Source organism: Sutcliffiella cohnii, assembly GCF_002250055.1.
In the GTDB taxonomy this organism is placed as follows: Bacteria; Bacillota; Bacilli; order Bacillales; family Bacillaceae_I; genus Sutcliffiella; species Sutcliffiella cohnii.
The window spans coordinates 4,010,466-4,068,136 of the sequence record NZ_CP018866.1; the positions used below are offsets into that span (position 1 = coordinate 4,010,466).

Genomic DNA, 57,671 nt, shown 5'->3' on the forward strand with positions numbered 1-57,671 from the left:
ATACTTCGAACTCTTCCCCTGATTGGTATTCACCAAGATCGCCAAATTCTACTTCCGCATTAGACGTTTTAATGATTAACGGAGCCCAATCAAATGTGACACCAGCTACTGGGTTTGCACCAGTAAAATCAACAGTGTACACTCCATCTTCCGCCATTTTTTGTGCTCCATCAGCCCAATCTCTATACACACCATTAATAGTAAGTGTATAAGATCCTGCTCCTAAGCTTTCACCAGCATGGAAATATCCAACATATCCATCTCCATAGTATCCACCTTCAGGATTTTGTGCATCCCATAGTTCAATATAGTTCGTACCATGGTTATTTAATAATTGGAATGCTAATCTAGTAGTATCTAACACACCATCTCCATTTGGTGAAATAACATCACTTTCTAGGAAGTAATAACCTAATCCGTTCGGAACCTCTCCAGAAAACTCTACAGCAAATGGTAATAGTAGTTTAGAAGTAGCGCTTTGGATATGAATGTAACCTAGTAATTCGTTTCCTAAAGCACCTGCTCCAGCTGGAACATTTAATGTAACGTTTAACACTTGCTCATCAGAAAGTGTAAATGATGTTACATCTACCTCAACATTAGCAGCACTCATGTCACCTGTCCCACTTTTCGTTGTTTGAACAGTAACATTAAAGTCACTTGTTGATTCACCCATGTTTTTCACTACAACTTGCTTCGTAACAGTTTGAGCACTTTGAGCATTCGGCTCTACTTTACCGAACGTAACAGTACCCTTAACGTTTTCATGAACTTCACCTTCAAATTCCGTTTCATCATAAGCATACGCTAACGCTTCTGGGAAAGCAGCCGCTACAGGTTGGATACGTCCAGGTCCTTGAGCAAATACATCGTACTGGCTAACATTTAATTGTTTAGCAGTATTAGATATTGCTACTTTCATATCAAATGGAGTCCACTCCGGATTTACTTGTTTCAATAGCGCAGCAACACCGGCAACATGAGGTGTAGCCATACTTGTACCAGTTTTACGCCCATATGCATACTCATAATCTGCACCAGGGTAATCTTTTTCATAAGCAGGAATAGCTGCCATAATATTAGTTCCAGGTGCTACAACATCTGGTTTAATATCAAAATTTGGGTTCGTTGGACCACGAGAACTTGAACTATTGACATCGTCACCTTCTGTCATTGTCTCAGCATAATCACCGAAAGTTACTTGGCCTAACTCTGAACCAAGAGCTTCTCTTAACGCTTGTCCATCCGCAGTCGCCATATCAAATGTTGGGATGAATCCATAATCAGTGCTTAAATAAATATTGGCAGGACCAGCTCCTGCTACGTTATTGTGGATAATTGTTGCAACTGCTCCAGCATCTTTTGCTGCTGCAATTTTATCAACAAATGCAATTTCACCACGGGAAATTAGTGCTACTTTTCCTTCTACATCAATGCCTTCAAAGTCAGACGGGTTACCAACCCCAGGAATAGCTACTAAGTCATAAGTACCTGTTAACGTATCTCTCGGATCCTCTTGATACGTCCAACCGAACATTGGTAATGTATCTGTTTTACTGTATTCACCAGCTTCTACAGTTACGGAGCTACTTAAATGCATTTCAGGAACAGTAGAGTTACCTACAGAAATAGCAAACGCAGAGGAAGCCGGATTTCCAATTGTTCCACGGCCAGGTCCACTATTACCTGTTGCGATAACGGCAGTAACACCAGCTAACGTCGCATTGTTAATCGCAATTGCATCAGGTGCCGTTTCACTGTTACTGCTACCACCTAAAGAAAGGTTAATGATATCCATATCTTCTTCAACTGACTTTTCAATTGCTGCAATGATTCCAGCAGTTGCACCACTACCATATGCTCCTAATACACGGTAAGAGTATAAATCAATCTTCGGAGCTAAATGTACAATTGTACCTGCTACGTGTGTACCATGAGAAGTATAGAATGAACTACCATTTGCATTAAATTCCGGTCTATGATCTGGACGATCTAATGGAGACGTCTCATATCCATCATCGTCAGCCCGGTCACGAGCATAATCATTACCAGAATGGGGTATGAAGTTATATCCACCTCTGTATACATCAGCAAAATCAGGGTGGTAATAATCGATACCAGTATCGAGTACTGCAACCTTTACCCCTTCACCTTCATAGCCTAAATCCCAAAGCTCAGGAACTCCAAGATGTGGAGTACTATCAGTCATAAGTGCGTCTACTTTACCGTCTTTGCTTGGTGTTTCAAGTGCATATCTTTCTTCATCAAGCTCAACACTTACAACACCTTCAACACTTAAAAGTGCTTCTAATTCACTGGCTTTAACTGTCAAAGACATACCATTGAATACTTTGTTGTATGTAAAGCCTTTAGAATATTTAACTTTCTTCGTGCTTAAAGACTTTTCAAAAGCTACTTGCTGAGAAACTACTTTTTTCTCAACCGCTTTTGCTTGGGAAGCAGAAAAACTTTTCCCTTCTACTTCACTTTTTCCTTTTACTAATGCTACTGGTGGTTCAGATAGTTGCACAATTACTGAAACTTCCTCATCACCTTTTAAATTTTGTAGAGATTGATCTAAAGTTGGAGTCTGTTCTAGAAGTGATTCTTGTTGAGCAATAATTTTTTTCATTTGTAATGTTTGCTCATCAACAGTTGTTTTCTTTGTAGGAGAGTCTGTAGCAAATGCTGCTGCTGGGCTTAAAAACGTTGATAAGATTACTGTGATGATTAGTAAACTACTAAAAAACTTCTTAAAACTTCCTTTTTTCAACACGTTTCCCCCTTTTCCTATTTTACTATGCGAATATTTACCGTTTTTCCCTATTTAACCACCCCTTCCCTCAAATTTTTACATTTCGGTGGAAATGTAATGTATAAATAGTAACATATGCCTATCGTTTTAGTAAATATAATATTCTCAAAACTTAAAAGATTCAGTATACTACTCGTATACTAATATAACTTTCCGCAATAACGCTAGACAACTCTTTGTTCCAAATCGTTATACAATAATAATTTAATCTTCACATTTAGCTGTTTTCTTTAATTTTATTCTCTTACAATATTTGGAGATTAATAGGTATTAATTAACCGAAATATTGTTCGTAGTGAATGACTTTAGCTTTATGAATCCATTCTGCTTCTGGAGCTAATTTGTCGAAACTACTAAAGGTTGTCCTTTTTTTATAGTAAAGTATTCAAGAATTGCGTCTACTATACGTTCTGAAGCAAATCCATCTCCATAAGGGTTGGATGACCATGCCATTTTATTATATTCATGTGGGTCCGTTAATAGTTGTTTCGTAAGTTGATAGATATTTTCCTCCTCTACACCAGCAAGCTTTAACGTTCCTGCTTCTATTCCCTCAGGACGCTCTGTTGTGTCACGTAAAACTAAAACCGGCACTCCGAGTGAAGGAGCCTCTTCTTGTACACCACCTGAATCAGTTAAAATTAGTGTTGTTTTTGCTGCAATGTTATGAAAATCTAGGACGTCAAGCGGCTCAATTAGATGTATTCGATCATCTCCTTTTAAAAGATCATTAGCGATTTCTCTAACTACCGGATTTAAATGAACTGGGTATACAACTTGCACATCCTTATGCTCATTAACAATTCTCTTTATTGCTCTAAACATATTACGCATAGGCTCTCCTATATTTTCTCTGCGATGTGCTGTTAAAAGAATTAAACGATCGTTTCCTACTTTCTCCAATACTTCGTGTGTATACGCTTCATTCACAGTTGTTTTTAACGCATCAATCGCCGTATTACCGGTTATAAAGATATTCTTCTCATTTTTATTTTCATAAATTAAATTTAAAGCTGCTTGCTCAGTAGGTGCAAAGTGAAGATCAGCAATCACACCTGTTAATTGCCTGTTCATCTCTTCAGGAAAGGGGGACATTTTGTTCCAAGTACGAAGCCCCGCTTCAACATGACCAACGGCTACTTGATTATAAAATGCTGCAATACTTGCAACAAATGTTGTTGTCGTATCCCCATGTACTAATATTAAATTAGGCTTCACCTGCTTAATTATTTTATCTAGCCCGTGTAAAGCACTCGTAGTAACATCTACTAGCGTTTGTCTACTTTTCATAATGTTAAGATCATAATCTGGTGTAATGTTAAAAATTTGTAGTACTTGATCGAGCATATGACGATGTTGGCCTGTGACAGCAACAATTGATTGAATGTGTTGTTCGTTTTTATTTAATTCTTTAATTAGTGGTGCCATTTTTATCGCTTCCGGCCTTGTCCCAAAAACTGTCATTACTTTTATTTTTTTGTTTGTCATCTCTACCATCACCCAATCCTTTAAGTATACGATTCATCAGTTATTGTCTAAACTTTCTAAAAAATCTTAAAGTTGGGACTATTATACCATAAGCAATTGTTAACTGGTAGGGAATGTATAATAGAAATTTGTTTTCATTTATATCTTTTCTTGTTATTTTGTATCGCCCCTCTCCCACACCTATTAAAAGCAATATACCCTTTGAAACTATAGAAAAAAGAGGATCGGAGCTTATTATTCCGTCCTCTACTTCATTTATTTTATGAGATTTTCCTTCTAAAGTTCGAATCATTACTTATTCATTAATCTTTTTTTCAGCTGAAACTATTACCTCATCAATCACACGCTGTACACTTAAACCACTAGTGAAAGTTGCAAGCTCTCTATCTTTTCTACCTAATATATGGTCTACCCATTTCCACACTTCGTTACGGTTAGTAATTCGCCAAGGACGGAATTTTTCCTCACTCGGCTTTTCGTCCCATTTAAGTGGCGTCGCTCCTTCTAGACTAATCTCTCTCCACTCTTCACCCTTCATAGCGTACCGTAATGATGTACCGAGCTCACACGTTAATAAGTGGATACTTCCTTTACTTCCATATAACTTAATGTCAATAGTCTGATGCTTATTTCCTTGTGGTGCTACCCAACTTGTATAAAAGGATGCTCTTACAAGATTGGAAAAGTGAGCCGTAAAAGATACAGAGTCTGCCGCTTGGTCCTTTGATTGCTTTTTACTTACATTTACTAACCTATCATCTTCCATAAATGATAACGATCCGTGTACAGTTATAATTTCATCCTGCAGTATATATTGAGCCACATCAATTAAATGAGAACCTAAATCTTGCAGGACACCTCCTATGCCACCTGTCGAGATAGTACCACGCCATCCAGGAGGGCCATTTAATCCATAATCACCTGTATATTCAAAAAAAGCTTCGTGAATATTGCCTATTAAACCGTCCTTTATAAGCTCCAACAATTTTTGAATACCTGGATGCTCTCGATATGTGAAATTAATCGCATGGACAACCGAGCTAGCACGAGCCGCTTTCTCCATCTCTTCCGCTTCTACAGCATTAAGTGCCAACGGCTTTTCACAAATGACATGAAGTCCCTTTTCTATAGCGGCCAATGTAATATCTTTATGAGAATCGTTAGGAGTGACAATACACACACCATCTAAGTTCTCCTTTTCAAACATCTCCTTATAATCGATATACACATTTTCTATATTGTATTTCTCTGCCAACCGTTTGGCACTTTCTCCGGTTCTACTACAAATCGCTGATAACGTAACGTCAGGATGCATTTGAAGTACTGGCAAATACCATAAATCAGCAAACCAGCTTGCACCTACAACACCAATTTTTAGTTTACTCAAACTTTTACACCTCCTCGATTACAACTAATTTACCTGTCTTCGCGGATTGAATAACACCTTCCATCACCTTTTGGTTCTCATACCCATCTTCAAAGTTAGGTATATATTTCAACGATTTCCCTTCAACATATTCGATAAAATCTTGTAATTGATTTAAATAAAATGCTTCAGGAACTTTCACCGTTTCAAACGGTGCATCTAAATTACCCTCCGATTTAATACACACTTGCACATCATCGGGTTGTTCACAACAAACTTTCACCGTTCCTTTATCCCCATAAATAGCCACTTCCAATTGGTTACCAGCTCCTATCGCATTTCTTGACGTGACAAACGTCCCCATCACACCGTTAGGGAAAGTTGCTTGAAAACTAGTAAAATCATCAACATCCACTTGTTGCATTCCGCCTTCTGTTTTTCGTTCCTCTACAAATGTCGTCATCATCCCAGCAACTGCCTTAAATTCACCAACAAAGTATCTTGCACTATCAATCATATGAGAACCTAAATCACCTAAAGCACCTGTCCCTGACATTTCTTTACTAAAGCGCCAATTAAACGGTACATTAAATAGCGGTGACCCCCATTGTTGTAAATAGTTCACAGAAATGTGTCGTAGTTTTCCTAACTTCTCCTCTTCTAATAGTTGCTTCACATAACGGAATGACGGAATATAGCGATACGAAAATCCAACCATACAAGGAATAGGGTTCTTTTCAAACAATTTTTTTAATTCAGCTGCTTCTTCAAACGTTACTGTAAAAGGCTTTTCCGTCATTATTGGCTTTCCGTATTGAATACAAAGTTTAATAATCCCAGCATGATATTTATTTGGAACAATCGATATGACAGCATCAACTTCTCCATTCCCAATAAGAGATTCATAGTCTGTAAATCTATTTTCCACCTTCACGTCGTACTTGTCCCCAATTGTATGTAGTGCTTCCTCATTAACATCACAAAGTGCAGAAATAACAACTCCTTGTAGCTCTGAAAGTAAACGAAGATGATGATTCGCCATTCCACCTAAACCGATTAACCCTATTTTCGTTTCACTCATAATAAAATTCCCCTTTCAATCTGTTATGATAACGTTTACAAAAATTGTTGATTATTTTTATAAAAATGTGGGCCGAGGTGCATGTCCCCGTCCCACAATATTCATTATTTCAGTAAATATACTCTCGTTTCGTAAGCTCTTAACGTCATATTATTTATATTTTCATTTCCATTTTCTTCATAATTACTAATTAACAACTCTGCATTATCAAAAGAGTAATTACCATTAAATACAGCCTCATCCCCATAGAAATTACATACAACTAATAGCTTTTCATCACCTAACGTACGAGTGTACGCGTATATCGCTTCATGCTCTTCCGCCACAAGGTCGTAAGTACCATAAACAATAATGTCATGCTCTTTACGAAGTTTAATTAGTTTTTGGTAATAATAGAAGATAGAATTTGAATCCGCTAACGCTTGTTTTGCATTAATTTGTTCGAAATTCGGGTTTACTTTTATCCACGGAGTACCAGTTGTGAATCCTCCATTCGGGCTTTCATCCCACTGCATCGGTGTTCTCGCATTATCTCGACCTTTCACATAAATGGACTCCATCACCTTTTGATGGTCCTCGCCACCTTCTGTAACCTTTTCACGATACATGTTATGAATTTCAAGGTCGTTGTACTCTTCAATTGCCTCGAAGCGTACGTTCGTCATCCCGATTTCTTCCCCTTGGTAAATGTAAGGAGTACCTTGCATCATATGAAGGAAAGTTCCTAACATTTTTGCAGACTCGACACGGTATTCTTTATCATTTCCAAAGCGAGATACCATTCTTGGCTGGTCATGATTGTTTAAGTAAAGACTGTTCCAGCCTTTTCCTTCTAACCCTTTTTGCCACTTCGTCATAACATCCTTTAAGTCCTTTAACTCCCATGGCTTTACATCCCATTTTCCACCAGGTCCAGAATCGATATCCATATGCTCAAACGTAAATATCATATTTAATTCCGTTTGTTCCTTATTCGCATACTGTGCTGCATCCTCTGTAGAAGCTCCTGGACACTCACCAACTGTAATAATGTCATATTTAGAAAGAACTTCTCTGTTCATTTCTTGTAAATATTCATGAACGCGAGGACCATTCATGAAATAATCTCCTCCCCAGTCATAGCGTTTACCTGATGGTGTGCTAGGTAAGCCATCTACTTTCGAAATAAGATTAATAACATCCATCCGGAAGCCGTCGATTCCTTTATCTAACCACCAAGTCATCATGTCATAAATCTCTTGTCTTACTTTTCGATTTTCCCAGTTTAAATCAGGCTGTTTTTTACTGAATAAATGTAAGAAATACTCGTCTGTCTCTTCATCTTTTTGCCATGCTGAGCCACTAAAGAATGATGTCCAGTTATTCGGCTCTAAACCATCTTCTTTACCAGGACGCCATACATAATAATCACGGTATGGATTATCTTTTGACTTACGCGATTCTACAAACCATTTATGTTCATCGGAAGTATGGTTTACTACTAAGTCCATCATTAGCTTCATTCCACGACTATGCAACCCAGCAAGTAGGTCTTCCCAATCTTTCATTGTTCCGAACTCATCCATTATCGCTTGATAGTCACTAATATCGTAACCGTTATCATCATTAGGAGATTCATATACAGGTGATAACCAAATAACGTCTACTCCTAACTCATGTAAATAATCAAGCTTAGACGTCATTCCTTTTAAATCACCTATTCCGTCACCGTTACTATCCATAAAGCTACGAGGATAAATTTGATAAACGACACTTTCTTTCCACCATTTCTTTTCCATATCTGTCACGCTTCCTCTCCCGTTAGTATTTGATCTATCTTTTCCGCTGCTTCACGCAGTCCTTCTTCGACTGTCATACTTCTTGATAATATTAATCTCATATATTGGGTATACATTTCGTCTACTTTACTCCATTGTGCTAATGGAGGTCGTAAAAATGCGTACTCTAAACTTTCCACATATGTCTGTAAATATGGGTATTCTTCATAATAGGCGGTAACTTCCACATTTTTATTTGTTGGAATTAATCCTTTTTCTAACAGTAATCGTTGCGGTGTTTCAGTTGTCATCCACTTTACAAACGACCAAGAGGCTTCCAAATGGTTTGTTGCTTTTGAAATAACTAAGTTTTCTCCTCCAAGCACAGATCCTCTTCCTTCCGTCACTGGAAAAGGTGCAAAAACTGTCTGCTTATACAACTGTTCCACTACTTCTGTTGGACGTATACTATAGAACCAATGTCCTTCATCAATAAGCGCATAACTACCATCAACCACACCTTCCCACGTCGACGGATTACCTGTTAACAATCCTCGAGGAAGTTGACCATTCTCATACATATTTAATAATTTCTGAACCGCTTCGATACTTTGTTCGCTATCTAAAAAACCTGTTGCTTTTTCATTTTTTCCATCCAACAATTCGCCACCTAAAGCGTAAAAATAGGCTAGACTTTCCCAGCCAGTAATACCATTCATACCAATGGTATAGTCGTGTTCCTCCACCATTTGAATTAAATCATCCATCTTTTTTGGTGGAGTATCATAGCCAGCACGCTTTAGTAGTTCTTGATTATATATAGCTATTTTTGTATTTGTATTTAATGGGACACCATAATACTCTCCTTTGTAAAAATTGGACTGTAATGGCACATCAAAAAATAACTGTCGAATCTTGGTAAAGTCATCAAATCTACTTACTGGATATATTAAGTTAAGTTCTGCAAATGTTGGTATCCACGCGATGTCCATTCGAATAACATCTGGTGGTTTATTCGCCGATGCTCTAGAAATAAGCGCAGACTTTAACTGATCATTATGTGATTGCCGAACTGGTTTCACAGAAATAGTAGGGTGTTCTTCTTCAAAAAGTGGAATAAGGACGTTTTCAAACACTTGCGTTTCTTCTTCGTTGTACGTATGCCAAATAACCAACTCGATATTTTCCTCTGGGGTTTCAATAGGTGTACTGCCATTATTAATGATGTTTAAGTTTCGACAACTTCCTAACAATAATAAGCTAACGAAGAGAAAACTGAAGATTATACTTTTACGAACCATATTCACTCACCTCCACTATTTTTGTTGTTCTGTTCGGTAATCACCTGGAGAAAGACCAGTTGTTTTTTTAAACAGCTTGCTAAAGTACTTAACATCTCCAAATCCAGATTGCTCTGCTACTTCATATACTTTCAAGGAGGAATGCTCTAGCAACTCCTTTGCCTTTTTTATTCGTAAGTCAATCACATAATCAATAAAATTTTGATTTAAAAAACGTTTAAATAAAATACTAAAGTAATTACGACTAATATGAATATGGTCTGCTATCTTTTGCAAGGTTAACTCGTCCGTATAGTTACGGTGAATATATTCAAGCGCACTGTCAATTAGCTCATTATCTCCATACAACTTATCACCTTTATTAGCAACGATTGTTTCACATTCTTCCAACTGTTGTAAAAGTGCGTTATGAAGCTCTTGCATCGTTTCTGTTTTCTTTAAGATTGAGCATTTTTCTAGCAATAAGGTTACATCTATTTTATCTACAAATAAATGAGTGATGATGTCACAAGCCTCATCCTTCATCTCAGTAGGATCTACCTCTTCTAACGCTCGCTTTTGAAAATGTTCTGTTAAAAACTCCGTTACCTTTTGTTTGTCATACGGTAAAAGAAACTGCTTTAATTGCTCTCCTTTTAATCTTTTTACTTGTCCATATTCAAGAGGCAAGTATGGAAACACATCTTCTTCAGCATGAAAAAACCTTCTACTACACGCTTCTTCACTTCGATGAAAACTTTCTGGTAATTCCTTGAAATTAGAAGCGATATCATAACCGATAGTAAAAGGAATATCAGTTTGAGCTTGAAGCCAACCTTTCAGCTTTTGTGGCTCATCCTTATCATTACGAATAACGACAACTAAGTCTGTCTCATTTATATGGATACAAATACATTCCTCGTACTGTAAATAAAACTGTTCTTGAAGCTCATCTAACATAAATGATATATATAATTTTCCCTTTTGATCCATCACTCTATTAAGATTAAACATTTTCAAATATATAACCATTATCGGTGATTGTAAGCTGTTAAAGCCTTCATACGAAAATTCCAACTTATTATGCTTTATCAAAATACGCTTTAGTTGCTGTTCTAATTTGTAGCGGTTTTTTATTGCTACTGTTTCATCTACTAAATGTAACTTTTCTTCAATTACTTGCTCTTTCTTCATTAATTCCACGCATTTTTGAATGAGTTGTAAAAATTCCTCTGGCTCCAAAGTTGGCTTTAATACATAGTCTACAGCGCCGTGTTTTAACCCTTCCCGAACGTACTCAAAGTCATTATAACTACTAACTAACACGACTTTTACATTCGGATTTCGCTTTAACGCTTCTCGCATTAATGTTAAACCGTCCATAATAGGCATTTTTATATCCGTAATTAAAAGGTCTACTTGCTGATTTTCCATCGCTTCAAGTGCTTTTTCTCCATTCGGAAAATCACCTATTAATTTTAGACCCTCTTCTTCCCAATTTATTGACGCCTTTAAACCGAAGCGAATAACTGGTTCATCATCCACGATCATTGCGTTAAACATATGTTCCACCTCTACCTTTTTGTTTAAGGATAAGCTTTACAACTGTTCCGTTTTCGTTACTATCAATTTCTACTTTTGAGCCAGGTCCGTAATATAAGTTTACTGAATCGTACACGTGCGTAAGTCCAATTCCAAGAAACGAATTCGGTGATTGATCCTTAATTTTTTCTAATGCTTCTTTCTTAACTCCAATACCGTTATCACAGATATCTAATACAATTCCACCATCTAGTTTCTTTCCTGTAATTCGAATTGTACCGTCTTTTCCTGTTGGGACAAAGCCGTGGAAAATAGCATTTTCTACTATGGGCTGAATAAGCATTTGTGGAATTAGGAAATCCTCCACTTCATCTGCAATGTTTAGCTCTAAATAAAATTTCTGTTCATAACGTATTTGCATGATTGCCATAAACTTCTCTACTATATTTAATTCTTCATTTACCGTGACGAAGGTTCCCTTTTTCCCCATATTTGCTTCTAAAAGTCTTATTAAGGCAGACATTGCTGTGTTTGCTTTTTCCTTTTGATTAAGTTGAATTAACCAACGGATTGTACTAAGAGTATTAAATAAGAAATGTGGGTTAATTCGATGCTTAATTGCACGCAGCTCCGCTTTTTGTTTTTGACTTTCCACTTCTTTTACTTGCTCTAACAGTTTTTCGACTTGATTAATCATTCGATTAAATTGCAGGCTCATGAGACCTATTTCGTCAGTTGAAGCAACTTTCGTTCGTACGTTAAAGTTCCCTTCTCCTACTCGCTTCATTTGCTGTGTTAACAGTCTAATTGGCTCTGTTACTCGATGGGCTGCAACTAAACCAATTATAATCGCGACAATCGTAAAGATCGTTGTCGAAAAGAGCGTTATCATTTGAACATTACTTAGTTCGCCTGTAATTTCTTTAATAGGAACAATACCAATGACTGTCCATCCGTTACTCATTGGTTGTTTTACACCATAATAAGGAGTTCCTTCATGTGTAAATTCAAATTCAATCAAACGTTTGTTTTGTATATATTGAAAGAGCTCATCATTTTTGACTGGGCGGTTGATGTTTTCTAAAACCGAATCCACCATAACCTCTCCTTTTTCATCCACCACAAAAAAACGTCCAGTCTTACCCAGTTTTATTTGATCAATTTTCTCTAATATTACTCTGCCGTCTAAACCGACTTGTATATATCCGATATTTTGTAAGTTATTAAAGTTCTTCAACACTCTACTAAGAGTGACAACTAGTTCTGTATTTTGACCAGCACCACTCAATTGATCATATTGAAGCCCTTCCCAAACTAATTGACCGTCTTTCACAACTGACTCTCTTACCCAATCTTGTTGAGCTAAATTATATTGTGTAAGCTTATAAGCGGAAAATGTACCACTTCCCCAGCTAGTTCCATCTTCCTTCAATACATAAATCGTTCGAACAAATGAACTTGAATATACATGTGAATTTAATAGCGTATTCATATATTCATTATTGCTTCCTCTTTCGGAGAACGATAACTTTTCAGCCGTATCTTCGACGACTATTTCCTGTAGTCGTTCATTACTATAGAGTAAATCTGAAGTATCGCTACCTAAGGAGAAAATAAACGAAAGAGAATCAGCTGCTTGTCTTGCAATTTGCAGTGATGATTCTCTAACATTATTCTTTACAACGTTCGAAGCAGATTGATAGTAAAAGTAGCTATTAAAAATAGTTGAGATGAAGATAACGAGTAAAAGGGCAAAAACTACTTTTGTTGCAAATCGGTTTTTTATCATTCTTCGTAACATCATCTCAACCCTCTTTTACAAAACACTTATTTTCCTACTATAATATCTATCCTACTCCTCGTTCGCAAATATCGGTTTTATTTATATTCGATAACAACCATATCCCAATATTTTAAATGTGGAATTGTAAACTGTATTTCGTCACCTTTTTGCTTAAACTCTAGTTCAACCGCGGATCCTGCAAAGAAATCAGGAGAAGCGATCCAGACTTTTTCCACTTTTCCGTTTGTCTCGGCCGTAACGTTAAGATTCTCTTTGACAGCAGGCTCAACCTGCGAACCATCATTATCTCTCCAGTCAAGAGATGTAGCATCTGTCATATTAATGAACTGAATAATTTCTTTGTTGTCTTTTTCTTTGGCATAACTCCAAACTTTTCCGCGTTCAGCACGTTCTGACGCATCAATATCTTCATTACTAATAGTAATTTCTTTTGAGAGTTCAATTGCTCCGTCGCGAAGTAGATTTTGGTAAGCTACTGAGAAATCATAATAATGAATTAACTGATTGTTTAACTCATCCGATATGGAAAGCTTTTTATGAGGGAAATATTCTTTCGATAACATATTTTCCCCAAGCTCTAAATGGGCACCACCCGCGGCGAAAATAACTGCATTTGTTAGTAGCACACCTGGTGTATTAAATTCGCCCATCGAGTCAGATAGGTCATAGTTCATATACGCCGCTAACACGGTATTTAACTCATTGTTGCTATAGCGATAGTTTTGATCGATTACATCTTTTAAACTACTGAACGTTTGGTGTGAGTCCCATAACTCCGAATATAAGAAGCTTACAGGAGCTTGTGACGCGATGTAACCTACCGCATATTGTGATACAGCGTTCATGACTAAATCTACTTGTAGTTCTTCCTTCGCTTTTTGCAAGAAAGGAACATATGTCGTAGATAAGTCTAACCGATTCCCTTCTCCGTCCCATAATGCACCTCGATCTCCTAATTGATCGACATGCCAACCGTCAAACGCTAAATGTTGGAACACTTCTTTTTCAGCATTAATAATAAAATCTTGCCACTCTTCGTTGGCTGGGTTCATTAAGAAAATATCGCTCGCCCAGCTTTCAGGCAATGGGTGCTTATCTTGGTTTTCAAGGAGAGGATCTCGATAAATTCCCCACTCTTTTTTCACACCTTCTTCTTCATAATTTTCGTAAGCTCCGAAAAGAAGGTTATAGTTCATTGCTTTCATATTTTTTTCAAGTGCCATCGCAATATAATTTTCTACCGTTTCTCTAGAAACTTCTCGATTGGCAATATCTAACCACGTATCCGCTACTTTACCGTTTTCTAATTTTAACGGTCGTTCATGCTTATACTGCCAATCGTAAAATTGTAATCCGTTTATATGGAATCGATTTAATTTATCGATAACCCCTTGTTGTTCTTCCTTTGCTAATTCATAAAAATCCGCTAAATAGCCATAGCGAGGGAATTTTGTCCAATCAGAGGAAACATCAACAGCAATGTTGTAATGATCGACAATTGTTTTCTTATCTTTCATATACACTTCTACCATATAACCTTTAAAGTCATCCTCTTTCGCTATCCAGTCCCACGTAACAGCGTCTTCACCAGTTAGTGTGATTTCTTCCTCTTCTACTACTTCATTTAAATGGACGTATCGAACAAGTAACGTCCCTTCTTCTATCTGTTCATTTAATGTTAACGTAAAGGTAACTTTATCCCCAGGCTCATAAGCAGCTTTATCAGTTGTTACATAGATTAAATAGTCCCCTTTTTTGACACTATCTGATTGAAAAGGGGCGGAAGTAGTTTTCGTACAACCCGTCATCACGGATATAATAAGTAAAGTAGCAATAAAAAGGCTAGCGAATTTCTTCCTCATCCTTTTACGCCTCCTTCTGTATCCCCACTTTGTACAAAGCGTTTTTGGAATACGATATAAATAATAATTACAGGTAAGATTGCGATAATCGAAGCCGCAAAGATCCACGCCCAGTTACTTGCGTATTTTCCTTGGAACATCATTAACGCGATTGGCAATGTTCTCATCGCCTCATCTTTAATAATTGTTAATGCTACGAAATACTCGTCCCACGTTCCAGAGAAAGCAAAAATCGCCATTGTACCTAGTGCAGGCTTCGATAAAGGTAAATAAATTCTTCTAAAGATAGTCCAGTTTCCTCCACCATCCATAACAATCGATTCTTCCAATTCTTTCGGTACTGTTTCAAAGAATCCACGTAAGAAGAATGTAGACCCAACTACTCCTCCACCGATGTAAATTAACCATAATCCCCAATACGTGTTTACTAGACCAAGTGATTGAATAACAGTAAACTGAGGTACGATTGCTAATACTAGCGGAATCATCATCGTAAATAGAAACACTCGGAATACGAATTCTTTTCCAGGGAATGTGAATCGAACGAATGAATAAGCGGTTAACGCTCCTAGAAACACACTACCAACTGTTGCTACCGTTGCTACTAATAAACTGTTTAAAAAATAACGGAAGAAACTATTTTTCGTCCAAACAATTTCATAGTTTTCTAGACTAGGTATCGCTGTAAATACCTCATGTGGTCTAGGGAGAGAATATGCGTTTTTCACGAATGTTGTCATTAACATATATACAAACGGAGTAACAAACACTAAAACTCCGATGATTAAAATGGTGTATACAAAAAGCTTTGGCAAAAAGTTTGTTTTCATCGAATTTCCCTCCTTTTCCTACATGAATTTTTGTCTACCTAGTTTTTTCTGCTGTGTATACGTAATGAGGAAGATCGTCAGACCCATCATTACCCCTAAAGCAGATGAATAACCGAAGTTAAAGTTGTTAAACGCCTGTTTGTAAATCATACTTTGCAAAACTTCCGTTTGGCCCATTGGACCACCATTTGTAATGAAATACACTTGTGGGAAAATGTTAAATGCACCCATAATTAAGTTAATGATGACAAATGCGGTAATCGGCCCTAGCATTGGAATCGTTACATACATAAATGATTTAACCCCATTCGCTCCGTCAATTGCTGCCGCTTCATATAAACTTTTCGGGATACCTTGAAGTGCCGCTAAATATATAACAACGGTCCAACCAACTGTTTTCCAAATGTGGAATAACCAAATTACTACCATTGCTGTCCACTGATTTTGTAACCAACCAATCGGAGAATCAATAAAGCCCAAATTTAATAGAACAAAGTTCACTAAACCGTTTTCTCCGTCAGCAAATAAATAGCGGAAAAGGAATGCTACAACAATCCAAGAAGTGATAATTGGTAAGTAGTACAATGTACGGAACGTAATTTTGTACTTAATAAACTGAAGATTTATTAATACAGCAAAGAAAAGCCCTAAAAACCAGTTAATTGGAACTGTTACAACTGTGTTCAAAAATGTATTACGTACTGCATAGCGAAATGCAGGATCGGAAAATGCTTTTTTATAGTTTTCTAACCCAACAAAAGGACTTTCTGCTCCAGGCATAATATTGTAATCTTGGAAACTCATGATGATACCTTTCATCAATGGGTAGATTACGAATACACCCGCACCAACAAGCCCTAAAAAGATAAATGGAAAGACTTCGATCCACTGTTTAACGCCAATTTTAAAGCGTTCGGCAAAGCTTTTTTTCGGAATAACGACGGCATCATTTTTATTCGTATTTACTCCACTTTCCATTGGGCTCCCCTCCTAACAAATTAAGAATAAAGATACTTCACTGGAAATTTTCCAGTGAAGTACTCTCGTTTTTTATTTAAGTAAAGCTTCTGCTTGTCTTGCTGCATCATCCATTGCAGCTTTAGCGTCCATTTCACCACGAATTACTTTTTCAAAGTTTAAGTTAATAACTGCTTCAATCTCTGACCATTGTGGGATAGGCGTACGAGGTAAGGCAGTTTCAAGCTGTGTTACGTACTCTTGAATGAATGGGTTTTCTAAGAACGCCGGGTCATTCGCCGCATCGATATTTGTAGGAATTAATCCTGTTTCAGCCATTAATTTTTGTGGTTCTTCTGTTAACATCCATTTTGCAAACGTCCAAGCTTCTTCTGGATGTTTAGAGTTTGCGAAAATAACTAAGTTTTCTCCACCGATTACAGAACGGCTTCCACCATCACCAGCTGGAATTAATCCACGAACTGTATCATTTAATGCATCAAATTTATTTCCTTCTTCGTTCATTAAAATACTAAAGAACCAAGGACCATCGTCAATCATTAAATATTCGTGATTTTGCATTCCATCCCACGTCCCTGGCTCTCCACCAAGGATGGAAGGAGCTGTTAATCCATCATTATGCCAGCCTGCCATTGTTTCAACTGCTGCAATACTTTCAGGGCTGTTAATGTATCCATCAAATTGTGTGAAATCGTCGTTTGTTAATGTTCCGCCTAAGCTCCAGAAGTAAGGAAGGAAGCCCCATGCGAATGATCCACCTACACCAATTCCACCTTTAGAACCTACAGTTTTTGCTGCTTCAGCTGCTTTTACAAGCTCATCCATTGTTTCTGGAGCTTCTGATAAACCAGCTTTTTCTAATAATTGTTTGTTATAGATTGCAATTTTTGTGTTTGTATTTACTGGTAAACCGTAATATTTTCCATCATAGAAGTTTGTTGCCATCGGTGCTTCAAACACACTATTTTTTACATTCTCAAATCCTTCATAACCACTTAAATCTTGAAGTGCACCAATTTGAGCAAACTCAGAAGTCCAAACAATATCCATACGCATTAAATCAGGTGCAGCATTACCAGATACACCAGCAATAACTTGTTGCTTTAATCCTTCGTATGGCATACGAGTTAATTTAAGTTCGATGTCAGGATGTGCTTCTTCAAACATCGGCTTTATTTTATCTGTTAATACTACTTCTTCTTGGTCACTATAAGTGTGCCAATACTCGATTACTGTTTTCTTTCCAGAACTTTTATCAGTAGAACTAGAGTCACTAGAACCACTGCACGCACTTACGAAAAGAAGTGCAGAAACAGATAATATAGCTATTAATGATTTAAATAATTTCATCTTTTCAAACCTCCTATTGTTTCTTACACATTTATTATCTAAAATGAAGCGCTTTATTGAAATCGCTTACATTAAGGGAATGGTGTCTTATATTTGATAAAACGAAGGCGAACTATAATAAAAAGGAAAATGGTGTTCTATATTCTCGTTTTCGATAGAGAAATAAAACACCATTTTGTTAGGATGCTATAAATTGAAACATTGATTAATAGAGGGATTATTTATCACTTAATAAATTTATTCGTTCATTTTTTTGTATTTCAGAATCTCCTCCCTTATTTTTTTAATCGCCCCCCTCCGCCACGACTTTACCGCTGCTTCGGTTGTTCTATGTTCTCTAGCAATTTCTTTTATTCCTTTTCCGTAAAATATATGTTCTACTACCCATATTTTTTGATTATTTGTTAGACATACCACGTAAGGCTCTAAATGATTAATCTGTTCGTCAAGTGAGACGGAATTATCAGGAATGAACTCCTCATATTCTTTATCCCAAGGTGCATGATGATCATCAAAATGCCGTTCGGCCTTTAATACGTTCAACAATGAACCTCGAATTGTTGTATAAGCGTAAGCTGGAAAAGAACCTTTCTCTTCATTAAATTGTTTATATGCCGTCCAGAGAGCAACAACTCCTTCGTGAAAATAGTAGCTGTGATCCCGATAAATATGGAGTGTATTAATAATTTTATAAATCATTGGTCTGTATCGCTCTAGCACATCAGTAAAATTTGCATGACGAATATCCACTTTGACTTTCCTTTTAGAAAGTGCACCTTCTCGGTATTCCGCGGTAAGTCAAAGATAGTACGAATTTGCGTATTTGTCTTTCTAGTAAACTAGCAGTTTGCTGTGCGAAAAGGTGTCAAAAATGACGTTTTGTCCAAAGAAAATGTCATTTTTGTAAGGGGAAACTGGGGAGAACTTGAAGAATAGGGAAAAGTATAAATGATCAAAAAAAGGAGGTCAGTTTTGGCGCTGACCCCCGGTTTTAAACTATTTTACAGTAACTGAAGTTGCCTTACTTTTGTTGCCGGCGTTATCTTCTGCTGTTACAGACAACACTACTTTTTTCGACTGTTTTTTTATTTTTACTGAAAAATCTCCAGTCTTTGATGCTTTCGCTGTCCCTAACGTTGTGCTGCCTCGTTTCACTACTACCGTAGCATTGGCTTCCGTTTTCCCAGTAACAGCTGTAGAGCTGGAATATACGGCATTTACTTTTGGCGCGGGTGGTGCAGTTTTATCCACTACCGTTTTATTCGTAGCACTGCTCACATTTCCGGCCGCATCTTTTGCTGTTACACTCAACGATGTTCCGGCATTTTGCTTTTGGATCGTTACACTGTACGTACCATCCGTGTTGACTTTACTTGAGCCGAGCGTTGTTGTTCCTCTTTTTACCGTTACCGTTGCTCCTTTTTCTGCGGTCCCTTTTACGGTTGTTGCATTATCTCCAACTGTATTAACCTTTGGTGCAGGTGGTGGAGTTTTATCAACTACTGTTTTATTCGTTACACTACTCACATTTCCGGCTGCATCTTTTGCTGTCACACTCAACGTTGTTCCGGCATTTTGCTTTTGGATTGTTACACTGTACGTACCATCCGTGTTGACTTTACTTGAACCAAGCGTTGTCGTTCCTTTTTTAACCGTTACCGTTGCCCCTCTTTCTGCGGTCCCTGTTACGGACGTTGCATTATCTCCAACTGTATTGACCTTCGGAGCTGGCGGAGGGGTTTTATCAATTACCGTAACAGTTGTTGCCGCACTTACATTTCCGGCTGCATCCTTAGCTGTCACTTGTAATGTAGTCCCGGCCGATTGTTTAGCTATAGCGACTGAAAATACTCCGTTAGAATTCGTTATCCCTGTTCCGAGCGTCGATGTTCCCTTTTTTACAATAACAGTTGATCCCTTTTCTGCCCTCCCAACAACTTGAACAGAATTGTCTGCGACAGGATCAACAGTTGGCGCTGAAGGAGGTGTTCCATCAACCACCATTACAGATGCTACGTCACTTGAAACATCGTGTATATTTTTTGCATAGACCTCTAACACTGTCCCTTCTACTTGCTTCGGGATAGTGATAGAGAAAGTTCCAGCACTCGTTACTGTAGAAGAACCAATAACTTGAATACCGTTTTGGACAAACACCGTTAAACCAGCATCAGCTGTCCCTTTTACAGATGTTGATTGGTCAGTAACTTTATTTACTTTTGGTATATTAACTGGAAGATTAACGTAAACTTCTCGAACAACTGTATCGATATTTCCAGCTTCATCTACCGCTTCTAGTTTTAACGTGTATATTCCAGCATCGAGGTTACTCGTATTCCAAGTTCCTAAAGAATCGTTTTCTACTTTAGAACTACTACTGAAAATCAGATTCCATGAAGAAGGGCTGCTACCAATACCATAATATAAACGATAATTTTGTAGTGTTTCGTCCGTTGCGGTCCCCATTATATTTACTGTTTTATAAAGTGAAGCTAATGGTTCAGGCGAAGCAATAATGACAACTGGCTTCATATCGTCATAAAACGTAATCGTTCTAGTTAATTTATTTCCAAAATAGCCACTTTCATGGTGAAACATTTGCCATTCTAGGGTAATAGTCCCTAAAGGCTTTTGTCCTTTTACTCTAACTTGGAACGTTTTCGATTCACCTGGTGCTATTTGCTCTCCAGGAGAAAGTGCTTCTACCTCTAAAAATTCCTGTTCATTTACTAGTTTAAGTTCAAAACCTTCCTCAGCTGACCAAGCCTCTGTACCGATATTTTTCATCGTAATGGACATATGCGGGTCAACATGAACCGCGTTTTGTAAAGGAATGGAACTTGCTGTTACTAATGCATCTTTGCTTTTTCTTAACTCTATTGGAACTGGTGTTGTATAACCAGAAAAGTTACCATCCATATCTACCGCATTCACAGAAACATATACCGTACTGTGTGGGAGTAGCATATTGGAAGTTACTAATATTTCATTATTAGTAGTTTTTAAGCCCGTCGAAATATCTGATTTCTCAGGAGCTGAGCCTATTTTCACCTGATACTCTTTTATGTTCTCATTTGATGTATCCCATTTGAGATGCACTTTTCCAAAATCATATTCCGTCATATGAATGTTGGAAACGAAAGGTGGTGCTGTTCTATTTGGGATGGCAACACTCACTTCTTCAGATGCTCCTGATTCACCAAACTCGTTATACGCAGTAATTTTAAAATAATATCGATTCGGGTCTTTCTCTGTACCACCTGCATTTTCATATAGCGCACTTGGATGATCTGGCAAATTAGTGCCAGACTGGTCTAGTTTTAATCGATATTCGCCATTACTCACTTCATCCTTACTAGGCCACAAGTTTTTATTCAAAGAACTCCACTCATTCGTTAAACCTACATCAATCGTTTCATATTCTTCGCCGTTAAAAATGGAAAGTTTGTATCCCTTCACCCCTGGAGAACTATGCCAAGACAGGCGGACGTAACCTTCACTCGAATTTGCGCCTAGTCCATACCCTATTGCATTCGTAATCGCTGGTCGAGGGGCATAGTTAATGATTAGACGTGGAGCCTTATCTAGTTGTTCATAGCTTTTATTAGCATAGCCTTTACTCGTATAAAAGTTTCGATAGCTATCCTCCTCTTTTCCAACAATAGCTAAGCCGTAATCAGTAGTTGGGTCTTCATACCATTCCGCAACTATTTGGCTAACATCCCATTGAAAATGACCACCATCCACTCCAATCCTCATCGTTCTGTCGATATAAGGACTACTGAGGTCTGGGCGATTCGACCACGTTACCGTCTCACCGTCCCAAGCAGACAACACTTTAAGAACTTGATAGTCTTCATTAATATATGTAGGGTCCCAATATCCCCATTTAACAGGCTTATCTATCTCGAACATATTTAAATTCGCACTATAAATCAATCCTCCATTTATATCCGGAAGAGAGTTACCGAACTTAAGTAACGTTATGTTTTGCTTTTCGTTTTGGATTCCTGCGACTAACTGTTGTTCACTAGATAGGTTACTTGAAGGTAACTCTTCTGAAATAAAAGTTTGATAGAGTGGAAACCCACTTCTATTTCCAGTCGTATTCGGAACCCATTCATTCGTAATTGGATCCTTTAAATAGATTGGCAGCGGGAATACCTCTATTTTGTTCGTTAAATTGAAATTACGAGTTGTTTCTGAAAACTCGGTTTGACTAATAAGCGTATTAGCATGAGCTAATGGAATAGAAAATAATGGGTTGAATACTAACAATGTTATGACAAAAATAACGATCCATTTTTTACAAAAGTCTTTCAAACTATATTTCCCCTTTATCGTCATATAAAAGCAAAAAAGCTGTACTTCAGAACCTTTTATTTCTGTAATCTATATTTTATTTATAGCTTGATTTTTAAAAATAAGCTATAACTTTTTTTGTAATTATATATAAATTTTTTCAAGAAAATTACAACGTGAAATTTTGCACTAAAAAAGGTCAGAGCAAGCTCTGACCCCCATTAACTATTTACGACCTAGACTCCTTACAATCCGGACAGATGGTAAGAGTTGAGTCATAAGGTTTATTGCAACTTCGGCAAAACACTACTCCAATTTCATTAGACGTTGTAGATGGAGTAAGAGGTGGAACAACCGTTTCGATAACACTTTCTTTCTTTTCCTCACTATTTTTAATATGCATCACCACTACAATCAACGTAATAACATTCACAATTAGCGTCATGATAATAAGTATATTCGTGATGGTTAATAATTCACCCATTAGTACATGTCCTCCTAACTAACGATATCTTCTTTCTCTTCGTCAAACCTTGCCGTATCGTCGTCATCTTTTCTTTTTCTAAATACGAAGTAACCTGCGATGGATGTACTAATAGCACCTATACCAATTAATGATCCATAGAACAGTGACGTGTTATTATACCAACGTACAAATAAATTAGTCGATACTAATAGATCCGTAATATCAACGTTTAATTCATTTCCAGCTGCATCTACTGCTACAATTGTGACACTTTGCTTCGCATTGGAACTCGGAATATCAAATGTATAGTCTTCTCCACTTACTTTATAATCTACCTCTTCATTATTTAGAAAAATCGTTGCGTGATCTAATACTAGATTATCCTTTATTGAAACTGTAACAGCTTTCGTTTCTACCGGATATTGCGCGCCACTTTCTAAATCGATAGGTACGATAACTGGAGCTGTTTTATCAATACCGAACGAAATCTCCGCTTTTTTCGTTTCATCGATGTTTTCATTAATGTTCCCTGCTGCATCCTCAGAATAAAGTGTCACTGTATAGCGACCATCGCCAGCAAAAAGTTCTTTCTTAACGGTATACGTATACTGACTCCATGAACCTTCTCCACCAGCTTTCTCAACCGTGTAATCTGTTCCGTTCATTAAGTCTGTTGGCGTACCGTTTTTCGTCATGACGATTGTTACAGACTCTTCATCAATGCTATCGACGTTTGTTTCCGTTAAAATAATGTCCACTTCGTCTTGAACATATTTTCCGTTAATTCCTACGATAGACTCATCTAACGTATAAACTGAACCGAAACGGTTAACCGAGAATCGTATTTCTTCGGTTGATTCATTTCCTGCATAGTCGACTACTGTTGCCGTGAGCGTATATAAATCATCTACTTCTTGCATTTCTTCAAAGTTTTCAAAAGTAAATACTTGCCCGTTTCCTTCGTCGGAATAGCTACCTACTAGTTTGACCGGACCTCTATTAGCACCAGTTAAGCTAATCGTTACATTATTAGGATTGAAGTTCGTGTCGCGATAAGAAATAACTGGCATTACCTCACCGTTATTCGCCGACATATGTTCTACACCTGAAATTGTCAGCTCTGGTGCTGTTTGGTCTACGTAAAATTCATCAACTGTATATTCAGCTGCAACGTTACCAGCCATATCGGTATATGCAATATCAAATGTGTACAATCCGTCTGTTCCATAGTGAATCGTTGCAGTATGCACATCTCCAACTGAATTCCAACGACTAACCTCTGGGAACGCTATCGTACTTCCATCATCTGTCGCAGTACCAGTAATTTGAATACGACTAGTTTCAAAGTTTCGCTCTGTGATTGAAATAGTTGCCGTTCTTGCCGTATTATAATAGTTTCCGTTTTGTGCACTACTAGAACTGTAAGCTACGTTAATTACTGGTTCCGTTTTATCAATCGTAAACTTTTGCTGCGGAACTGGTGCCGCTGCGTTTCTAGCATTATCTTGATACTTCATATCAAACGTATAATCTCCATCCGCTGTAAAGCTTATCGTTGCGGTATGTGTTGATAAATCTGGATTAGCTCGATTAACTCTACTAGTCCAGCCAGCAAAGGAAGGACGCTCACCAAGTGTATTTGTAATAACATACTCCACATCTTCTGGTCTAAAGTTGCGCTCCGTAACGACAATCGTTGCGGTACGGTTTGCTTTATAATAATCAGTAAAGTCTCCATCTGGTGTGTTATTGTCATATGTTATTTCAATCGTTGGTGTCGTTTTATCAATACTGAACGTAATTTCGTCTTCTGAAGTATGTCCGGATCGATCGGTCATTTTCACTTTGACGACAATATCATTACTATTATTTCGAACAGTTAGTGTTTTCTTCATTTCAGTCACTAAGTTCTTCTCTTGCTTCGTTTGTCTCCAGCCGTCTGAATTACTACCTGGACTATACGTTTTATCGTTATGAATCGTTAAGCTACCACTTTCGTTATTATCTCTATCGTACGGTGCTACAACAGACCACTCAATTTGAGCAATTCCAGAATACGTATCAGTAACCGTTAATTCTACGTTTACATTATTAGCATACAAGTCTTGCCCATTATTATCTTGGTAAGTTGTTGTTGGGACTTTGAAATCAATATGTGTCTCTTTAGCATGTTGTGCTGCACTTTCCACAATCGTTCCATCTGGTGTTTCAAAGCCAACCGTGTTGTCTACTCCGTCAATTGCCTTAGCGAAAATTTGACCTTTAAAGTTCACCGGTACGAGAAAACTAACTTCACCTTTCGTCGCTATCGGTGAAATTTTATTCACATCTGACTCTTTAATCTCTTTTAGATTACCGTTTCGTAAAACACTATAATATGTTCCGTTGTCATAGTCTTTTAAATAAACGACGATAGACTGTAACCCTGACGTATATTCATACTCTTTTTCTGGATCTTCTGCCTTCACTGTTACACGAGTTTGTTGTTTGAAATAGAACCCGTATTGAGTTAATTCAACTGATTTCTTAAACTCATCGGTATCTTCTACTTTCTTAAAGCTGCCGTTTACGTCTTTATTTGAGAAAATGAAATCTGTAATAATTGGGCTAGTTTCATCCTTATATGTTTTCGTTTTTCTGGATTGACTATTTCCAGCGTTATCGATAACATACACCGAAATTTCGTAAGATCCATCCTTATTAATAGGAATGTCTTCTGTTGCTAGATTAATAGAATATTTAATTGGTTTTGTGCGTTTTTCTTTATCACTAGAGTAATCGTGTAAATATTCTTTTCCGTTAATATCGATTTTTACCGTATTAACACCGGAATCAGCATCTGTTACGACTACTTCATACGTGACATCTCCACTGTATACATTTTTTCCGTTCGAAGAAACACCTTTATTCGGAATAACATTAATCTCTGCTGTCGGTTTATTTTTCTCTATTTCGATAACACCATCGTTATCTGCAACAATGTTTGAGTTTTCACTCGTAACTTTATATTCCTGGACGTTTTTACTATAATCCGTTAGTTCAACAAAAATGTTTCCTGTAAAGCTCGTTGCATTTATCGTAAACTTCGCTTCTGCAGTTAAATTATTTTCGCCTTGTTTAAAGCTATTTTTCACTTCTACTAATTCCACATCCGAATCACTTGCTGTTAAGGAAATACTTTCAATACCGGCAATATTATCTTCCGCTTTTACAACGACTCTTACTTCCTTATTAAAGAACGTTCCAAACGAAAGGAAATTAATTGTTTTTGCAAAGAAGTTCGTATTCGTTTGTTCAAACGTAACCGCCTCTTCTTCTACTAGCTTCGGTACCGTCGTATCAATATAGAACGTTTCTTTCTCATAATTCGCTGCAGCATTTCCAGCCTTATCTCTTGCGTGAATATTAAAGCTGTATAATGCATCTTCTTCATAATAAATAGTTGCTGTATGAGTGTCACCGTCTGTCGTCCAATCGCTTAAACTTGGGAAACTAACATCTCCAAGCTCTACGGAACCGATTATTTCGACACGAGCAGCGTCAAAATTACGCTCCTTTATCGTAATCGTTGCCGTTCTAGGTGCTTTATAAAAATTACCGTTTGCGACATCATTGTTGTCGTATACTACTGTTACTTCTGGTGGAGTAGTATCGATTGTAAATGAATCCGGTGTATAAGGAGGAGCCTCATTACCAGCCATATCTTCAAACAAAACAGAAAACGTATAATCACCATCATTCGTAAAATATACATTTGCTGTATGTGCCGTTTGATCAGGATTTTCTTCATTATAGCTAGTTTCCCAAACTAGCTCTAACCGTTCATCGTTTAATTGTGCGAATAATAACTGTGGATCAAAATTACGCTCCGTTACGATAATCGTTGCAACACGATGCCCGTCGTAATTATTCGGAAAATCTTCATCAGCCTTGTCGTTGTCATAAATAACTTCAAGCTCTGGCTTTACTTTATCGATACTGAACGTTACTTCTTGTTCCGTAACATGCCCCGCTCTGTCGTGCATTACTACTCTCACGACAATATCGTTACTATTGTGAGAGATCGGAATTGTTTTTTTCATTTCCGTTACTAAATTCAAATGTGTTGACGTAAGCTCCCAGCCATCTATTACTGTTCCTACATCATATTTAGTATTAGTTTCTAAAGTAACGCTACCCTTATCGTCTTTTTCACGATCGTAAGGAGCTTCAACAAACCATTCAATCGTTTCGATACTAGAATAACTATCAACCACTGTTATTTCTAGCTCGATATTGTCCGCATATAAGTTTTGTTGTTTCTTATCTTGATGCGCTGTTTCAGGTAGTTGAATTTCGATAAAACTATCTTGTTCATGTCGCTCTAAGCTTTCTACAATCGTTCCAACTGCTGTCGTAAAAGGACCTGTATTTTGAACATTATCTGTTGCTTTTGCAAAAATTTGGCCTTTAAAATTTTCTGGAACATTAAAAGTAAAATCACCAGTTGTCGCGATTGGTTCAACACCTTCAATCGCTTCCTCTTCTATTTCCACATAGGAGCCATTTGCTTGAATGGCGTAAAACTTCTCATCCTCATGGTCTTGTAAATAGACAGTAATAGATTGCACACCACTTGCCGCTTCATTTGGTCTTTTATAATCTTCAGCCGTAACAGTTACTCTCGTTTTATTTTTAAAGTAAAAACCGTATTCATCAAGTTCAATGGACTCCGTTAGTTCCTCAGAATATTCTTCTTCTACATACTCTCCATCTTCGTTTTCAATGGCGAAAGTGTAACGTGTAATAACAGGATGCGAACGATCAGCATAAATCGTTTTGTTTGTACCTGTTACGTTTCCAGCGTTATCAACGACCTCAACGGAAATGTTGTAAGAACCGTCTTCATTCGCTTTTATTCTTTCATCATCTGTTCGAAGTGTAATCTCGTCACTAATTACTTTATCGTCAGTGTAGGACGAAGTAATTTCGACCCCATTAACATCCACTACTACCGCATACAAGCCTGATTCATCGTCTTGTGCATGAATTTCAAACTCGACGACCTCACGATAAATATCTTCAAAAGGGATGTTATCCTCTTCATGGTGAATCGTTAACTGTACGGAAGGGTCCACTTGTTCAATCATGACAACGCCATTATTATCCGCAGCGATATTGGAATTTTCTTTCGTAATGATTGTTTCATAGTTGTTTCCAACGTTATCGATTACTTCTACTTCAAAAGATCCTAGAAAACTAGTTGCTTCAAGCGTAAATACTGCTGTTGCCGTTAAACCGTCTCTACTAATATCATCTTGCGTTACGGTTGTCACCACTCCATCCTCATCAGTTGCTCGTAACGTTATTTCTTGAATTCCTGATGCGGCATCCACTGCATCTACTGTTATTTCAATCGTTTGATTAAAAAATGTTCCGAATGATAGGAAGTGTAGAGCTTTCGTGACGAAATTTTGATCTTTTATTTTAAACTCGACCGCTTCTCCAGACGCTAAACTTGGATTTGTCTTATCGATATGAATATTTACTGTTTTTACTTCTGACTTGTTTCCTGCTTCATCTATAGCCCAAACGTTATATACGCCAGTATAGTCTTCGTCATCTGTAACAAAAGTAAATTCGTTCGTTGATGCATCAAACTCCGCTAGATGTTCCTCAGTTGAGTTTCCTTTACTATAATAAACAGCCTCAACTTCCGTACTGTACTCCACTCCATCAAACGTTTGTTTGATATTTTCCACGAGACCAGATACTGTTACGGCACCGCTAAACCATGAAGCTTCGTCTACTAAAACTTCATTTTCACCTTGTAACGTAACGTCTCCAATGCTAGGTGCTTCGGTGTCGAAAACGAGAATTAATTTTTGGTCTTGGATAATTTCTTTACTGCCCCACTTTTTACCAACTTTTATACTATTTATTTTCGTATCGTTCGTAAAGGTATAATTTTTCCACCAAAAGAAGTCATGATTTATATTAATTCTGTGACTGTATTCTGAATTTTCATTTGGAGATATCCTTACCCTCTCACCCTTTGCATAGACGTAAACTACTTTTCCATCTACTATTATCGTATCTATCGACTCGGAAGGTTGAATCTCAATATAATCACTCCAACTTCCATCTTCGGAAGGTATTTCTTCAAACTCAACGATGACATCAATATCTTCTTTAATCTCCGTTAACGTTAAAAGAAAAAGGTTTGTTTCTTCCTTCCAAATAAAATCTGGATTGTTTTCTAAATCTAACTCGACTCCATTTACACGGATTGCCTTTACTTGATAGGAAGTATTAGGAGCTATTTCTAGCTCGAGGTCATTTCCATAGCTAACTTCCTCGCTAGAAGGACTGATTGTTCCATTTTCACCATCTACATTAGCTGTCACAGTGAACGTTTTAATAGCAAACGTAACTTCCACTTCATGATTGGAAATAACATCTTCAAACGTATAGCTGAAGTTATCTTCTTCGATTTCTTCAACAGCTTTGCCATCTATCTTTACAGTTTTGATATAATACCCTTCGCTTGGTTTAACAGTAAAGTATTTATTCTCACCATGGCCTACTTCAATTTTTCCTTCTTTTGAAATCACTTCACCATTTTCATCTACTATTTCGCCTAAATCATTATAGTTGAAAGTGATCGTATACGTTTTTAGTACGAACTCTACATCAATTTCTATATCAGTAGAGAGAGATTCAATCGTCTCTTCAAAGCTTTCACGGTTCGTAATCGCTCGATCTTCTCCATTAATTCGGACACTCTCAATAAAGGAATTTTCATTTGGAGTAATTTCTATCACTAGTTCGGTTCCTTCTTCAAGCTCAAGATTACTAGAATAACTCTCATCATTAATAGTAACTTGTCCTTCACCCGTTTGATTTACTACAACGTGATAAGTTGTTGGTTCCTCTTCTTTGACTTCCTCTTCATCATCTACCATTTCTTCTTCCGTCTCTTTTAGTTTAAATTCTTTCGTCACAACATCATATATGTAATAATCAGTTGTTCCTTCCTTTAAACTGATAGAAAACGTATCTGGCTCTTCATCCTCAAGGGATACATTAAAATTAAAAGTTGACTGTTCTACAAAACTTGCACTAGTCAGCTCTGGAAAAGTAGCAATTCCTTCACTGTTCGTCTTTTTAGAAATGGTTATGTCCCCAGAATTGGTTACTTCTACATCGGCATCTGAGACTGGTTCTTCTCCTCGTACAACTTGTAGCGTAAACGCTTCTTCCTCTGATTCAGCTAGTACATTTGCAAACAAGTGTAAAGGTATGCTGTACGTGACTAGCATGACGGCCAGTAAGATGGCTAGAGAGCGTTTCGCCATTAACTTCTTTCTAGCAAACATTTTTTTCTCCCCTTTGTTAAATCTCTTCCTTTGAATGAACAATTTTAATATCCTTTACGATAGTAAATTTCTTATCCTTATCTTCATCTTCCCTCGTTAATTCCTCCGTTGGATTTAAGATTGTCGTTGCGTCTTCTTGCAGCAACTCTGTTTCATCCGAAAGTAAGGTCGTTTCAGTAGCAGCAACTTCATCCAGCGCTAGTACTTCTGTTTCTTCTATTAAAACTTCCGTTTCTTCTGATAGTACTTCTAGCAGAGGTTGTGGTCGTTGAACGAGGTGTCCAGATTGTAGTACTCTCGGTGTTGATACTTCTTCTGTTCTAACCGTTTTTACAGACAAGGAGGACTCCGTCTCGTCCATATTTCCTGTCTTACGTAAACGTTTAGAACGATTTATAATCGCATCTGTTAGCTTTCCTCTCTCTACATTAAAAGCGTCAGGCTTGTATCGCTTCTGACCTGTATTGGAGTTTTGCTCACGTATAGCTTGTATTTGTTTAGCCGCCGTTCTTCCCGTTAAATCCCCAATGATTGCTAGAACATTTAGTTTAAAAAACATAAAAATAGCAATGATAAAAAATATTCCAGAAAGGGAATAACCGACAATGGATATAATTTTCCACGTTAATGCATCCATCCGAATCCCCCCTAGTTTCGATAGGCATTATCAATCGCTTTTTCTGTTGTACCAAAGCGACCGATGACCTCTTCTTTTATTTCTTCCGTTCTATCTGTTGTGACAGCAACTTCTTGTGTACTTTGTTTAACTGCTTCATAAACGGATCGTATATCACTTTCTTCCACGCCATCTGATTTAAACTTTCTAGCATAAGACTCCATCGAATACATCGCCAATTTATAAAGTTCCAGCATTACAATTTCACTTTCATCTGGATTTTCATCAACAATAGCAAGTAATTCTTTTATATTTTCCCAATATGGTTGATACTCTCCCTTATCAGAGGCTTCCACAATATGAAGAGTAATATCTCGATTAAACTTTCCAATATCTCGATAAATCTTTGCCATATCCAAATATTTCATTCCTTCTGGTACGTACGCCACCGCATCTTCAAACCATTGAATCGAACTCGTAATTCTCGTAATTTGGTTATCATTTTGTTCAGTGCGACCGTAGTCGTAGTAGTACCAATACGCTTTTCCTATTTCAAACGCTAAATTGCTATACTCTGCTGTTTTTCTTAACTCACGAAGGTGGGGATTCATTTTCGTTTTTAGTTGTTTCTCTTCTTCTACTGTAAAATTCGCGTCCAATTTAAAGGCGTCTATTAATCCTAAATAAGCAGCGTCTTCCAACGGTTTTATATCAATCGCTGTTAAATAGTAATCTATTTTTCCACTCGGGGAGGAAGACTTCTCCGCTAACTGAATCGTATTTTCGTAATCCGTATTGTTCGTATGTGCCGCCATTGCTTGCCCAAATATTCCTAAGCTTAAAAACAAGACGGCGGCTCCTGTTACGAAACTAAAATTACGCAATTTCGCTTTCTGTTTTTCTCGATAAAGATCATCTGCTTCTTCGTAATGGTCTAATGCGTATAAAAGCTCGGCACATGACTGAAATCTATCTTCTGGATTAAGCTGCGTACATTTTTGAATAATTTTTTCCAAACCACCTGATAGCTGTGGGTTCCATTGCCGAATCGGATAGAGCTCATAAGGAGGCTCACTCGGATTATGTCCCGTCACTAAATGATAAAGTGTTACTCCGAGACAATAAATATCCGTCCTTGGGTCTGTTTGGCCTTTCCCACCAAATTGCTCCGGTGCTGCATAACCTTTCGTCCCTAAACTTACCGTATCAGCTAAGTTTTGTTCTTTATATTCTCTCGCAATCCCAAAATCAATAAGCTTTAAATTGCCATCGGGCTTTAACATAATATTTGCTGGCTTCATATCTCGATAAATGATGCTCGGTTTACTAGTATGTAAGTACTCGAGCACCTCACATAATTGCTTTGCCCACTCGATCACGACTTCTTGTGGTTGGGCACCATACTCTTCGATAATTTTGTTAAGTGGTTCACCTTCAATATAGTCCATAATGACGTAGATTACTTTAATATCATCAATAATGTCGACAATCCTTGGCAAGGACGGGTGGTCGAGCCTTTTAATCATATTCGCTTCGGCAATAGCACTTTGAATAATCACTTCATTATTTTTATCTCTTGCTCGTTTTTCAATTTCTTTTACTGCCCACTGTTTGTTCAAGCGTTTGTCCATCGCTAAATACACTTTAGACATTCCGCCCCTACCAATCAGCTTAAGTATTTCATATTTGCCATCTATAACTGATCCGATATGTGCCAAACAAGTTCCACATCCTTACATCATTTTAATAAGCACAACGGAAATATTATCTGTTTCTTGTCGTTGCTTATTAAGCTCTACCATTTCTATCGCTTTTTCTTGCATATCCTTTTCATCGATCATTTTTTCAGGGGAAAAGGCGTCGTACATTTCTTGTTCTGTAATCATATGGCGAAAACCGTCTGAACAAAGAACGTACACTTCACCAATCTTTGGTTGTTCGGAAATGAAGTCAGGCTCTACAACTTTAGAAGCACCGATACATTGCAGCAATACGTTCCTTCTCGGGTCTACTTTCGCTTGCTCGGGTGTAATATTGCCGTTTTTCAGCTCTCTTCCAACAACTGTTTGATCCTCTGTTAACACTTGTAATCTATCGTTTAAACGATATACACGAGAATCGCCTACATGACCAATCAGCATAAACTTTGTATCAATTATTAGAAGGGCCGTTACCGTTGTGCCAAGTTGAATTCTTTCCTTTCTTCCATATGCTCCGATACGTTCATTCATTTCTTTTAACATTTGATCCCAATAGGACTGGATATTTCTATCAAAATCTTCTTCTACTAGCTGATTTGGAAGTTTTTGTTCGAACCAGTTGGAAAAGGCGTTAATAACGGTTGTGCTCGCTAGTTCACCTTTTGACAGGCCACCCATCCCATCACATATCACTGCTAGGACGACTTTTCCTACAGGGGTCTCTGCAATTGTTAAACATATGCTATCTTGGTTTGTTGCTTTTTTTATACCAACATCGGTATATGCTGCCGTTAATACTTCCATTTAAGGACCTTCCTTACCGTATTTTAATTTCACCTTTCCACAGATGTTGCACGAAAACTAAGTGGATTGAAGCGGAAGGTACTTGACTCCAGCGGGAGAAGAGAGAAGGTCGAGACCCCACAGGCGCAGCCGAGGAGGCTCGACTCTTACGAAAAGTGAAGGCGGCTCGCTCAGGTCCACACAAACTGGACCTTTTCCGCAGGAGATAAAGGAAACACGACAAACGGTAGTGAGTCGATGTTGACTTATCGCACGGAGGAAAAGGGAAGTTTGAGCCGGACCTAGCCGCCATAACTAGACAATCCCCGCAGGAAAGCAAGTACCTGTAGCGTAAAGGAACGCATGCAAACAAGAATGTTATTGTTAAAGGTACATTATGCATTCTTTTAATAGATTCATTATTATATATAAAAGGTAAATTTCTCATTTCCTAGTTTTAGCTTAGTGCCTGAGAATATTTCTACTTCTTGCTTAACAGGGATTGGGCGATCGTCCACATATGTTTTATTAGTAGAATTATTATCTACAATAAAATAACGGTCCCCTTTCGTAATAATATCTGCATGGCTCCTGCTCACTGCATTATTATCTAATACGAAATAATCACAATAGCTTTTCTCCTTACCGATTCGAAAACTTGGCTTGTTCACACTAATTTTCTCTTCGGTTTTCTCTCTTACTAAGTGTGGAAACGTAGGCTCTTCTGCACCTAACACCGTCGTGCCACCGTAATTATGATCATGTGTGCCTAAAACAGTCGTATCGTTTTCTTTATCTACTGTTGCGAAATCATCGGAGATTTGTTCATTCAGGGTATTCATACTATTATTTTTCGGACTTGCTGTTGATGTTTTACTTAAAGAGGAACCACAGTCGGCACAAAATTTTGCACTTCGTTCGTTTACTTTTTTACACGTTGGGCAATTACTCGGTTTTAAAGGTGGATATACCTTTTCATCTACTTCACTTAATATCCCTGATATATCAATTTGATTGGCAGGTAAAGTCGAACCACAATCAATACAATACATCGAGCTATTGACGTTTATTTTTGCGCACTTCGAGCATATTTTAGAACGATCCATCGCTGAATTTGCACCACTATGAGTGTGTAACGGGTTATACGCAATATTTTTCGACTTATCATCTGCTACTTCTGCATCCTGTTTAACAGAACGTTCTTTCTCTCCAAACTTCGTAGACCCTGTTGAACCAGATGGAATATACGATTTATTTTCGACCACTTCTCCTAACATTTCTAAAACAAATTTTTCAAAACTATTAATGGAAAAAGGATCTTGCGTTTTAAAATAACTTAAATAGCTTGATACGTAGTCTAAGTTTTCATGTTTATTGAAAACTACAGAAAAAGGTATTTCTTGAAAAAACGTAGACGGAGTTTGCGCATTTTGATTGTTCACGATTGGCCAAAAAATACACGCGATTTTCTTCGTTCTTGGCTCTACAAAAATATAATCACTATCTAACATAAGGTTGTTTACATTCATTAAGTTCTTCTCACAACTTTTCACGATCGTAATAAGCTGAGAAATTACTTTTAAAAACATTTTTTTATTTACAACCCCAGTAAAATAAGTACGTAACGGAATTAACCCTGTCACATCCGTTTTGACAACAACACCTTTTTTGTTACTTTTTGTACTAACAGGAATTAAACCATCCATTCTTCCACCAGTAATTGCTTTCAATTCTCTTTCATTTACTACTTCCGGATGAACTAATCGGTTTTCTATTGCCCACTTATTAGAGGTTTGTTCAATCGTTATTCTTCCCATACATATCTCCTACTTTTACACACTATTTATAGTGAATTAGCTTTATTGACTGCTTTTGTTTGTGCTTCTTTATATTGACTAGACGAATATCGTAAAAACTTCGCATAGTTTTCTAGCGATTTTATCATCTGTTGAGAAGTAGAGTCTGCTCCAGATACTTTCTGCCATTGATTTTGGAACTGATTATAATCGTTACCATCCCAAGAAGATCGAAGACTTGTTACTTCTTTATCAGCACTACTCATATTCTTTTTGAACTTCGTAATATACGATTCAATTTCTGACGCTGTTGCATCAAACTTGCTATGGTCGACTTTAATATAAAAACTCATCCTACCCCTCCTTTATTTAAAGAAATCAGCAAGTGATTTGTTCACTTTTTCTGTTTCTTTATACCCTGTTACAACTTGCTCGTTTAAGTACTTAACAAAATTATTCATTACAGTGTATCGAGGCTCTGAGTAACCGTCTTTTATTTTGAAAAATGCTTGAATTGCTTTATCTGATGCCTTTCCATCCCAGGATGCGTTTAACGATTTTACGGAAGATTCTACTCCTGAAAAGTCACTTCTAATCGCTTTGTTATACGATGAGATTGATTTAGCAGCCCTCATCACACCACTCGTATCGACATTAATTTTGCTCATCCGCTTCCCTTCCTTCTATTCTAATAGAGTAATAGATTATAAGCATTACTTCTTCGCAAATTGTTCGGATAATTTGGATGTATCAATTCTATCGAGTTTATATTTGACGTTTCGGTAATTATTTGCGATCTTGTTTAAACTTGACGTACATTTTTCATTGCCAATTCCGACAAAATCTTTATTAATTCCGGCTGCAATACTATCAATCTCATCAATAATACTTAAAAGCTCTCTTTTAATTGCATATAGTTCGTGTTGACCACTCATTCTGATACCTCCCTATTAAAGTTGGCTCATAATTCTTTTTTCTACTGCTTCAAAATCATTTGCTGTATCTTCTAAATAGTTAATACACTTCTTAATTCTCCAGCTTTCTCCTGTCATTAAGTCCGCTCGCATTAAAGTTAGTAAATCTAGAAATCCAACTTGCCAATAGAGAGAATTTAATCTGCTGTCTAGACGATTTAAACGAGCGTTTACATTTCTCAAGCGGTCTGCATAGACTCGTAGTTTATATGTTTCTAATTTCACAACCGGATTAGCTGTTGCGTATTTATATCCAGCGTTAAATGTTTGTTTAAACCATTGGTTAAGTTTAGCCACTTCTCCTTGTATAAACCCTATTAACGAATCGATTTGTTTTTGTGACCATTTCAGAAACCTCCCGACCTCTTGAGCAATTAATGTTGCAGTCGCTATCAAAGCTTCCACTACTACTTCCAGTGCTGCCCCAATGATGACAGTTGCTGCTAAAAGTGCTACTCCTACTAACGCTACTTTTCCAACCAATGCGATAGCTGGTATTCCAATCACGAAAGCAGCAACGCCAGCGCCAATAGCTCCAGACACTACCGCCGTTCTAAATAAGGTGTTATCCCAAGTAGCAACGATAATAATACCGCTTAAAATATCCGTTAAAAGGTTACCAATTGGTGCTGGAATTCGGTCGGTGAACTCCGTGAATTTCCCTACAGTAAATTCATAAAAGGTCATTTCTCCTCTTGCTGCCATTCCTGTTACTGGGTCAAACTTTAGAGCATCTGTAGAATGTTTTCCTCCAATGTAATGAATAAATTTCTTTATTGGTCCATCCGGAAAATTAGTATCTAGCGTTATGAAACTGACACCTGGAAGGGGTTCGAGTATCGTCCCTACGACACTCCATTGGTAATGCTTCATATTGTTAGAGCCTAATTTTTCTGCAACAAGAGCTATTTGGTCTGCATGTTCTCTAATATACTCATTGGAGAATCCAGGACCATCAAAATTGGTGCTCTGCTGTAGTCTAGAAAAAATCTCCGAATACTGTGTTGACATAATCGTTGCATGGAACGATAAATTCCCACCTAATGAATGCCCAGTGAAGGCAATACTATCGTAGTTTTTAATATAGTCCGAGTTTTGTATTTTCTCTAAAAATGCAACAGCTTCTTCCTGCTGTTTCGTCGAGATAGAATTAACTAGGCCAATGTCCGCGTCTACCCAGTCTTGTTTTGCGTGTTGATGATTTGTAATTGGTTCACTTCCTCTAAAGGAAGTTAATAATCCACCTGAACCAGTATCAATGACACAGCCGTAGAAACCATTTCCATCCAAATCATTTTTATTGTGTACATCAACTATTTTCCAATTTAAAATATCATCTTTCAAATTAGCATATTCGGGATTACTTAGTATATTTTCAACTCTTGTAACTAAATCCCCCTGGCCGTTATTTTGCGCATACTCTATTATTTGTTCAATTGAAGGGGATGTTCTCATATGACGGGGCATCTTATCAATGATTTTATCTAAATCTTCATACGCTATATCAGTAGCAACTTTTAACATTTGATCTGAGTATGCCAATACTTATCCCCCCTACATGTTTCCTTTTATTTCTTCATTGTCAGAATCTAGACCTTCATTGCTCATATCAATATAAAACTTTGATATCACTTTATAATCATCAAACCACTCTTCACTAACGTCAGGATTTTTTTGAAATTCTGTTACTGCCTTATCATAATCTTCGCTAGCAATGACCCAGACGTCCGTCTGAAGGGGAGTATTTTTCAATTGTTTATAGGTAGATTCATATGCGCTTTTAACATTCTCATGTGTCAGCTGATTCGTCTCTTTTAGCAAAAGTTTTCCTACAAAATAATCCGGAGTATGGGAATCAATATAATCGTGCAATTTTATATCCACGTCATGAATCTCTTTTCCACCGCTTACATGTAAGTTTACTTTTGATTCCATGTTATGTTTGTTTAGTTCATCTACTAATACAGTTCCTGCAGCTGTTCCCACTTTTCGACGTAAATAATTTTCGGATTTAATAGTCCCTTTTGTATCCATCACAACAGAAAAAACAACTCCGTTTTTGTCTTGAACATAACTTGTAACCGTATTATTATCTTTCGTTCCCATTCTCGCACCGAGAGCAATCACTTCGAATTCTTGATTATACTTTTCGTTTAACTCTTTGCGTACTAGTTCAGCAGTTTTGTCATTAATTGTGTTACAACCTAACATGCCTAAAATGGAAAATGCCATAAGAATAACTCCCACCTTTTTCATCATTTTTCGTTTCATTTTAAACCCTACTTTCAATATTTTTCTGGATAAACGGTTATCTGTAACAACTTTCCTTAACAAATACGTAATTGCACTTAATACATATCTATATTAACTCCTAAGAGTTACATTCAAATTCAGTATTATTTTTGTTCTATTTTTAAACTTAATATCGTCATAATAATGATAAGAAGCTTTAATAGTTTCACATCTTACCTACTTTCTTAATCTCAATTTTTACCTATAAATTATTTGATGCTTGAATTCTTCATACGATAAGCCGTTGTCCGTAACCACGATGACAGCTTTTACAGATTCATCATATACTTCCCAATTTCTGATACCGTAAATGGCATAGCTATTCACATATTTTTCTGATTTGACTGGATCTCCACCAAATGAAGCAACAAACACATTTCGTTTATAACCTAACGCCACTTGTTCAGTATATACGTCATAAAGTTCAACTAGGGCTTCCTCACTTACATCACCTAATATAGAAATGATGCTAGAGAAGTTAATGACAATATCATTTGTGATGACAAAATTGTCTTTTTGCAAATCCTCTAGACTTACTTCCCTTGACCTTAGATTGATATACGTTTTTGCAAATTGTACATTGGTAATAGAATTATAGTTAAATTTATTAGAAATTAGCTTGGCTGCGTAAGCATTTAGATAAGTATCCATATATTTACCAGGGTTACTCACTGTTTCTCTTACTTCGACTCGAAGTCCATCCTCAGACTCGGCAACTAAAATATTTTGGTTCATACTATCATTGAAGCCACGTTTTGCTGGAATATATTCCACAGTAGTAAATTCAGTATCATATTTCTCATTTAAATATGTAAGCATTGGCTGCTCATTCTCTTTACCGTCTTGTTCGGTTGTTTGTTTAGCACATCCGCTTATACCAATAAATACAAAAAGTAACAGTACTATTATGGACGATATATTTTTCATACTATACCTCAAGCTTCTTTTTTCTTTTAAAACTAATATGGAGGCGACGGAAACCCATCGCCTCCATTCTAAGTAACTTCTATCGGTATTATTTAAACGCGTCTGCTAAGTTCGTATTAGCAGTTTCTGTTTCGAAATAACCTTGGTCGACGTTTAGTCGTAAGAATTTTACGTAGTTGTCTAGAATGTCGTAATATTGTTGGAAGTATTTTGCTGAGAACTCATCGTAAGCAGCGATTGTTGCTTGAGATGCTTCCCCTTCCCAAGCGTTAGATAAATTTTTGATTGTTGATTGACTCGTTCTTAGTTCATTCTCTAGTCGTTGATTTAGGGATTCGATCGTATTTGCGATTTGTGTAACCTGGGAAGTATTAACTTTAATATGTCCAGCCATATTTGTTCCTCTCCTTTTTCAAAAAATTAGTTTACTAGCTTTTTAACAGAAGCAATGTTGTGCTCTTGTCTTTGTACGTAGTTTGTTTTAATTGTGTTCAGCGCTTGGCTTGCATGAGATAGTTTATCTGCCATTGCTCTTAATTCATCTGTAAACCCTGTAATTTGGTTAACGAATGCGACGTTGTCAGCACCTTCCCAAGCCTCTCCCATTGTGCTAGCTTGTTGCATTAGCTGTGTATAAATCTCCGTGTATGATTCTGAAATACCTTGGATTTTCTTAGAAGCTGTTTCTAGTTCTTGCGGGGTTACTCTAATTCTTTTTGCCATAATTTTTGCTCCTCTCCGTTTTTTAATTTATATCAGCATGAGCTTAGAACCGTGTTGAATACCCAGTTCTGAAATAGCCATGTTAATATTGAAAATAATTCCTGTTTGCGCATCACATAACACTGCATCTTTCGTCGCTTTGTATTTTCCATCTGATAATTCGCTTAGTAAGGAAGATACTAGTGTTAGTATTTCACTCATTTTGCTTTCTACTGGTATGTAAACATCAAAGCTCATATTGGCAGCAGGAAGAAAAATTTCAACAAGTATTTTATTCATCGTTGTCCTCATTCTCCTTTACAGCGTTTAATAGCTTTATTTTTACACCTTTACCTTGCTGAAGAGCGAAGCCGAAATCGGACGAGATCTCATCACGCATTTCACTCGTAATTTTGGATGGTTTTAAGTTATATTGCTCGGTTATGCCATTCCCCACCCAAATACCATTACTTGCATTGACATGCTTCTTATACCAACTTTCGAAAGTTATACCACCTGAAAGATTGTTCGATTGTTCTGCAATGATAAACGTAATACCATACTTTGCTTCCCCCTTTTCAAGAATTAAGGAAAGCTTTTCAGCCCCTTCACTACTTAACGTATTTTTCAGCGCAGAAATAGAATGGATCACATATACTTTTTGCTCGAAGTTTTCTACTTCTTCTCCTTTTTCTAATGCATCTTTGTACGTGTTGTTGCGGAAAACAACTAAATCAAACATTTGAGATATTAAATCCTCCAGCTCCTTGCTAGAAGAATAATAAGAAAGTTCAGTGTCGGAAACAGAATCCTTAAAGTCATTTAGCGGGTCAATCACAGAAACATCTAACCTCGCTTTCGTTGCCATCAACACCGACAATTTTTCAACAAACGAATGGAATTCCGTGTCATTGGATAACACAACGTGAATATACGATTTACCGAACGGGTAATAATGAACACGTAAAGAGTTTCTTTCTACCCCAATCGGTATGTTTAAGCTCTTATCCTTTATTACATATTCGGATAAAAATTCAATATCCACATTTTCCGGTAAAATTGGAATTTTCGTTGCAGTATTACCTTGCCAAGACTCTGCTAGCTGTGCACATTCTTCGCGCACGAATTGGAACGTCTTTTCTGGATCCGTTATATGCGCAACTTGGAATTCATAAATTCTATCTGTCTTCACTAGCCCTCGACCTTTATTCTTAGACGGATATAGCCCTTCTGTTTTACCAACAACTGTCGAATAATCAGTTTCATCATTTAATTGAAGCGTTAATAGCTGTTTAAAGTTTTGCAATAACCGGAACCGAACGACATTTGTGCTTAGTGCAGATAACACAAAATAAATGCCATATTTCGTTCCTTCTCTAGATAAAAACGAGACGGCTTCTTCTTTTTCTTCATATATTTCAGTAAAGGCTGCAAAGTTGTTTATTGCTACGACGATAGAAGGTACTTTTTCTCCAGTAGCTTTACTGTAGGAGTGGTAATCCCCGCCGAAGTCTGCGAACTTCTTCTTTCGTTTCTCCACTTCACCTAACAGCATTTTAAATAGATTACTAATTTTTTCTCCTTCGTACGACAACATCACATCTCCTACGTGTGGAGCTTTGGAGAAGGCTTGCAATGTTTCTGCGGCGAAGTCTAGTATATAGATGTTTACTTCATCTGGCGTATGTTCTTTCATTAACGAATAAATCATCGTCGTTAAGAAAGTGGTTTTCCCACTACCTGCCGAACCGTAAATAACGGTATTACCTTCCTCAGAAAGTGGCAGTCGTAATAAGCATTGCTGCTGTCTTGCCGGGTCATCATATTCACCGATAATCGGGTTTAACATATGTGTTTCTTGTTGAGAAACATTATATTTTTCCATTAGTTTATCTCGTAAAACAACTGCCGGAATTGGTTCTAACCAAAGTGGACGTATTTTTATCTTTTCTTCCTTCGCAATATGGGCTAAATACTCAGTAATAACGTCCATCTGTTTTTTCGGATTCGCAGTTGTATGTTTCTTTTTATCCATTTTTGCTTCTTTAATCGGACGCCCGTTTCTGTCAATGACGACGACACTATCATCCTTCTCGACTACAACTTTATCGGATGGATAGTACGGTGCTCCCGCCCAAGAGGATTGCCCTAATTCAAACAATTCGTTATACCCAACTTGAAGGTAAAATCGACCGGTATCTTTCAGCTCCGCAGCATCCGGACGTTTTAACATATCCATAGAGTCTGCTCGTTCTTGTACTTTCAAACACACTCTAAATTTACTATTACTCCAAATTTGGTCATCGACTACTCCACTCGGTTTTTGCGTTGCGAGTATTAGATGGACTCCTAAGCTTCGGCCGATACGAGCCGCACTAACTAGCTGCTCCATAAACTCTGGTTGTTGTGTTTTCAACTCTGCGAACTCGTCGGAAATAATGAATAAATGTTGAAGTGGTTCATGTACGACACCTTCGCGAACGAGCTTTTGGTATTTATAAATATCGATATTACTTTCGCCAACCTTTTTACTAGCCTCGGCAAAAATAGCCTGACGTCGCTTTAATTCACTTTCAATCGAAATTAGGGAGCGTTTAATCGCTGCCCCATCCAAGTTCGTAATGATACCGGCTGTGTGTGGCAAGTTTTCGAACGACTTTGCCATTCCTCCACCTTTGTAGTCAATTAAAATAAACGCGACTTCGTTTGGATGATAGTTAACAGCTAGCGATAGTATGTACGTAATTATAAACTCACTTTTACCAGACCCTGTCATCCCTGCGACCAATCCGTGAGGGCCGTGGAACTTTTCATGCAAGTCGAGTTTAAAAGTTTCACCTAACGTATCCACTCCGACCGCTGCTTCTAATGATTTTGTTGGATCATTATCTTTCCATCTTGTTAACGAGTTTAAATGCTCTACTTTACCTACACCGAACATTTCAAGAAACTGAACCATCTTCGGTAAATGGAAGTTACTCGCTGACGAATCAAGTGGTACGTTTGCTAGCTTCACACTTAATTCATTCGGATCTTTTGATAAGAAAATATCTGGAGCAAACGTAATCGTTTCGCCAGTTATATCATTTTTATCAAAAAGCTTTCCGACGTTTTCTTCTAGCTCGACGACCATTGTGCACTCTTTCGGCAATGTTTTCAGCTCGTCATAGAACGTTAAAACACTTATATGAATATTGTTTTTCTTCGCGTACACTTGCTTTAACATTTCCGCTCGAATCGCTAACGTTTTACTCATTGCAAAAATAATGTAATAAGGTGTAACGTCTTCAAGGTCGCCTTCATTTATTTTCGAACGATACTCAATTTCTTTTTCAATAAAAGCGGATACTTCTTTTACTTCATTATTATTTGTCGCAATGAAACGAAAATCATTATCGTTGCTCCACACATGTGGCAACCATTTCGTAAATCCAAACTCCGTTTCTTCCTCTTCGTCATATACGAAAACCATTTTCACTTCATCGTAACTGTATAGGGCAGCTAATTGAAAAATTAACCCTTTCGCAAATTCGACCGTTTGTTTCCGATCACCAATGACTCCTGAAATATGATCTTCAAATAAAGATAGAGTGATAGGAATATCTTTTAATACTTTAGGAGTTTCACTTAACATGTATAACTCTTCTTGTAAGTTATCATCATCAATCGAAAACTTCTTCTCCCCATACGAAATATCCGCATCAAGAATGCCATTTCCTAGACCTACTCTTAACTTTAAAAAATCATTTTGCCCTAGTCCTCGCTCCCAAAGGTTACGTTGAACATTTTCTATCCGTTCTACACAATCGGAAATCGGTACATGATTTTCACGAAGAATTTCTTCCTGCTTTTCACATTCTTCATTGAATAAAACAGCAAAACGATCTAAATATTTTTTATATTTTTCTTGGCGAATTTTCTCTTTCTTATGTCTACGCCTTTTATCAAAAGTACGAGTTAAGATAGGCCACATGACAGTACCTAACAGCATACTTGCTGACATAATAATAGCTGGAGTTGCTGCCCCAATATTTCCATTCGCCATCGCATTATTAATCGCGAAAATCGCCGTACCCATCGAAGCCATCCCCATCGTCATGGAAGGACCGACAACTAACATAATCGGCGTCTCATCACCGATTGCATTTGGAGGTGGTGGATCAATTTTAAATAGTGCTTTTTCTACATCACGTTTAAATCGTGGAGAGCGATAAAAGAAATCAACAGCTGGTGCTTCATACTCTTCTTCTTCATCCGTTGCTTCTGCTCGCTGATTTACAAATGGTTTTAATGCTTTACTCCGTATGGAAAGCTTTCCATCTGGATTGTTAACAGCAAGAAAGAAGCTTCCAACGATGATTTTGTAGCCCATGATGTAAATCATATCGCCAATGTTTAAGTTTTTTCTTTTTACTTTATTTCCATCTACGAAAGTACCATTCGTACTTCCTTCATCGACAATGCTCCATTGACCTTGAATAAAGTGGAGCGTCGCATGTTTTGCGGAAACAAACCGGTTCTCAAGGACAACGTCACACTGCTCACTTCTACCAATCGTTATATCTAAATCATTCTCGAGCACATACTTCGTAAACGTTTGCCGATCTTCCGTATTCGGTTCTGTAAATACGAAAGTTTTCACATCCTCCCCTTCCACCTTTAAATTGTATATACTTAACGGACTTAATATTGTATTACGGATAGAGTCCCCAGAATGATCCAATACTTTTACATTTTTATTGGACTTTAACACCCATTCGCCATTTACCCCTTCAATTCCAATAAGTTTTTTCGGTGTTTTTCCTGTCGAATCGTATGTCCAATATTGTCCTCTTACCTTTTCTGGTAACGTAATAGAATTTATCGTTTGTTTATTAATGAGAGTTACAATCATTTTTAACTATCCCCTTGTGAAACAAGTCTAGAAACTTACTATTCTCCTTGATGCATAAGACTCAGAATTATTACTTAATTTACCTGGCCTCTTCCACAATTATCCTGTTAACTCAATCTTATTATTTATCGCTATCCTTTGTCGATACGGTCTAGAAAAATGGTCAAATGTTACCGGTTCGAAATCCCTGTGTAGTTATTGTGACGGAGTTGTTTGTAGGTCTTTTTTACCCGTTATTGAAAGAAGCCCATTTTTGTATGGCAATATAACCCAAATATAATTAAAATATTAAAAAGAATTAGGAATTGATGCGTAGGCATATTGGTGTATTGGATATATGGAAAGGGATATATAGTACCTAAAAATTTCTTTATAAAGGAGGTTATGTGCATGGCAAGAAAAATGGTTGTTGATCCGACTAACTTGGATAGCGTTGCAAAAAAATTAGAAAAAAACGCTAATGAATATGAGAGTGTTTATCATGAGTTGCTTTCTGAAGTAAATGCAATGAGAGGTTGTTGGCAAGGAGAAGATCATATCATTTATGAGAGGCAAATTAAAGGTTTAGAAAAGGATATTAAAAGAAACGTCAAATATATGAGAGAATTCGCAGAACATCTTAAATTTTGCGCCAAAACGTATCGTGATGCTCAAAGTGAAATTATTACGAAAGCTAAAGGTTTAATTAGCTAAGACAACTATTATATGAAAGGAGTAAACGATGGGAACAGTTAGTTATGCTAGAAATCAGGTATCAGAAATTGTGTCAAACCGTTCTTCATTAACTAGAGTAATAGACCAGTTGAATTCATTTAAAACTACATTAAATAGTGGCTGGCAAGCGAAAGAAATAGACTATGTAAACATCGCTATCGATAACATCAATAAAGAGATAACTAGAATAACAAACGAACTTGAATCAATTGAAAATGCGATCATGACAGCCGCCTACGAGATTGAGAGAGAAGAAAGAGAAGCACGTGAGAGAGCCGAAAGAGAAGCAAGAGAAAGAGCGGAAAGAGAAAAAGCTGCAAATAAGTAGTGGTGAGAAGAATACGTTTGGTTCCGATCTCCGAGTCGAATCGAGCCAACATATTTTTTCTTTAGTTCATCGTAAACATTAATAGAACCCTAGAAAGGAGGACATATACATTGAAGAAAATAAAATTAGACGACCATACAATAAAAAATGCGAACGACCAATTAAGAAAACCCCTTTCTTTGTTAGGTGATTCAAGAGTAAACTTAACCCAAACAAAAAACAGGATGGAATGGAAAGTTCGCAACAGAAGCAATGCAGATGGTAGAATTTCAAAAGTGTGTTCCGATATTAAACAGCTCGAGAGCAACATAAAACGAATAGAAAGATTTGTAGCGTCTTCTTCCCAACGATACTTTGAAATCGATAACTTTTTAGCTAATAAAGCGTTGAGGAAGAGTGGCAACCTTGGTAATATTTATAAGTCGTTAGCTGCATTAGGTGCCCATCCGATATTAGCAAGAAATATAGCTTTGCAAATTGCAAAAGACGCAATTTCCGATAAAGTTAAATTACAACAAGGGAAAAACTTGAAATTCAATATATTTAAGAAGGACGGTAAAGTCTTTTTTCAACTGATTGGTAAAGAGATGCGAAGCAATAACTCTAGGCAATATAATGATATCCGGAATACTTTAGTAAGAGAGTTTGGAGGAGAAAGCGGTACATACAAAAGGAGATTTGTAGAACGCTTACTTAACGGGGGAGGCATACCTATTTATGTTACCGGTAAAGGAGCGAAAGGAGTTATTACTGACAATTACAACAAATTTTCCAATAATACTGCAGTAAATACTTATATAAACAGTAGAGTTGATCCAATCGGTAATTTTAAGCAATCGTTTAATAGCAGCTTAAAAGGTGGGTTTAAGTTTTGGGATGATTTTAATTGGAAAGGCGTTAGTAATTTACAAAAAGGTGCTAAATTCTTCGGAGCTGCTGGAACAGCACTAACTGTAGGGGATAACTTTATTAATACATTTAAAAACAGTAGTGGAACAGGCTGGAATTTTTCAGAGGAAAATCAAAAAAAGTTTGCTGTAGATACTACTATAGATTTATCTGTAGCGGCAACCTCATTCGCTACAGGTGCTGCATTCGGTTCCTTCTTTTTACCTCCAGTTGGTACAGTCGTAGGAGCAGGTACTGGGATAGTTATACACTCCCTAGTCAATATAAAATTTGGTGATCCACCACCGAAGAGTATTGTAGATCATACAAAAGACTTTGCAAATACAGCCGCAAATAAAATATCCGACATTGGCAATGATTTGAAAGAAATTAGAAATAATGCAGTTGTATCAATTGGTAAAAACTTGACCAAAATTTTCTTTTAGGAGTAGCTTATGTTAAATAAATATGAAGAAAAGGATTTTTTGAAATTAAAGGAAGTTTCAACAGAAAGGTTGTTACCAAGCAACATCTCTGTTGGGTTAATAGGTGCGCTATTCCTTAGCGCAGCAATAAATGGAGTTCTTTTATACGCTGTTATGTATAGCTCCTATATTAATAATCCAATTTGGGATTTTGTCTTACCTATTTGTATCAGCTTATTTATTATTCAATCAATAATTACTTTATTCTTTTTTAATCAAAAAAGGGCGTTTGCCTATCAAAACTTCCAATCTATTTTTGTATGTATCGTAACCTTTAAAGTTTCTGTAGAAGGTTATATCGTTTATTTTGCTATTTTGGAAGATAGATTTGCACCGTCCTATTTCGGGCTTTTTGCTATCATCTTCCTCGTGAGTGGACTAATGTTTCTTATTCTTTCCATCTTAAGAGCTGTAAAACGTGTTAGAGATGGACATTTTCGAAAAGGCCAAAAAGGATTATTAGACTTCAAAGACTCCAAATCGTATGTTAGCTTACCAATTATTTTCGGAGCAACCATTACCGGAGGAGCATTCATGAGAATGTTAAGTAATTCCTATCATCCATTATCTAGTATGCTTGAGATTTACTTTATATTATCCTTAATGGCTTTATTACAATTTGCAATTGCTGTAGCATGGCCGGAGTTTTTCTTATTAGCTTACTGTAAACATAGATTTAAAACCTTCAAGGCAAATCCTCCTAAGCGAATAGAAATGTGAATGTAGTAAATAAATAGTATTAAATATACATAGGAGTTATTATGCTAAAAAAATATAACGAAGAAGATTTTATGTTATTTGATGATATTGCAACCGATAGATTATATCCGCCTAATATTTCTGGTGGTTTATTAGGCGTATTAATGTATAGTGCTGTAATGAATGCTGTGTTACTATTCGCTAGATGGCAAAGCCCTAATATTATTCATCCATCTTGGAATATTATTGTACCTGTTTCTATTAGTATTTTAATAGTTCAAGCTGTGATAACTTTTTATTATTTTCATGAAAAAAGAGCGTTCACCTTTCAAAGGTTTCAAAGTATTTTTTTATGCTTCGTAACAATAAAAATGTCACTGGAAGGATATTATATATTTTTTACTGCATATGAAGATAAATCTGTTCCTACTTATGTTGGTCAATTAGGTACATCAATAATGCTGGGGGGAATAGTATTTCTTATTCTTTCAATTATAAGAGCTGTAAACCGAGTGAAGGATGGCCATTTCCGAGAAGGCGGAAATGGTATACTGAACTTTTCACAATCTAAGTCGTATGTTAGTATACCGATTATTTTTGGACTCACCATGGTTGGAGGGGCTATTCCAAAAATGCTAGAGAATTCACTTTATCCTTTCACAATTATGCTAGAGTTATATTTTATTCTTTTATTAGTATCTTTAATACAATATGCCATCGCTCTAGTGTGGCCTGAGTTTTTGTTGTTAGCTTACTGTAAGTTTAAATTTAAATCTTTTTATATTGAGCCTCCTGAGAGTATAAAACATGATACAAATAATGAATGAATAATTTCACAAAACAAACTAAAAATTCTAGAGTTCTCATAGAACGGAGGGTTCATAGTGAAAATTAAACGGACTAGTATGATGTTTAACAATGTAATAAAAACAACGTATCGAACGAGGATGGACCAATGGTACGAAGAAGCTAAAACGTTAAGAAATGCAATTATCAATAACGGATTGTACGGAACTGGACCTGTTATTTATCAGGTAGAAAATATAGGGGATAGCGGCGAGGAAATTCCTGAAGCTGATTACACCTTCCATGTTCCTATCAATCAACCAGTTACAATGGAAGAAAACGCTCCTTTTTCATTTGATGAGTTACTTCATTATGAGGATGGTTTGCTGTTAAGGCATGCTGATTTAGATGAAGATATTGAGGAATCTTACGAAATTTTACGTGCTTGTGCTGAGGCAAATAACTTCTTACTCAAAGAGCCATTTTATAATATTTATTTAGATGTATACGGTGATGGAATTATCGATATTTTTGCTCCGATTGAAAAGGAGGAGTAATAGTGATTAATCCGAATGATTCTATTAAAGTGAAAAACGTTCTATCGAGAAAGTATGTGTTCCACTACGAAGAAATGGATCAACATATAGAAGATTTTATAAATGACGTGTTTAAGCAAACACAGAATATAAAAGGTCCGTTATTTTATACGTTGAATAATGTTCCAAAAGACGAAATCACACATGTCGAGTTTTTCATGCCGATAGAGGACGACTCTGTCTCATTGTTAGATGATATGCATTTCCAAAGCTATTATAATATCGAAAATATGGTCTCTATTTGTGTCCAAAACAATTTTGAAACGAATACAGAGATAGCCTACGGAATGTTGTTTCAATATATGGAAGAAAACTATTTAAAGCAAGTTACTCCTATCTTTCATGTTCTTTCAGGGGATGAAACGTTACAATATATGTTTATTAAAATAGGAGTCGTGCAAAATTTAGAGGAAGCATGGAAGTAAATTTATATGGTTGCGGGCATTTTAGAATTTGGAAATCGACCTTTTTTTGAAGTGAGGCATTTCACCAACATGAAATGCCCTTTTTATTGCATTCTTCTAGAAACTTATAATCTACAGCCAAACCTTATCGTACTTCCTTTCCTCGTTCACTTATTTAACATTTATATTTCCTCATACATTTTGTTATATATGGGAAACTGCGTATTCATCCATTATTACAACTCCTTTTATTAACAAAAACACATTTCTGAGGTTGCTCCTCATAGGATAAAACTATGCAGTTATTCATAACGTATTTCAAACTTGTTTATTTTTTGCCATGTTTTGAACATCATGATGCGCCAATTTTTCTCTGCCTTCTACAACCACATTTGGTGCTGCAAGGGGTACAATAAATTTGTCTACAAACAGCTCGATTTCTGTATCTGGTACAAAATTATATGTAGAGAATCTATACGTTTTTTTGTTATTAGCTGTTAAGAAAATACACTTAAACACACCAAACTGCCAGCCAAATCTCACCGCAGTAACATCAGATAGAGGTATGTCATGCTTTACGTTACAAATTCTATTATTTTCGATAGTAACGAGCGTCTTTCCTTTAGACATAACAGATAATATTTTGATGATAAATGCACCGAAAAACACTAATCCTATGATAGAAACTACTATACCAAGTAACGCTAGTATGATTGAGTTTGGTAATATAAAAAAGATGGCAATACACATGGCAATTAAGAGAAACCCCGCAAATAATGCACAACCTGAATTAAAATGATGATAGTATAACTCTACTTTATTGTTTTCTTGTTTAATATGAGAAAACATATTATCGTTCATTATATATTAACCACCTCCTACTAACTGAAAATAAGAGGTCCGTTTGAAATAGGAGACCCCTTCGTATTACTGTGACATATTTTTAACATGATGATGATCTAAACCTACTTTATTATAAGTAGCATTTGGTGCCACATAGGGAAAAACGAAATCATCAACAAACTTTTCTAGTACTCTATCTGAAATTAAATTATAGGTGGGAAAATAATAGATTTGTTTATTTTTGGTTGTAACAATAACACTTTTATATGTATTGTCCCTCCATCCAAAATTGATTTCTGTAATTTCGGATAAACGTATATCGTATTGATCATTTCGAATTTTATTATTTTCGATTGTTATTAATGTGTTCCCTCTTTTGCGAACGGAGAATATTTTCTTTAGGACAGAAGCGGTGAAGATTATGCCAACGATAGCCACCATAATTCCAATTAACGATATTAGAAAAGAGTCTGGTAAAAAGATGAAAATACCTACACACATAGCGATCAGAAGAAACGCCGTTATTAGCAGACAACTAACGTTAGAGTTATGATATATTAGTTCTACTTTTTCATCGTTTTGTTTAATATATGTATCTGCTATTTTTTGATTCATGAAGTTGTACCTCTACAGTTCCTTATTTTATTTACATTTTCTCACTTATTTTTTCAGCCTGCTCCGTATAATGATGATCCAATATACCCCTATCATGAAAGACATTTGGATCAACATTAGGAATAACATATGTATCGACAAACTTTTCTAGCACCCTATCAGGTACTAAATTGTACGTTGGCAGCTTAAATGTTTTTTTATTTTTTGTTGTTAAAATGATAGACTTAAACGCAAGAAATTTCCACCCATAACTTATTTCGGTAACTTCTGATAAAAGGATGTCATGTTTGTCGTTGTGAATTCTATTATTTTCAATTGTCATTAACGTTCGTCCTTTTTTAAGAACAGACATTACTATTAAAAATAATGGAACCAGTATAATAAGTCCTACAACTGTTATGAAAATGCCGAGTAGTGCCAATACAAAAGACTTCGGCAAAAAAAACAAAATTATCCCCGCCATTCCAAACAAGCTAAAAAATGAAAATAATAGGCATCCTGAATTTGTTTTATGATAAATTAACTCTACTTTACTGTTGTCTTCTATAATGTAGGAAGCTATAATTTCATCCATATATGTGTAGAATCCCAACGCCAGCAATTTTTGTCATACTAGTTTTAGGTGCATCTTTAGCAATCGAAGGATTTAAATAAATTCTCGCCAATTACAAACACTCCTCTTCAGAACTAAATAAAAGGAATAAAAACTACCTTATACTATAAACTCGTTTTATAAGACCTATTTCCATTTTACCATAAATTAACTATAACAAAATTACATATCCACTATTCCCATCAATATGATTCTTAAGTCCAAGAAGCCTTTAATGAAATTAGTGCTTTCGGTCTAAATGATTGGAGTAGTTTAAGAGTTTATTTACGACAAAAAAAGGCCAGAGCAAGCTCTGACCTCTTACATGTATTAGTTTCTTCCGTTTCCTTTGCCGTTACCTGGTTTTGTTGGTTCGCTTCCGCCATCGTCGCCGCCACCGTTATCACCGGAGCTAGTGCCGTTAATGGCATCAACTGCACGCACTAGGCCGTTTCCAAAGTGGTTTGCATCACCTAAGTTTTGCGCTGTATCGTTTAATCGATTACGAAGCTCCACGTTTGAAAGGTTCGGATTCGCTGCCAAGACAAGCGCTGCCACACCAGCTACATGTGGAGATGCCATCGAAGTTCCGTTGTAAGATGCATAGCTGTTTCCAGGAGTCGTACTAAGAATGTTTACACCTGGTGCAGCAATTTCCACTGCAGGTCCTGTACTAGAGAAACTTGCACGATTGTTGCTAGAATCAACTGCTGCTACTGCGATAACAGAATCATATTTTGCTGGATAACCAACAGTATCCCCTCGGCCATTCGTACGTCCACTGTTTCCAGCTGCCGCCACTACAAGCACACCAGAATTGTAGGCAATATTACACCACTCTTCTAAAATAGAAGAACTCATCGAACCTCCTAAACTCATATTTATAATGTCCATTCCGTTATTAACAGCCCATTCAATTCCTTCAGCGATTCCCGCATAAGAACCACTTCCACTGTTATTTAATACTTTTACCGCATATAAATCCGCATTGTAGGCTACCCCTAACACACCTACACTATTATTTAACGCCGCCACTGTTCCAGCTACGTGCGTGCCGTGACCACTACCATCGTAATAAGGATCACTGTTTGCACTATCCGTAAATACAGAGTGCCCTCCTCTTACATTTAAATCTTCATGATTTCGGTCAATTCCCGTATCAAGTATTGCTACTTTTACACCACTTCCAGTATGCCCCGCTGCGTGAGCATCGGTACCTTGAACATGAGGAACTCCCCACGGTACGGTTTGAGCAAATGCTTGTGCTTCAAAGTTAGGTTCCACCGCTTTAATATGCGGATTATTTTGTAATGCTTTCGCTTGCTGCTCTGTCATTTTTACTAGATTAACAGGTAGTAGATTGTAAGTATGAAGAACATCACTATTATCTACACCAAATGCGTTTAATATCCCCTTATTTACCTTGTCATTAAATTGAACAAGGTACTCCTGTTTTTCTGCCTGTGATTGTGCACTAATCGACATTGGTACTACCATCGAAAATACAAGGATGCTTAACGTTAACAAAGTTAGTAGTTTTCTCATATGTAATTCCTCCTTTTTTGAGATTGTTACAAGTATACTCTAATTATTCTGAAAAATGTGACAGGTTTTAAGTTTCCCAAGTAGTACGAAAAAAAAAGGAATTACACTATAACAAAATGGTCAACTTGGCCAATGTTATTTATTAGGGGATTTTTGTATTAGTTTGATATAAAAAAATCTTGTAGCAAATTAAACTACAAGATTTCTCATTTAATCATTCTTTCTCACTAAAGCAAAAGCCGTAATTGCTGCCGTTATCGGAATGGTAAATGCTACACCAGTTCCTGCAACAAGAATTGTGAGCATCTCTGCGACGAATACTTTTGAATTTACAATTTGTCCAATCGAATATGAAACGTCCTTAAACATAATTAGTAAGGCAAGATAACTTCCAAAGAAGGCAAAAAATAACGTATTTGTACTCGTACCTAAAATATCTCTACCAATACTCATTCCAGAAAGAAACAACTCTTTTCTGCCCATCGATGGATTATGATACGATATTTCACGCATTGGAGATGAAATAGAAATAGCGATATCGACAATTGCTCCAATCGTACTTGTAATAATGACCGCTACTGCAAGCTCCATAAAATCAATTCCTACGAAAAGAGAGAACGTACTGTAATCATCAATTTCTTCCGTTCCAAAACCTTGGATCATGGCACTTTCTGTTAAGAAAACAATAAAAAATAATAGAATCACGAACGTCACGATCGTAGAAACAAAGGCAGTTTTCGTTTTTATATTCACTTCATTAATGAAAAATAAATTAATACAACTGATGAGCGTACATGCTAATAAAATTAATATAATTGGATTAGCGTTAGGGTCCGTCATAAATAGAATCGTAAAAAAGAGAACAACAAAATTAAAAAGTAAAGCAATGAACGAGCGAGCTCCTTTTTTCCCACCAATCAGCACCATCAAAATAAGCAAAATAATTGTCAATACTACTAATACATTCATTGGCTTACCCTCTTTTTATTAATGAAAAGTATCGTAATATAAATGCCGATTGGAATCGTTAAAACAATACCAATTCCACCTGCAAGTGCCCGCGCTATATCTAAGGAAAGATTCATCGTAAACGTATAACCCCATAACATATCGTTTTTCATATACAGAACGAGTGTCGGAATCGCCCCACTAATATAGACAAAAAATAAAATATTCGTCATCGTTCCCATAATATCTTTGCCAATTTCTTTGCCAGAAGCTTTCAACGCTTCGACTGGAATCTGCTGATTTTTTTCATACAATCCAAATATCGAGGATGACATCGTTATCGCGACATCCATTACCGCTCCTAACGAACCTACTAACACCCCAGCTAGAAAAATCACTTCAGGATTACGTGTTAGAAACTGCATTTCTTCATAGCGAAGCCCTTGACTGTCACTAACCCATATGACGAGATACGTAATAACGATTAACACAAACGTTGCAACTAGCGTAGCCGCAATAGCAGCATACGTTTTTTCATTAAACCCATTAACTAATAAAAAAGAAATAACGGTAAAGAAAAGAACACTCACTCCAGCGATGAACACTAAATTCCAATGGGGTCGACTTAAATAAACGTCTAAGGTATATGAGATAATGGCCGCATTAATAGCAAGTGTTAAAATCGAATAAAGACCTTGTTTGCGGCCAACGATGAGAAGGATGAAAATAAACACCCAAGAAACGAACAAAAGATGCTTATCACGTTTCACGTCCATTACATTTCCTGTTAAAGAAACATCGTCTTCTGCGACACGTTCTATTTTCACAAATAGTTCCTGACCGACTTTATACGGCTGGTCATACGCACCAGATGTGGAATATTCATTCACAAATGTAAATGGGCGTCCCTTTTCCTCTCCATTCATGACTTGTCCTACAATACTTTGACTGTATAGAACATCCTCATTACCAAACATATCGATTGTTTCCGTACTATCTTCTAAATCCACTTCCATAACCTTTACAATAGGTTGATCATAGAACGAATGATTATGATGGACGAACAATATCGATGATAAAAACAGTGTTGCGAGGACCACGTAAAATATTATATGAATGTATGTTAGCTTTTTTAGCTTATTTACAATAATGTTCATGTACTACACCTCAGCTACTCGTCTAAAACTCTTTCTATTGTACACTAAATGCTGTTCGTCATCATTATTGGGTAGGTTTCCTTTCAAATGTGGATGTCGAAAGTGCAAAAAGAGCAATGTGAGGACATTGCTCTTTTGTTAAATGGTTGCTTTGGGTTGCGTTTTTTAGTAATTCAATTTTTTATTTGCGATAGTATGCTTTTTATTTGCGGTAGCACGATTTTATTTGCGATAAACCATTTTCATTTGCGGTGGCACGATTTTATTTGCGATAAGCCATTTTTATTTGCGGTGGCACGATTTTATTTGATGATGTATAAAAGTATGTGTAAGACCTTTTGCTAGACAAATAAAAAAGGACAAAGTACTCTCTGAGTTATCACCACAATAACCTTTGAGAGGAGTACTTTATCCATGTCCCATTTTAACACAGATAAATTAGATTTAGCCACTATCTTAAAAATTTCCATGCAGGATCTCCTAAAGGAGAAAATAGAAACTATCTTGCGCGAGGAGATCAAGAGTGTACTAGAGAACGAACCTGTCGGAGAAGGAAATTCCCGTAATGGATACTATCCGAGGACTCTCGACACTATGTATGGCCGCGTTGAAGATCTGGCTGTTCCCCGCGATCGTAAAGGTGAGTTCACGACTAATATGTTTGAGCCTTATCAAAGGCGAATGGTTGCAGTAGATGAGCTCGTTGTTCAACTTTATCAACACGGGGTTGGAGTCCGTCAGGTAGGGAGTATCTTGAAAAACTTGCTTGGGGAACAATATTCCCCTGGCACCATATCGAATATCACATCTGCCGTGATGGAGGATGTGATTGAATGGCAGAACCGCCCTTTAAAGAAGCGCTATTGTGCTTTATTTCTTGATGCTTTGTTTGTAAAGATTCGTAGAGATACAGTAGCCCAAGAAGCTGTCTATATTGTTCTAGGAATTACTCCGGAAGGCCACAGGGAAATCCTTGGTTTTTATGTCGGAGGAATAGAATCTTCAAATGGTTGGAAGGAAATCCTCCAGGACCTGCGCAACAGAGGAGTACAGGAAGTACTGCTAGGCGTTTTTGACGGACTGACTGGTCTCGAAGAGGCATTTCGTTCCATCTTTCCAAAAGCTGATGTTCAACGTTGTGTAATACACAAGGTCCGTTCCACTATGAATAAAGCACGTAAGAAGGATCAAGCTGAGCTAAGTACTGATTTAAAAAAAGTCTATACATCAAGCACATACGTAGAAGCTGAAAAAGCGTTCGGAGAGCTCAGGGAGAAATGGAAAAAGCGCTACAGTCGAGAAATAGCTTCCTGGGAAGAAGACCTTCCAGTACTCTTAACCTTTTTACGCTACCCTGAGGAAATCCAAAAGTACATCTACACTACAAATCTTATTGAGCGTACCATTAAGGAAATCCGCAAGAGGTTAAAAACCATGAATAGCCTGCCGAACATTGAAGCAGCTGAAAAGATTACGTACCTGACCTCTATCGACTATAACGAGCGCTGGTCAAGAAGAAAACTAAGTGGATTCGGCCTAGCTCATGATCAAATTTTAAAAATGTTTGAGGAGCAGTATCCCAAAGCCTAAAAGTGGAGGATTCAGGCAGCCGAGGCTGCCTGAATCCTCCACTAACAAAACCATATAACTCATTGAGTACAAATACTTACACATAATTATTGACAGTACCTTTTATTTGCGATAAACCATTTTTATTTGCGGTAACACGATTTTATTTGCGATAGTTTTATTAGCGATAACAGGGGGTAACCCCTCCTACTCGAACGTTTAACTCAAACCGTCCGTGCAACTCCTTCTTTCTCAAGAAACGCGTAAAAGTCTACCCATTCTCCGATAAGTTTCGATGTTGGTTTTCCTAATCCATGCCCTGCTTTTTTCTCTAAGCGCAAAATAACAGTCGTATTCTTATCAGCTTTTTCTTTTAACGTCGCCGTAAACTTCTTCGCATGTGCTGGTACGACACGGTCGTCACTGTCAGCTGTCGCAATAAGTACAGGCGGATACTTTTCCCCTTCTTTTACGTTATGAAGTGGCGAGTATGCGTACATGAACGGAAATTGTTCTGGGTTTTCTGCATTGCCGTACTC

45 protein-coding genes (2 of these 45 cut by a window edge) are annotated in these 57,671 nt (G+C 36.9%); 8 read left to right on the forward strand and 37 right to left on the reverse strand.

All coding sequences use genetic code 11. The features are described 5' to 3' along the window. From BC6307_RS20205 to essC, 30 genes are all read right to left on the reverse strand, one after another. Nucleotides 1-2,773, reverse strand: the 5' portion of a protein-coding gene (locus tag BC6307_RS20205) for a S8 family serine peptidase (protein WP_066415496.1). The gene continues 1,082 nt to the left of window position 1, outside the view; 2,773 of the gene's 3,855 nt are visible here — the first part of the coding sequence; it begins with the start codon at nt 2,771-2,773; its stop codon lies off the left edge, out of view. Nucleotides 2,774-3,151: 378 nt separating this feature from the next. Next, nucleotides 3,152-4,303: a non-hydrolyzing UDP-N-acetylglucosamine 2-epimerase gene (gene wecB, locus BC6307_RS20210; RefSeq protein WP_066415494.1), complete on the reverse strand. Its 1,152-nt coding sequence runs from the start codon at nt 4,301-4,303 to the stop codon at nt 3,152-3,154. 295 nt (nt 4,304-4,598) lie between these two features. Next, a complete protein-coding gene (locus tag BC6307_RS20215; protein ID WP_066415492.1) occupies nt 4,599-5,690 on the reverse strand; it encodes a Gfo/Idh/MocA family protein in 1,092 nt (363 codons plus the stop codon). 4 nt (nt 5,691-5,694) lie between these two features. After that, a complete protein-coding gene (locus BC6307_RS20220; RefSeq protein WP_066415490.1) occupies nt 5,695-6,750 on the reverse strand; it encodes a Gfo/Idh/MocA family protein in 1,056 nt (351 codons plus the stop codon). Between the two features lie 104 nt (nt 6,751-6,854). Beyond that, nucleotides 6,855-8,528, reverse strand: a complete 1,674-nt coding sequence (locus tag BC6307_RS20225; protein ID WP_066415520.1) for a glycoside hydrolase family 13 protein — start codon at nt 8,526-8,528, stop codon at nt 6,855-6,857. A gap of 5 nt (nt 8,529-8,533) precedes the next feature. Beyond that, entirely contained in the window at nt 8,534-9,808 is a 1,275-nt protein-coding gene (locus BC6307_RS20230) for an extracellular solute-binding protein (RefSeq protein WP_066415488.1), read from the reverse strand. Between the two features lie 15 nt (nt 9,809-9,823). Continuing rightward, nucleotides 9,824-11,350 carry a response regulator gene (locus BC6307_RS20235; protein ID WP_066415486.1) on the reverse strand — a complete coding sequence of 509 codons (1,527 nt, stop codon included), beginning with the start codon at nt 11,348-11,350 and terminating at the stop codon, nt 9,824-9,826. Continuing rightward, nucleotides 11,343-13,133 carry a sensor histidine kinase gene (locus tag BC6307_RS20240; protein WP_084380391.1) on the reverse strand — a complete coding sequence of 597 codons (1,791 nt, stop codon included), beginning with the start codon at nt 13,131-13,133 and terminating at the stop codon, nt 11,343-11,345. The genes BC6307_RS20235 and BC6307_RS20240 overlap by 8 nt, the downstream gene beginning before the upstream one ends. Nucleotides 13,134-13,207: 74 nt before the next feature. Beyond that, entirely contained in the window at nt 13,208-14,995 is a 1,788-nt protein-coding gene (locus tag BC6307_RS20245) for a glycoside hydrolase family 66 protein (protein WP_066415481.1), read from the reverse strand. Then, a complete protein-coding gene (locus tag BC6307_RS20250; RefSeq protein ID WP_066415479.1) occupies nt 14,992-15,825 on the reverse strand; it encodes a carbohydrate ABC transporter permease in 834 nt (277 codons plus the stop codon). Before BC6307_RS20250 ends, BC6307_RS20245 begins: the two co-directional genes overlap by 4 nt. Before the next feature lie 18 nt (nt 15,826-15,843). Then, entirely contained in the window at nt 15,844-16,803 is a 960-nt protein-coding gene (locus BC6307_RS20255) for a carbohydrate ABC transporter permease (protein ID WP_066415477.1), read from the reverse strand. A gap of 72 nt (nt 16,804-16,875) precedes the next feature. Then, nucleotides 16,876-18,153: an extracellular solute-binding protein gene (locus BC6307_RS20260; protein ID WP_066415476.1), complete on the reverse strand. Its 1,278-nt coding sequence runs from the start codon at nt 18,151-18,153 to the stop codon at nt 16,876-16,878. Between the two features lie 237 nt (nt 18,154-18,390). Next, nucleotides 18,391-18,903: a sigma-70 family RNA polymerase sigma factor gene (locus BC6307_RS20265; RefSeq protein WP_066415473.1), complete on the reverse strand. Its 513-nt coding sequence runs from the start codon at nt 18,901-18,903 to the stop codon at nt 18,391-18,393. Nucleotides 18,904-19,149: 246 nt separating this feature from the next. Next, the gene (locus BC6307_RS20270) at nt 19,150-22,476 is read right to left on the reverse strand and encodes an Ig-like domain-containing protein (protein WP_066415471.1); all 3,327 of its coding nucleotides are present in this window, start codon (nt 22,474-22,476) and stop codon (nt 19,150-19,152) included. Nucleotides 22,477-22,684: 208 nt separating this feature from the next. Further along, entirely contained in the window at nt 22,685-22,939 is a 255-nt protein-coding gene (locus BC6307_RS20275; protein WP_066415465.1) for a hypothetical protein, read from the reverse strand. 14 nt (nt 22,940-22,953) lie between these two features. After that, complete coding sequence (locus tag BC6307_RS20280) at nt 22,954-30,279, reverse strand: Ig-like domain-containing protein (protein ID WP_066415462.1); 7,326 nt, start codon at nt 30,277-30,279, stop codon at nt 22,954-22,956. 16 nt (nt 30,280-30,295) lie between these two features. Beyond that, a complete protein-coding gene (locus BC6307_RS20285) occupies nt 30,296-30,916 on the reverse strand; it encodes a hypothetical protein (RefSeq protein ID WP_066415460.1) in 621 nt (206 codons plus the stop codon). Nucleotides 30,917-30,927: 11 nt separating this feature from the next. Further along, nucleotides 30,928-32,613 (reverse strand): serine/threonine protein kinase, encoded by a 1,686-nt coding sequence (locus BC6307_RS20290; protein ID WP_066415457.1) that lies wholly within the window; start codon nt 32,611-32,613, stop codon nt 30,928-30,930. Nucleotides 32,614-32,628: 15 nt separating this feature from the next. Then, complete coding sequence (locus tag BC6307_RS20295; protein WP_066415453.1) at nt 32,629-33,399, reverse strand: PP2C family protein-serine/threonine phosphatase; 771 nt, start codon at nt 33,397-33,399, stop codon at nt 32,629-32,631. Between the two features lie 401 nt (nt 33,400-33,800). Next, nucleotides 33,801-35,195, reverse strand: coding sequence for an FHA domain-containing protein (locus BC6307_RS20300; RefSeq protein ID WP_066419991.1), 1,395 nt, complete (start codon nt 35,193-35,195; stop codon nt 33,801-33,803). A 26-nt stretch (nt 35,196-35,221) separates the two neighbouring features. Continuing rightward, complete coding sequence (locus tag BC6307_RS20305) at nt 35,222-35,527, reverse strand: WXG100 family type VII secretion target (RefSeq protein WP_066419990.1); 306 nt, start codon at nt 35,525-35,527, stop codon at nt 35,222-35,224. A gap of 12 nt (nt 35,528-35,539) precedes the next feature. After that, nucleotides 35,540-35,842, reverse strand: a complete 303-nt coding sequence (locus tag BC6307_RS20310; RefSeq protein WP_066419989.1) for a WXG100 family type VII secretion target — start codon at nt 35,840-35,842, stop codon at nt 35,540-35,542. Between the two features lie 45 nt (nt 35,843-35,887). Further along, on the reverse strand, nt 35,888-36,109 hold the full coding sequence (locus BC6307_RS20315) for a hypothetical protein (protein WP_066419988.1): 222 nt from the start codon (nt 36,107-36,109) through the stop codon (nt 35,888-35,890). Between the two features lie 15 nt (nt 36,110-36,124). Beyond that, nucleotides 36,125-37,690, reverse strand: a complete 1,566-nt coding sequence (locus BC6307_RS20320) for an Mbeg1-like protein (RefSeq protein ID WP_066419987.1) — start codon at nt 37,688-37,690, stop codon at nt 36,125-36,127. A gap of 12 nt (nt 37,691-37,702) precedes the next feature. Further along, complete coding sequence (locus tag BC6307_RS20325) at nt 37,703-38,419, reverse strand: BTB/POZ domain-containing protein (RefSeq protein WP_157076702.1); 717 nt, start codon at nt 38,417-38,419, stop codon at nt 37,703-37,705. Nucleotides 38,420-38,638: 219 nt separating this feature from the next. After that, nucleotides 38,639-39,367, reverse strand: coding sequence for a hypothetical protein (locus BC6307_RS20330; protein ID WP_066419983.1), 729 nt, complete (start codon nt 39,365-39,367; stop codon nt 38,639-38,641). An 88-nt stretch (nt 39,368-39,455) separates the two neighbouring features. Beyond that, entirely contained in the window at nt 39,456-39,761 is a 306-nt protein-coding gene (locus BC6307_RS20335) for a WXG100 family type VII secretion target (RefSeq protein ID WP_066419982.1), read from the reverse strand. Nucleotides 39,762-39,787: 26 nt separating this feature from the next. Continuing rightward, a complete protein-coding gene (locus BC6307_RS20340) occupies nt 39,788-40,090 on the reverse strand; it encodes a WXG100 family type VII secretion target (RefSeq protein WP_066419981.1) in 303 nt (100 codons plus the stop codon). Nucleotides 40,091-40,117: 27 nt separating this feature from the next. Continuing rightward, nucleotides 40,118-40,369 carry a methyltransferase gene (locus tag BC6307_RS20345; protein WP_066419980.1) on the reverse strand — a complete coding sequence of 84 codons (252 nt, stop codon included), beginning with the start codon at nt 40,367-40,369 and terminating at the stop codon, nt 40,118-40,120. Then, the gene (gene essC / locus BC6307_RS20350; protein ID WP_066419978.1) at nt 40,362-44,963 is read right to left on the reverse strand and encodes a type VII secretion protein EssC; all 4,602 of its coding nucleotides are present in this window, start codon (nt 44,961-44,963) and stop codon (nt 40,362-40,364) included. Before essC ends, BC6307_RS20345 begins: the two co-directional genes overlap by 8 nt. Before the next feature lie 390 nt (nt 44,964-45,353). On the opposite strand from essC, the gene BC6307_RS20355 reads away from it, so the two are divergent. The 7 genes from BC6307_RS20355 to BC6307_RS20385 all read left to right on the forward strand — a co-directional run bounded on the left by BC6307_RS20355 (nt 45,354) and on the right by BC6307_RS20385 (nt 49,884). Next, a complete protein-coding gene (locus BC6307_RS20355; protein WP_066419977.1) occupies nt 45,354-45,656 on the forward strand; it encodes a WXG100 family type VII secretion target in 303 nt (100 codons plus the stop codon). Nucleotides 45,657-45,684: 28 nt separating this feature from the next. After that, entirely contained in the window at nt 45,685-46,005 is a 321-nt protein-coding gene (locus tag BC6307_RS20360; RefSeq protein WP_066419975.1) for a hypothetical protein, read from the forward strand. Between the two features lie 110 nt (nt 46,006-46,115). Further along, a complete protein-coding gene (locus tag BC6307_RS20365) occupies nt 46,116-47,339 on the forward strand; it encodes a hypothetical protein (protein ID WP_066419974.1) in 1,224 nt (407 codons plus the stop codon). 9 nt (nt 47,340-47,348) lie between these two features. Next, entirely contained in the window at nt 47,349-48,098 is a 750-nt protein-coding gene (locus BC6307_RS20370) for a hypothetical protein (protein ID WP_066419973.1), read from the forward strand. Between the two features lie 41 nt (nt 48,099-48,139). Beyond that, entirely contained in the window at nt 48,140-48,904 is a 765-nt protein-coding gene (locus BC6307_RS20375; RefSeq protein ID WP_066419972.1) for a hypothetical protein, read from the forward strand. A 57-nt stretch (nt 48,905-48,961) separates the two neighbouring features. Further along, entirely contained in the window at nt 48,962-49,420 is a 459-nt protein-coding gene (locus BC6307_RS20380) for a DUF5085 family protein (protein ID WP_066419971.1), read from the forward strand. A 2-nt stretch (nt 49,421-49,422) separates the two neighbouring features. Next, a complete protein-coding gene (locus tag BC6307_RS20385) occupies nt 49,423-49,884 on the forward strand; it encodes a DUF5085 family protein (RefSeq protein ID WP_066419970.1) in 462 nt (153 codons plus the stop codon). Nucleotides 49,885-50,181: 297 nt separating this feature from the next. Here the strand turns inward: BC6307_RS20385 and BC6307_RS20390 are convergent, their stop codons facing one another. The 6 genes from BC6307_RS20390 to BC6307_RS20415 form a co-directional block, all read right to left on the reverse strand. Further along, the gene (locus BC6307_RS20390) at nt 50,182-50,724 is read right to left on the reverse strand and encodes a DUF5381 family protein (protein WP_066419969.1); all 543 of its coding nucleotides are present in this window, start codon (nt 50,722-50,724) and stop codon (nt 50,182-50,184) included. 66 nt (nt 50,725-50,790) lie between these two features. Next, entirely contained in the window at nt 50,791-51,321 is a 531-nt protein-coding gene (locus BC6307_RS20395) for a DUF5381 family protein (RefSeq protein WP_066419965.1), read from the reverse strand. A 31-nt stretch (nt 51,322-51,352) separates the two neighbouring features. Next, nucleotides 51,353-51,895, reverse strand: a complete 543-nt coding sequence (locus BC6307_RS20400) for a DUF5381 family protein (RefSeq protein WP_066419963.1) — start codon at nt 51,893-51,895, stop codon at nt 51,353-51,355. Between the two features lie 348 nt (nt 51,896-52,243). Beyond that, nucleotides 52,244-53,458 carry a S8 family peptidase gene (locus BC6307_RS20405; protein WP_084380659.1) on the reverse strand — a complete coding sequence of 405 codons (1,215 nt, stop codon included), beginning with the start codon at nt 53,456-53,458 and terminating at the stop codon, nt 52,244-52,246. Between the two features lie 210 nt (nt 53,459-53,668). After that, nucleotides 53,669-54,427 carry a YibE/F family protein gene (locus BC6307_RS20410; RefSeq protein WP_066419961.1) on the reverse strand — a complete coding sequence of 253 codons (759 nt, stop codon included), beginning with the start codon at nt 54,425-54,427 and terminating at the stop codon, nt 53,669-53,671. Next, entirely contained in the window at nt 54,424-55,563 is a 1,140-nt protein-coding gene (locus BC6307_RS20415) for a YibE/F family protein (RefSeq protein ID WP_066419959.1), read from the reverse strand. Before BC6307_RS20415 ends, BC6307_RS20410 begins: the two co-directional genes overlap by 4 nt. Nucleotides 55,564-55,977: 414 nt before the next feature. On the opposite strand from BC6307_RS20415, the gene BC6307_RS20420 reads away from it, so the two are divergent. Beyond that, the gene (locus BC6307_RS20420) at nt 55,978-57,153 is read left to right on the forward strand and encodes an IS256 family transposase (protein WP_094366203.1); all 1,176 of its coding nucleotides are present in this window, start codon (nt 55,978-55,980) and stop codon (nt 57,151-57,153) included. A 203-nt stretch (nt 57,154-57,356) separates the two neighbouring features. Here BC6307_RS20420 and BC6307_RS20425 read toward each other — a convergent pair whose 3' ends face one another. After that, nucleotides 57,357-57,671: the 3' portion of a prolyl oligopeptidase family serine peptidase gene (locus BC6307_RS20425; protein WP_066420586.1), read on the reverse strand. It continues 1,713 nt past the right edge of the window; only the last 315 of its 2,028 coding nucleotides appear in the window; the start codon falls outside the window, past its right edge; it ends in the stop codon at nt 57,357-57,359.

Coding starts and splice junctions, on each gene's coding strand:
- wecB (WP_066415494.1), bottom strand. CDS start 4,303: ATGACAAACAAAAAAATAAAAGTAATGACAGTTTTTGGGACAAGGCCG.
- BC6307_RS20220 (WP_066415490.1), bottom strand. CDS start 6,750: ATGAGTGAAACGAAAATAGGGTTAATCGGTTTAGGTGGAATGGCGAAT.
- BC6307_RS20225 (WP_066415520.1), bottom strand. CDS start 8,528: ATGGAAAAGAAATGGTGGAAAGAAAGTGTCGTTTATCAAATTTATCCT.
- BC6307_RS20230 (WP_066415488.1), bottom strand. CDS start 9,808: ATGGTTCGTAAAAGTATAATCTTCAGTTTTCTCTTCGTTAGCTTATTA.
- BC6307_RS20235 (WP_066415486.1), bottom strand. CDS start 11,350: ATGTTTAACGCAATGATCGTGGATGATGAACCAGTTATTCGCTTCGGT.
- BC6307_RS20240 (WP_084380391.1), bottom strand. CDS start 13,133: ATGATGTTACGAAGAATGATAAAAAACCGATTTGCAACAAAAGTAGTT.
- BC6307_RS20245 (WP_066415481.1), bottom strand. CDS start 14,995: ATGAGGAAGAAATTCGCTAGCCTTTTTATTGCTACTTTACTTATTATA.
- BC6307_RS20250 (WP_066415479.1), bottom strand. CDS start 15,825: ATGAAAACAAACTTTTTGCCAAAGCTTTTTGTATACACCATTTTAATC.
- BC6307_RS20255 (WP_066415477.1), bottom strand. CDS start 16,803: ATGGAAAGTGGAGTAAATACGAATAAAAATGATGCCGTCGTTATTCCG.
- BC6307_RS20260 (WP_066415476.1), bottom strand. CDS start 18,153: ATGAAATTATTTAAATCATTAATAGCTATATTATCTGTTTCTGCACTT.
- BC6307_RS20275 (WP_066415465.1), bottom strand. CDS start 22,939: ATGGGTGAATTATTAACCATCACGAATATACTTATTATCATGACGCTA.
- BC6307_RS20280 (WP_066415462.1), bottom strand. CDS start 30,279: ATGTTTGCTAGAAAGAAGTTAATGGCGAAACGCTCTCTAGCCATCTTA.
- BC6307_RS20285 (WP_066415460.1), bottom strand. CDS start 30,916: ATGGATGCATTAACGTGGAAAATTATATCCATTGTCGGTTATTCCCTT.
- BC6307_RS20295 (WP_066415453.1), bottom strand. CDS start 33,399: ATGGAAGTATTAACGGCAGCATATACCGATGTTGGTATAAAAAAAGCA.
- BC6307_RS20300 (WP_066419991.1), bottom strand. CDS start 35,195: ATGGGAAGAATAACGATTGAACAAACCTCTAATAAGTGGGCAATAGAA.
- BC6307_RS20305 (WP_066419990.1), bottom strand. CDS start 35,527: ATGAGTTTTTATATTAAAGTCGACCATAGCAAGTTTGATGCAACAGCG.
- BC6307_RS20310 (WP_066419989.1), bottom strand. CDS start 35,842: ATGAGCAAAATTAATGTCGATACGAGTGGTGTGATGAGGGCTGCTAAA.
- BC6307_RS20315 (WP_066419988.1), bottom strand. CDS start 36,109: ATGAGTGGTCAACACGAACTATATGCAATTAAAAGAGAGCTTTTAAGT.
- BC6307_RS20325 (WP_157076702.1), bottom strand. CDS start 38,419: ATGAAACGAAAAATGATGAAAAAGGTGGGAGTTATTCTTATGGCATTT.
- BC6307_RS20330 (WP_066419983.1), bottom strand. CDS start 39,367: ATGAAAAATATATCGTCCATAATAGTACTGTTACTTTTTGTATTTATT.
- BC6307_RS20335 (WP_066419982.1), bottom strand. CDS start 39,761: ATGGCTGGACATATTAAAGTTAATACTTCCCAGGTTACACAAATCGCA.
- BC6307_RS20340 (WP_066419981.1), bottom strand. CDS start 40,090: ATGGCAAAAAGAATTAGAGTAACCCCGCAAGAACTAGAAACAGCTTCT.
- BC6307_RS20345 (WP_066419980.1), bottom strand. CDS start 40,369: ATGAATAAAATACTTGTTGAAATTTTTCTTCCTGCTGCCAATATGAGC.
- essC (WP_066419978.1), bottom strand. CDS start 44,963: ATGATTGTAACTCTCATTAATAAACAAACGATAAATTCTATTACGTTA.
- BC6307_RS20355 (WP_066419977.1), top strand. CDS start 45,354: ATGGCAAGAAAAATGGTTGTTGATCCGACTAACTTGGATAGCGTTGCA.
- BC6307_RS20360 (WP_066419975.1), top strand. CDS start 45,685: ATGGGAACAGTTAGTTATGCTAGAAATCAGGTATCAGAAATTGTGTCA.
- BC6307_RS20370 (WP_066419973.1), top strand. CDS start 47,349: ATGTTAAATAAATATGAAGAAAAGGATTTTTTGAAATTAAAGGAAGTT.
- BC6307_RS20375 (WP_066419972.1), top strand. CDS start 48,140: ATGCTAAAAAAATATAACGAAGAAGATTTTATGTTATTTGATGATATT.
- BC6307_RS20390 (WP_066419969.1), bottom strand. CDS start 50,724: ATGAACGATAATATGTTTTCTCATATTAAACAAGAAAACAATAAAGTA.
- BC6307_RS20395 (WP_066419965.1), bottom strand. CDS start 51,321: ATGAATCAAAAAATAGCAGATACATATATTAAACAAAACGATGAAAAA.
- BC6307_RS20400 (WP_066419963.1), bottom strand. CDS start 51,895: ATGGATGAAATTATAGCTTCCTACATTATAGAAGACAACAGTAAAGTA.
- BC6307_RS20405 (WP_084380659.1), bottom strand. CDS start 53,458: ATGAGAAAACTACTAACTTTGTTAACGTTAAGCATCCTTGTATTTTCG.
- BC6307_RS20410 (WP_066419961.1), bottom strand. CDS start 54,427: ATGAATGTATTAGTAGTATTGACAATTATTTTGCTTATTTTGATGGTG.
- BC6307_RS20415 (WP_066419959.1), bottom strand. CDS start 55,563: ATGAACATTATTGTAAATAAGCTAAAAAAGCTAACATACATTCATATA.
- BC6307_RS20420 (WP_094366203.1), top strand. CDS start 55,978: ATGTCCCATTTTAACACAGATAAATTAGATTTAGCCACTATCTTAAAA.